We start from the raw sequence: 57,671 nt of genomic DNA, 5'->3' as shown, positions 1-57,671 counted from the left end.
TAGACAAAGGTGTCATCAATGTTTGATAAGCTTGCGCAGCATTTCTGCTCACTTGGTTATTACTGTGCGTATAAGATGAATAATTTTTTTGACTACCTGGCTTGCTACTTTGATAGGGTTCGCTTTGAACATCGGTAACTTTCGTCAATGGTTTAATATAATCACGCGTTAATTGCTGCCCGGTTTCATGTGACTCAAGCTGATTGTCTTGTCTATAATTTACCGCACGGCTTTCAGGCTGAAGTGGTAAAGTAGCCGAGGGTTGATCTTCTGATTCAGGTAATAAGCCAACATTAGCATTTTCGCTTAACGCGTTATGACAAACCGAATAAATAAAATCATGAATATAACGCCCTTGATGAAACCGTACTTCATGTTTTGCTGGGTGAACATTTACATCAACTTCTCGGACATCAAGCACCAGAAACAGCACAAAAGCTGGGTAAGTATCCGCAGGTAACAGATGACTGTAAGCTTGACGAATGGCGTGATTAATTAACTTGTCTCGCATCATACGGCCATTCACGTAACTAAAGCATAAATCATTTTGGTTACGGGCAAAGCTTGGTAGCCCTACCCAACCTGATAATTGTAAATCGCCATGCTGGCAGTCAATTTCCAGTGAATGCTCAATAAACTTTTGACCACAAATTTGTGCTACCCGTTTTGCGTATAAGCTTTTATTATTGACTGATTTAAAATGCTTAATCACTTTCTGATTATGTGACAAAATAAAACTAACATCAAAGCGCGCCAAAGCGATACGCTTAATAACCTCTTCAATATGAGTGAACTCTGTTTTTTCAGTACGAAGGAATTTTCGTCTCGCGGGGGTATTAAAAAACAAGTCGACAACATCAATGGTCGTGCCATTGGGATGTGCAGCGGGTTGTAAGGCTACTGCCATATCTCGCCCTTCGGCAATGGCTTGCCAAGCTGATTCTTGCTCAGCAGGTTTTGACGTCAACGTTAAACGTGAGACTGAGCTAATACTTGCCAGTGCTTCGCCACGAAACCCTAAACTACAAATACCTTCTAAATCATTTAAATCTTTAATTTTACTGGTCGCATGACGACTTAGCGCTAACGTTAGTTCATCTTTAACAATACCCGAGCCATTATCACTAATACGAATACGTTTAGCGCCACCTTTTTCAATGTCTATTTTAATGGTCGTTGCGCCAGCATCTAAGCTGTTTTCAACTAACTCTTTCACCACTGATGAAGGACGTTCTACGACTTCACCGGCAGCAATTTGGTTAGCTAGGCGTGCTGGAAGGATTTCTATGGTCATAAATTTTGATCTGTTAACTATTTATAATAAATTAATCGGCGCGAGGTATGGTTAAGGTTTGACCTATGCGAACGGTATTTGAGGTTAAACTATTTGCCATTTTTAATTCTCGTACTGAAACACTATAGCGTTGTGCAACCACAGATAAAGATTCACCGCGAGTAATTTTATGTTGTCGTGTTTCAATAGAGGCATAATAACTGCCCATCGGCGGTTGAATCATAAAGTGGTCTTTAATACCTTTAAAAATACCTTTAGCGAGCTTGCGCTGATGAGCACTAGAGTTTAAATTTTGCTCTTCTCTATGGTTAGAAATAAAACCTGTTTCAACTAAAATCGAGGGGATATCTGAAGATTTCAACACACCAAAATTACCATGTTGGGGAATTTTTTTGTGCATTTTAGTGATTTTTTTCAGTTGTTTTAGTACGCTATTCGCCATGCTAATACTGACACCCTGCGAATGCTCTTTATTCATATCTGCTAAGGTTTTTGCCAAGTTATCATCACGGGTATTTTTAATAACACCACCGCCACCACCTAAAAGCTCGGAGTTGTTCGAGCGGTTACGCAGCCATTTGGCCATTTCTGACTCAACCCGTTTGTGCGATACAATCCAGACTGAGGCTCCGTTAGGTTGAGGTGTTCTAAACGCATCGGCATGGATTGACACTAAAAAATCCACTTGGTTTTTTCTGGCTATTTCACTACGTCGACCGACCGAAACATAATAGTCTCCATCGCGCACCATTACCGCCTTCATGCCTTTTTCATTATTAATATAGGTAGCAAGTTTTTTAGCAATCGCTAACGTAACACGTTTTTCATAGCTGCCTTTACCCCCTATAGAACCAGGGTCCTCACCACCGTGGCCAGCATCAATGGCAATAAGAATATCTCGATGATCATTTTTGGGGGTATGGTCGCCTTGGCTAATTTTCTCTTCATCGAATAAATCAATAACTAAACGGTTACCGTATTGTCCAGCTGGTGCAAGCGGAAAAACAGCCAAAGAGTAATTATCCGCTAATTCTAATACTAAACGTGTTGTACCTTTAATACGCGATTTACTGGTGCGGATCAGTTTTATGCGTTTATCCTTTTTAAGGATATTCTTAAACGAAACATGATTCTTACTGTTGTTAAAATCTATAACTAAACGCTGAGGATTCTGTAAACTGAAATACTTATAATCAGGCTGTTCACTGAGATCAAAAACAATACGGGTATTTTCCGGGGCTGGCCAGACACGAACGCCATCGATGCTATTACCCTGCGCTTCAAAGAAAACACTAACGGTTAATAACATAGCTAATAATAACGATCGAATATTCATTTACTGCTGCCCTTTCCTTTTGCGTCTATTAGCGCACATTAACTAAGTGCATTTACTACGAGCTCACCCAAAGGGGTCTTTGCTTGTATGTTGATGGTTCTTTGCTCTTCACTATACGCTAAGTCGATACGCAAATCAGGTGCCTTGATCATACCTAGCCCCTTTTCTGGCCACTCAATAAAGCAACAGCAGTTATCTGCAAAATAATCTCGAATGCCCATATATTCTAGTTCTTCAGGATCTGACAAGCGATATAAATCAAAATGATAAACTAACCAGTCATGTAATTCATAAGGTTCAACGAGAGTATAGGTTGGGCTTTTTACGTGGCCAATATGCCCCATACCTTGCACAAAACCTCGAGTTAAGGTGGTTTTTCCCGCACCTAAATCACCGTAAAGATATACAACAATACCTTGTTTTAGTTCTTTTTTTACAATATCAGCTAATTTATTACCCATAGCTATAGTTGCTGATTCATCAGCTAAAAAGTAGTTTTTGTTTGTAAGCATTTCTTTCATCAATTATTTTCTAAAATTTATTATTTATAAGCTGCCGTATAACTGGCAATAGGTCACTTGCTAGCATACCAATTTTTCCATGCTTTTGCGCAATAATGTCAGCAGCCTTACCATGAATATAAACGGCCAAGGCTGTAAGCTTTGCAAAATCAGTTCGCTCTTGCAGTTCCTCCCCTTTTTCTGACGAGCTTTTTTGCATTAGCAATGCCGCAATAATACCTGATAACACATCGCCCATGCCTCCGCTTGCCATGCCTGAATTACCCGTTGTGTTCACCCAAACCTGTTGACCATCACTTATCAAACTCCCTGCACCTTTCAATACGCTCACGCATTGATATTGTTGGGCTATTTTTTTTACGGCGCTAAAACGATCTCGCTCTATTTCTGTCACAGTGCAATTTAACAGCGTTGCAGCTTCACCGGGATGTGGCGTTAAAACCCAATGGTTACTTTTAATTTTATCCGTTAATAAATTTTGTTGGTAAGCTTGCGCCAACAAACTCAAACCATCGGCGTCAATTACACATAATTTTTTTTGAGCCAGCACTAAATCAAATAATGCCTGACTCCACTCATTTTGACCCAAACCAGGGCCAAGCACATAAGCCTTAGCTTTACTTAATGTCATTGATCCCACAAGTTGTTCTGCGCAACTAGGCGCTAACATTAATTCTGGGCGGCCATTAAAGACTAATGCTCGATTATTTTTATGACAACAAATACTCACTAATGCAGCACCACTGCGCAATGACGCCTCTGCAGACAAACGTATCGCACCAGCAAAACCTTCTCCGCCCCCAACAGCCAGTAATAATCCAATATTTCCTTTGTGACTGCTTGCTTTGCGTTTAGGTAAAGCAGCAAAAACTTCGTTGCCAAAAACCGTGATATTGGTCTTCACTTGCTCTGTAAATGCTTGACCTAATGCTAAATCAGCAAAATAGATTTCCCCAACATGGTTAATGGCTTCTCCCGTCACTAAACCGCACTTTAGAGCAATAAAAGTTACAGTACTGTTAGCAATGATTGCCGTATTTTCAACAACACCTGTAGTTGCACATAAACCTGAAGGCACATCAACACTGATCACTTTTGCCAAATGCTGGTTAATAGAAGTAACTAATGTCACTAGAGTTTCTGGTAGGCGTCCTTTAAAACCAATACCAAATAGTGCATCAATAATTAACTTACCTTGAAAATTCGCTACCATTTCAACATTAGCCGTTTTTTGATCAAATATAATCAAGCCATTTTCAACTTTATTAACATTGATGTAAGCTTGGTAAGCGCGTAAGGCATCGCCGGATAATTCTTCTGGTTTTGCCGTTAGTAGCACAGAAACCTGAAAACCAGCTTGCACAGCTAAACGTGCAATTACAAACCCATCACCACCGTTATTACCTTTTCCACAAATAACTAACAGCTTTTGGGTAGCTATTTTTTGACCTATATCATTTTCATTTTGAAGATATTTTTGCTTGATATGCTGAAAAACAGCCTTACCTGCATTTTTCATCAATGAATACATTTCAATATTTTCTATAGCAGCAACTTTTGCTTCATTAGCTAACACTTGCTTCGCGGAAAAAGCAGCTTGTGGTAAGCTTGCACTCAACAGTTTTATTTCCATTTCTATCTCCCTTTACCAAATTGTACTGCGATGACATGTTAACTATGACAACACCTAATATTAACTATCAAGAATTAGCTGAAAAAATCAAGCTTTGGGGTCAAGAATTAGGCTTTTCGCAAATAGGTTTCAGTGATATTGACTTATCAAGTCATGAACAAGCCTTAACAACGTGGCTAGAAAATAATTATCACGGTGAAATGGATTACATGCAAAAGCATGGTTTAATGCGAGCACGCGCCCAAGAGCTTGTTGAAGGAACAACGCGGGTGATCAGTGTTCGCATGGATTATTTACCCCCCGAAGCAAAATTTGCCCGTACGCTCAAAAAGAAAGACCATGCTTATATCAGCCGCTATGCCTTGGGGCGAGACTATCATAAATTAATGCGCAAACGCCTCAAACAACTCGGTGATAAAATTAGTGAGTACTGTGAAACCTTCAACTTTCGCCCATTTGTTGACTCAGCACCAATCTTAGAGCGACCTTTAGCAGAAAAAGCGGGGTTAGGCTGGGTCGGTAAACATTCGTTATTAATTAACAAAAGTGCCGGCTCATGGTTTTTCTTGGGTGAACTATTAGTTGATATTCCGTTACCGATTAATGAAAAAACAGCCAATGAATGCGGTAGTTGTGTTTCTTGTATTAAAATTTGCCCAACCCAAGCGATAGTGGCTCCTTATGTCGTAGACGCTCGCCGTTGTATATCCTATTTAACCATCGAATTACGTGACGCAATTCCAGAAGAGTTTAGGCCGTTAATTGGCAATAGAATTTATGGCTGTGATGATTGCCAACTCATTTGCCCATGGAACAAATTTGCTAACATCAGTCACGAAGGCGACTTTTCCCCTCGCCAAAATCTTGATAATGTTGAATTATTAACCGTATTTAGCTGGGATGAAGCGACCTTTCTCAATAAAACAGAGGGGTCTCCTATTCGCCGTATTGGTTTTAATAGCTGGCAACGAAATATTTCCGTTGCAATCGGTAATGCGCCATATAGTGCAGAAAATGTTAACGCGTTAAATAATAAGTTAGCAACCGCAGAGCCTATGGTTGCTGAACATATTAATTGGGCATTGCATCAACAAGACAATAAGCGAATCGCTGCAGAACAGCAAAGTGACTTTCCAATAAAAAATCAACGATTAACCGAGCGCTTGATCCGCAGTGTTGAAAAAGGTTTACCTAGAGATGCTTAGCAGGCTCAGTTGATTCAGCTTGCTGCCACTTTATTTTTAACTGTTCTATAGACTCAACACCGCTGTTTTTAATGTTCGCAGACAAAAGTAGAGCAAGCGCTTCATCGCCCAGTTTTTGGTGACTTTCATCAAATTCATTACTTTGTTTAATCACCACCAATATTTTTAACATACGCATCGTTAATTTAATATTATGAGGTGTTAATCTTAGAGCTTGCTGAATAGCCTTAAGCGCGGGCTGTAAACGATTTTTTTCGAAATGTTCAATCGCCATATCGTTCAGTTGTTTGGGTGAAAAATTAATTTCAGCACGCTCAAGACTTTCCTGCTCAATATATTTATTGATCACTTGGCTCGTTAATGAATCACCTGAGACTTGTTTACCGATAATCTCTAACATTGTTAGCGCTTCTTCGCGCATACCCAATTCGTGAAAGACTTTCACTTTATCTAGGTTGTCTTCAATTTGCGGTGACGCAATAAAATTAACATGGTTTTCAACAAGTTTAGTGGCCTTCTCTTTTTGTTCACGAACAATATATAACCGTGCTTGGATCACTAATAACTGCTGTTTAAACTCATTTGCGTCGCTATAATCATTTTGAAGTTGCTTAATATGCTTGTCTGTTTGCTGCAAAACTTTAAAGGATCGTTCGTCAGTAATAGCCGCCGCTAAATCAATGCCTGAACGAATAACATTTAAGAGCAATTCGGGTGAATCATGAATAGAATTTTTCGCTTGCTGGGCGATATTTCGTGTCGCTATATATTGTCCTTCATGGTCATGATTGAGTCGTGCTAAATCCCATGATTTTTTATTACGTTCAATATTTCGTGGCGACAACGCAGTTGCTTTTTTTATCTCATCGTAGGCTCTTTCATATTGCTCATGCTCAATATAATATTGCGCCAGCATATCATGAGCCCCAAATCGAGTAGCGGGCTTATTAATTAACTTTTCAATCAGTTCATTAATTTCGTTTATACGCCCTTGCTTTAACAAAGACTTTACATAGCCTAAATAAACCCAAGCGTAGGTATAGGTTTTCAATAGGCTTTTAAAAAAAGATTCTGCCGTTTCAAATTCTAAAAGACTTAAGTAAGCCTCACCTTTCATCCGCAATATATTGGGGTGATATTGGTGTAAACTTTGATTAACAAGATGGCGGTCAGCAAAATATATAACTTTCGAAAAACTCTTAGTATCAGTCGCTCGATACATGTTGAATAATTGCTTTTTAGTTTGCAAGGTATGGATTAAGCGTTGTTGCACTGTTTTAGGGGCGAGTGGTTTTACCCAAAAGTCATCGGGCTGTAATTCGACAATTGAATTAACAAGAGACTCATTCGTTTCAGTACTGAGAAAAATAAGAACCGTGGTTTTATTAACATGACCTCTGAATTTTAATTCTTCGAGTAAATGAAAACCGTCTTTATCACTATTTACATTGAATGAGCAAATAACAATATGAAAGCGTGTTGTTTCACATAACCTTATACCGTAATAAGCACTTTCTGCACATTTTACGTGATTAATGCCGATATCATACAATCCTCTTTTTAAGGTGTCATGAACTAACCGGTTATCGTCTATTATCAGCACGGTAAGTTGTGAAAAATCGTCTAATTCACTTTGTTCAGTAATTTCCATTTAACTTTTACCTTAATCGTGCTTCTTTTGAATCACTATTCGTCTTTGTTGACAGTTGTTAATTACCGTTATTTTTTCTTTACTTTTATAGCTTGTCCACGCCAAAATCTCATCAATATGGCGGAAACAACCAAGGCAGACATCATCGGCATTTAAACAGCAATTTCTTACACAAGGGCTAGCAACGTCTATTTCTTTTTCAGCTTTAAAACTCATTTAACTAGTATCCCTGTAAACACATTAACCAAGCATTTAAAAAAATTCCAACACAAGGGCTAGCAACATCCATTTCTTTTTCAGCGTTAAAACTCATTTAACTAATATCCCAGTAGTCATATTATATTGCCTCAGCAAACTCATTTAACAGGCGTTGCTGTTCGCTTAATTGGCTAAATAACGACATAACTTGTTGATGTTCTATGACCGTATTTGACGTAAGACTAAATAATAGCTGTTGGCTAATATCAATAAAGTCGTTAGCGGTTAATATTTTACTGGTTGTAAACATGCTACTCGTTAGACTCATCGCTAATGGGTAATTATGTACCGCTAGTGCCGTTGATAATTTTTTCATCGCGTCATCAATATCAGCAAGGTAGTCATCTAGCATTAACATTGCCAATTCTGCAGAGCCCTGATTTTTTGCATAGTGTTCAAGGTTAAAAGGTTCAGGTTGATTTGTTTTCGCAGCGGGTGTTAAATCTAAGTTCGATAATACGTCATCAAGCTTTTCAGTTGTTTTTAACAGTTCAGCGTCAATATTATTATGCTCTTTAGTCTTATTACTTTGTGCTTTTACTGTATTAATAGCAACCACTTTAGTTGGCTTTGCTTTCAACCAAGGCTGTAAAAGTAGCACCAAAGCATCGACATCATGCAAAGCAGGTAAAATAGAAACAGCCCACTTATCTGCCAATTTTGGTGAGTCTTCAACGGAGAAATTACTTTGATTAAAAGTAAAAATGTCACGGCGTACACTTTTTCCAGCGGACATTTTAATAAAAGGTGATTGTTCAAATTCGGTAAATAACAATAAGTATCTTCCAGAGCTCCACAATTGAGTCATCGTTTTAGGCTGACAGACAATTTTCACCTGTAGTCCTAACCATTGTAAAATACGCAGCAAAGTTAACTGTTTACTTGGATTTTCTACCGCAAAGAGCACTTCAACTTGGGTCGATAAATACTGATGTTTATTAAACACACTGGCGGAAAGTTGATGGTTAGTCGTTTGTTCTGTCGTTAAAAAATCAGCTAAGCTTTGCTGAAGTGTGAGTATTTGCAATGGCGTTTCTGTCTGTTCAAACAAGCCATATCGCTCTAAAGGCGCATTAAGATAAGGTTGCATAACAAAAAGCTTTGGCCGAATATCTATCGATAAACTTGATATCTGTTGCTGTATTTTTTCAACTGATTTTACATAAAGGTCACTGGCCAACATAACGACATCAATGCTTTTATCAATTAACTGCGCGGTACTCAGTTGTTCAATAACTTGTTCCGGATCGGCTAAGGTAGTTATTATGCCATTAGCTGAAGTGATCGCTTTTTCTGTAATACTGCAAATGTTGGCATCACTTGATAACAACAAAATATTGGCTTGCTTTAAATTAATACGCTCTACCGATATCTCTTGTGCTACATCAGCAAAACCTATCGGCAGAGTAAAGCAGAACTGGTAACCCTTTTCTTGTAACTGCACATTTTTATCTGTGACGTTAAGTGAATCAAACAGTAAGCATAAGTAATCAAGGGTATCGTTTGTATTGGTTTTTGCTGACTCAAGGCGCTCGTCTAATAATAAGCACTCGAGTGCCTCGGGTAGCTTTGCGATTGTTTTTTTGCTGGTCACAGAAAAATCAAAACGAACAATTTGCTGGCCTTCATTTTTATCGATAACAAGGGTACTAATATGTAAATTAGCTTTAAATAAATCAGCAAGCAGTAATCGGCATAGGCCACTTAACAGCCGGTGAAATAAGCGTACGTCAACTTTCGCAGCAGTTAACAATTGTGTATCTTGTTGGTAATAAATTTTATTACGCTGTAAATGGGCATCGGCAATAATATTAAGTAAAGCCGCGTCAATTTCGTTGTGTAAAGCAACATCACTTAGCGTCATAGGTTTGACCGCAGATAAAAATTCACTTCGAATTTTATGTTGTTGACAGCAATCAAAAATACGCGCGAGTTGTCGATAAACTTGTACCGAAGTAACACCAGCACCAATAGAAACACTTTGGCTTTGCAACATACTGCGCACCACCATATTGGTTAACTTTGTGGTGTTTTCATTGTCTTGTGATTGTCGCTCTAAAATTTGCGTATTATGGGTTAATGAGAGTTGCTGTAGGGACGCTTTTAATTTCTTAATCTCTTTATTTTGTTGATTTATATTGTCATTAGCGGCTTGCTGCTCACTAAGCTGTTGCTGATACTCTTGCTCACTGTGCTCAGGGTTAATCATTGTTTCGAGCGCGGTTTCAAGCTGTTCGGCAATTTTTTTATTTTCCATTGAATTAAAACCGTCGGGGGTCAGTTTTTCATCACTATCCTTTGTTCTTTTTTCAATGAACTGCCTAAATAATTGCACACTCTCTTGGCCATATTTTTTTATTTTGCTTTTACTTTTAAATAACATCGACAATAACAGCAGAAATAGTAGTGCGATCAAACTAAGCACAGTCACTTGTAAATCTTGATTGTTAACATTGAGGTTTTGCTTTTCTAAAAAATCATTTATCTCAGTAGGCAGCCAATCGATTAATCGTAATTTTTTATCTGCAGATAAAGACCCTGGTGATATAGATTCAAGCACTAGCAGCTGTAATTTTTGTTGTTGTTGCTCAATAAATTCGACATATAAACGAGATAACCGTAAATGACTGCGCCACTTCGCTACCGAATTCTGTTGTGAAAATAATAATTGCTCTAAAGTATTAAGTTGCAGCGTTAATAACACACCCTGTTGGCTAACCGTGCTTTCTTCTGGGAGAAAGCTCGTTAATACTTGTTTTAGCTCGGTACTAACATCATCAAAATCTAAAATAGAAGACTGTAAATTCAATTGTTGAAAGGCTAATAGTGCACGGATAATGGTTTGTTGTAATTGTTGTAAGTCACTCAATTCTGTAATTTGCTTTACATAGGCCTTAGCGCGGGTTGCGGTGACTTTATCAGTGTATTTATCTGAATTGAGTTGCTGTAACAGCAGACTTTTTTGTCGCTGTTTTTCCTTAATCTCAACCGTTAATTGATCATTAATTAACTGCAGTTGAATAATGGTATTTTGCTTAAGTTGAGTGTTTCTCTGATGATTTTCACTAAGTTTATCAATAACACCTGAAAATTCTTTATGGCCAACATACATCAAATCAAGCTGAGCTTTATTATTTTTTACCAGTAAAGATATTTTATTAATTTGCTGTTGGGCGACCTCATAGTCAGCAGATAAATTTTTGGCATCAATACGTTTAGCTAAATTTTCTAATGCTAGATAAGTGATTAAAATTTGTTGTTGTTGTTTATGTCTATTCGCTAACGATGGCAGCTCGTTCTCTACTAACGAGGTCACTTGATTATCACGAAGAACTAACAGAGCAGTTAATGCGCTAAAGAGAATGAATGAAAGTAAAGCAATCCGAAAAAATCGTCCTGATAATTGCTGAAAAAAGTAACGAGTAGCGTCCATATTGATCAATACCTTCAACGGTAAATTTAGTTAAAAATACAGTGTAAGGAATTGTCACTAAGAATCAACGGTTTTTAATAACGATATGAGTAAGCTGTTTTAAAAATAACGCGCCTCATAGCCGACTAAGGTCAAATCAATCAGCGCGTTTACAGGTTCTTTTTATCTTCTCAAACTTAACGTCTTTTGGTTACCCAAGCCCACTCCATTTCACAAACAATAGGCTGTTGATCAGATTCATCAGTAATCTCGACACTAACCATCAAACTGCCTTTATCCGCATTTTCTATTTGTTCTATGTCAGCGAGGCTTAATACAGCTACCGCAGACAAATTTCCCTGCATTCGTCTTTGAAAATGAAATGTCATACTTTTCAATAGCGGTACACAAGTGTCGGGAACATTCATCCCAAAAACGATACCCGTCGCCGACTCTGCCAATAATGCCGCAGCAATGGCATGAACACCACCAATATGGTTTTGTACTTTCTTTTTGTTTTCTAACGATAATACCGCTTTGGTATGAGAAACAGAAATCAACTTTATTGATGAAGTACCAGCATACTTTACTGTCGAACAGAAAATTTTAGTCAGTAAAAAAGAGCGCATAAAGCGCGGCATTCTATTAACTTTACTGATTATTTTTCCAAATTTGTTCGCCATAATTTATTTGCCTGCTGTTAATTTTAATTAAGTGTCGCGCAAACTGGTCTGACCTTCAAGTTTTTTTACCCCGTGGCAAACTTATAGTGAGTGTCCAGTTAAAAACGCGCAGATAAAAGCGTGCATAAAAAAAGCGCCCTAAGCGCTTTGATTTATACATTATTGCTGAGCGTTATAGTTTAAAGAAGTGTTCTTGATAAACTTTCATTTCAGCAATTGACTCTAAAATATCATCAAGCGCTAAATGAGCGCCCGTTTTTACCACTTTATCTAACACTTCAGGTTTCCAGCGACGCGCTAATTCTTTAACGGTGCTAACGTCTATATTCCGGTAATGAAAGTAATCTTCAAAATCAGGCATATATTTATTAATAAAGCGTCTGTCCTGTCCAATGCTATTACCACACATCGGTGACTTACCTTTTGGCACATATTGTTCAACAAACTTAATCGTCGCCTCGGTAGCATCGGCTAGCGTACTAACACTTTCACGACAACGTGTAGTTAAGCCTGATTGACCATGGTGTTCGATACACCACTGACTCATATTGTCTAACACCTCGTCACTTTGGTGAATAGCAAAAACAGGTCCTTGAGCTAAAATATTTAACTGACTGTCAGTCACTATGCTGGCAATCTCTAAAATCACATCTGTATTGGGTTCTAGGCCTGTCATTTCTAAATCTAACCAAATTAAATTTGTCTCGTTACCTGTCATGCCGCTTCCTTAAAAATGCCAACTGTTTTACTGATACCAATATCATTAAATTATCACCCACTTGTGCCCCCTAAAGTACGCCAAGGCTAAGTTGCTCTTAATCGCAATAGCTCACGATTATTCAATCAAGCGCCTTATCTTCATTTGTTTTCTTCGCTACAGCAAGGTTACAAACTCAGTGAGACTGATATTACTATTACAAGTATATTAGATGAATGGTGATTTAGTCAGTATAATACGTGACAATGAACTGTGATTAAAACTTTTTGTCGCATTACCCTTTTAAAAGACGAGTGAAACTCCATAATTATCATGATAAAACTCCATGTCTAAGCTAAAAAAACTGACTAAAGGTCAGACAAGGCGCATTAAAGATAATCAAGCTAAAAAACTGCGTAATAAACCAGAGCAAGTGCAATGGCAAGATACTGAGTTGGGAGAGCCTGAAAACGGCACTATTCTCAGTCGCTTTGGCCAGCATGCCGATGTAGAAGCAGAGAATGGTGATTGCATACGTTGTAATATACGCCGCGGCGTTAAATCTTTGGTCTGTGGTGATAAAGTTTTATGGCGCAGAGGTAAAGAAACACAACACAGTATTTCAGGAGTCATTGAAGCGGTTCATGAGCGAACGTCAGTATTAAGTCGTCCAGATGTTTATGACGGCGTAAAACCCATAGCGGCAAATATCACACAAATATTAATTGTCTCTTCGGTGTTACCTGCCTTTAACCCTGATATTATCGACCGGTATTTAGTGGCGGCAGAGCAAACAGGTATCACACCCGTTATCTTACTCAATAAAACTGATTTACTTGATAAAGCCAGTAAAGCTGAAATTGAGCAACATCTCGATATTTATCGTGAGATTGGTTATCAGGTAATTTATGTCAGTAATGAATCTCAACACGGTATAGAAGAGCTTAAGAAACAACTTAGCGAACATACCAGTATCTTTGTAGGCCAATCTGGCGTGGGTAAGTCAACACTTACTAACACCTTGATGCCTGAACTGGGTTTAATGACAAAAATAGTTTCTGAGAACTCTGGTTTAGGTCAACACACAACAACAGTTGCTCGCTTATACCATTTTGAACAAGGTGGTGATTTAATTGATTCACCCGGTATTCGAGAGTTTGGCTTATGGCATTTAACGCCAGCAGAAGTTTATGATGGCTTTATTGAATTTGAAGATTACTTGGGTGGTTGCCGATTTAGAGATTGTAAACACCAAAATGATCCTGGTTGTGCATTAATAGCCGCAGGTGAAGAAATGAAAATACATCCAAAACGTTTAGCGAGCTTTCAACGAATTTTAGCCAGTTTAGGCGATAATAAATTAACCTCTCGTTTTAACGACTAAATTAATATTAATAATATAAAGGAAATTCAGTGCTTTTAAATAAATTAAAAATCACCCTTCAATACCTTATGCCTAAACATTTGATTTCGCGTTTAGCTGGAAAATTTGCCGCTGCAGAGTGTGGCCGAGTAACCACGAAAGCCATTGAAGCATTTATCAAGCATTACGGCATTAATATGTCAGAAGCGAAGCTTAAGAATGCCGAAGACTTTACCACCTTCAACGATTTTTTTACCCGCGAACTTAAAGATGGTGCGCGCCCTATTGATAACAATGAAACAACCCTCTGCTATCCCGTTGACGGTGCTATTAGTCAGCAAGGCGATATTGAAGACGGACGTTTAATACAAGCAAAAGGTTTTGATTATTCATTGGAAACCTTGCTGGGTGGTTCATATAACACCGCAAAGCCTTTTCAAGGCGGAAAGTTTTCTTGTATTTATTTAGCACCAAAAGATTATCATCGTATTCATATGCCGATGGCAGCAACATTACGCGAAATGATCTTTGTACCCGGTGATTTATTTTCTGTTAACCCATTAACCGCTAATAACGTGCCTAACTTATTTTCTCGTAACGAACGTGTTGTCACTATCTTTGATACAAAATCAGGACCTTTAGCTATGGTCCTTGTTGGCGCAACCATAGTTGCCAGTATAGAAACAACTTGGGCAGGTACGATTACTTCACCTAGAGCCAAAGGAATTTTCAGAGAAAGTTACCCGGCTGACGGCGCTGATGCGATCACTTTTGAAAAAGGTGATGAAATGGGACGTTTTAAACTTGGCTCTACGGTAGTGTCAACGTTTGGTCCTGGCATGATCGAGTTTGATGTTGATGCTCATCCAGGTACAGTGACCCGTTTAGGTGAACTCTACGCCAATATTGTTAACGCTGATTAACCATAAAGTCCTTGTTCATTAAAGAGCCAGTAGTGAATTTCTTTAAATACGCTATTGGCTTTTGCTAGATTTTGGTAGATTTTGGTAAATGTTATGGAGCTTGACGTTCAGTACGACCAGCAATCAGGGCAATAAGTCTGGGGCGAATATGCCTTCGTGATTAATAACATCGCTAACCACTCTCTTTGATGTCTTTTCTAGATCGGAATTATCACGATTCCCGATAAGTTCACAGCACCCTTTAATCACAGCGCTCAGCCAATCACCATCGAAAATCACCGGTCGACATTTAATTAATATCACACTAAAAATCGCTACCATTTTTACTAACTACCTCGCTCGTACTACATTAAACCTTGAGCAAATAAAAAATAAATTCAATTTAAAAACCTTTGTTATCATAGTGATATTTTAAAACAAAGCCACTAACAACAAAAGGTGTTGCTCATTTTATCAACACAAGATACGATTGCATTCGTATATAACTTATAATTATTCATAGTATTAAGGATTTTAGATGGCTCGAGATAATACAAATATCAAGCCTACAGAAGCAGAGTTAACTTTGCTTAATGTTCTCTGGAAAGTCGGTCCAGCAACAGTTCGTCAGGTACATGATGTTGTCAGTAAAACGCAAAAGACAGGTTACACCACTGTTTTGAAGATTTTACAAATTATGCATGAAAAAACCTTGGTCATTCGAGACGAAAGTAATCGTGCCCATGTCTATGCACCATCAAATAGTGAAACTTTTACACAATCTTCATTATTAAAAGACCTAGCTTCAAAGGCTTTTGGTGGCTCAACGTCAAAATTAGTGATGCGAGCTTTAGATGAATCAACCAGTAAAGAAGAAATTGCCGACATTCGTCAATTACTTAATGAGCTAGAAAAGTAAAAACTGCTACACTTGTTATAGTACAATCTAAAAAGTGCTATAACATGGAAGGATAATGTCAGATTAATTTAATGAGTAGTCCATTTTTATACAATTTATCGTTAACCCTTATCCATTTTCTTTGGCAAGGGATTTTCGTTGCGCTTGCGCTAAAGTTGGCATTAACGTTTACTTCTTATAAAAAACCACAATGGCGTTATGCGATGGCGTCATTGGCTATGGTAGCTAATTTATTACTGCCTTTTTTCACTTTCTATATTATCTCTCAAGCTGACTTTCCACAATTTGGTCCTTTATTAAATAACAGCATCTTGCTGGGCGATATCATAAATAATGACGCCCAAAACACTGCTGTTTGGTACTCCAATGCGGTTGAATTCTTACCCTATTTATCATTAACATGGGTAACAATAAGCTTTGCCTTAGCGCTAAAGCTGTTCATCGAATTATATAATGTTAACCAACTACCCAAAATAGGCACCTCGCCGGCAAATGCTGAACTTGAAGCCAGATTTCAGCACTTAGTTGAACAAGTAAAATTAACCTGTTCACCTCGACTATTAATCTCACTTAAAAATGATGTGCCTATGGCAATAGGTTGGTTAAAGCCGATAGTACTTGTTCCCGTTACTATGTTGACAGGTTTAACACCCGCACAACTTGATATGTTGATATTGCACGAACTGGCACATATTCGTCGACATGACTATCTAGTTAACTTCATTCAGACCTTGGTAGAAATCTTTTTATTCTTCCACCCCGCTGTGCGTTGGGTGTCAAAGCAAATGCGAAATGAACGTGAATATTGTAGTGATGATATTGCTGTGCAGCATTGTGGTAACCCTGTTGCTTATGCGCACACTCTGGCAGATACCGCTTCAATATGTGACAGCCACCGTCATCATTCTATTCCCGCTATGGCAATGGCGGCATCGGGTGGTGATTTAAAGCAACGCGTTCTGCGTTTAGTTAACCACGACCAACACTGCTCAACAACGACTCACTCAGGAAAATGGTTAGCGTCTATCGTCATTATTTTCTCAATTATTGCTGTGGGCAGTAAAAAATACATCCAAATTCCTAGCTTAGATATAGGCACTGATACCATTCCTTTATACCGTAGCGCCGATGATGACTTCAAAACATACACAGATAGTGGCGATGAAATAGCGTTACCTTCTTTGGCGCAGCAATTATTACACCGAGGCAATGAAAGTAATGCCTTAGAAAACAAACTACCCGCAAAGATGATAGCGCCATTTTTTCCTAAAAAGACCAATAAAAATCCAGTAAATGCTGAGCTCGTAGTCGCACAAGCTTACTTTGAGAACAACGACAGTACTAAAAACACGGGTAATGCCAACAATCCCCAAGAAAAGAATACTGTCGATACCTTAGCGACAGTCGTAAACAATAAATTAGTCGGGCTTAAAAAGGCTAAATCTGAACCTTTAAGTAATTTTACTGAATCTTTGGCTGTTCAAAAAAATCAAGCTGAACAGCCTAGTACTCAAGTAAAGGTAAACAAATCTTTAGCTCAATTGGCATTAAGTCAAACGGTTACTATGGGTAAATCGCCAGCAGAATTAGCCTTTGAGCGCACTGACTCAACCAAAAAAGCTTCATTATTAAAAAACCCATACGCTGCACAAATAGCTGATTTGACTAAGCAGCCATTAGCCATAAATTCGCACTTAGCGCTACCAACAACTCGTCGTTCACAGATGATAGAGCAAGTACTTTCCTCGACAAGTGAATCGACAACTAACTACATGCCAGAACACGCACCCGCGCAATTACTGACATCAACATACCCGAAATACCCTGCCAATGCTAAGCGAAAAGGTATTGAAACAGATGTAGAAGTTACATTCACCATAGATAAAAATGGCTATGTACGTGATATTCAATACGATGGTGAAGGCAGAGTCAGTTATTTTCGTAATACTATTCGTTCATCATTAGAAAAATGGCGTTTCACCCCGGCAAGTTATAATGACCAACCGGTAGAAAGCACCATGTCTAAAATATTTTCTTTCAGTATTGCTAGATAATAAGATTACTCAGCAAGATGCTTTCTTCTCCCATCATGCTTTTGATGTGACTGCATTTTTTCTTTTTGTGCCTCCGTTAATATCATCATAAAACTGTGTTCTTTCTTTGCTTTAATTAAGGCTTTTTGTGCAATAATATCTTGGTATTGACTTTGTAAATCAACAAAAGCTTGTTCATTAAAGTGCTCTTCCATCAGTAACGCTTTACGTTGTTGATGAAAACCTTGCATGCTCTCTTTCAATACTAAACCACTTGTTTTTGCCGTTTTATTTATCGCCTTTGCCTGTTCACGTTGTTCGTCAGTAAGCGCTAAATACTTCGCCATTCTTTTAAAGTCACCTTTCATGCCACGCTTTGATTTGTGCTGATGGTTACCGGTATGCTTGGCATCATGACGGTCATTGTTAACGCCATCGCCGTTATTAATGGCCAACGCTGCGGTACTTGCTAAGGATAAGGTTAATACTGCACTGGCTAATAAAACTGATAGTTTACTTTTCATAAGATTTACCTCTGGGTTAAATTGATAATAATATCGAATAAGTTAATCAATCAATTACTGAGCGAGCCCGGTGAATCGATTCATTCTTTTAAGTGAGGTAACTATAAACCTTGCAACGCAAAGAAACGCAAGGCAGTGTAAAGTTTTTGTAAAGGCTACAACAAAGTCAGTTTTCTAATAAAAGTTAAGTTAATATTAAGATACGCCAAATACCGCCACTAACAAAAGATAACAAAACCTCATGAGCAAACAGAAAATATTAATCATCGATGACGACAAAGAACTCACTGAGTTATTAACTGAGTATCTATCGTATGAAGGATTTGAATTAGAAGCTTGCCATGATGGTGTTAGTGGTCTGGCACGTGCTTATGATGAAAAATTTTCACTGATATTACTTGATGTTATGATGCCCAAACTAAATGGCTTTGAAGTATTAAAAGCCTTAGGTGGCCAGCATAAAACGCCAATTTTAATGTTAACGGCTAAAGGTGATAACGACGACAGAATATTAGGCTTGGAGCTAGGCGCCGATGACTATTTAGCGAAACCTTTTCAGCATCGTGAATTACTGGCACGCATTAAAGCTATTTTACGACGTATTAAAATAGTTAAGTCCAATGAAAGTACTATCAGTCATCAGCAAATTAATGAGGTCAGGCTTGAACATAGCACTCGTCAGGCTTTTTGCCATCAACAGTTAGTTGAATTAACCGGTACCGAGTTTCAAATATTAGCTTTGCTGATGAATAATGCCAGTCAAATCGTCAGTAAAAATGAAATATCAGAACAAATTTTGAAACGAAAATTGAGTGCTTTTGATCGCAGTATCGACATGCACATCAGTAATATTCGCCGTAAGTTACTCGAGTTTTCTGCAAGTGATAAATTAAAAACCATTCGTGGCGCGGGTTATATCTTCCTCACAGGAGAGAGCACGGGGATAAATGACTAATGCTCAATAAAATTAGACAGTCATTTTCATCGATTGGCTTTAAGATATTTTTATGGTTTTGGCTGTTCGCCTTAAGCTCTATTATAGCAACACGATTTATCTCAGCGCAGTTAGCACAGAACAGTATTGTTTTGCCTGCGCACCATGGTGACCTCAAAAAATTGAACCGTATCGCTAAACATATTGAAAGGAATAAAACTTCAGCCGATGGACTTTTGCGATATCGAGGAAAATCACCTAATGAAGCTATTATTATCAGAAATATTGATAGTGGTCAGCTCACCACCGATAGTAGCCGTTTTTTAAAAGACTTGGTTAGCTACCTAGAAAAAAATCGCTTTTCAGCCATCACCTCGATTCAATTTCCGAGATCTCGTATTACCGGCCCTAAAAATATCATTTTAGATAATCAACCCGTCGAACTATATTTAGCCATTAAAGGTCAGTCTCGACATTTTGATTCCTTTATTATGCAACTGCCCAATTGGTTGAAACTTGCCATCCCCATTACGGTCAGTGCTCTATTAGCCTGGTTATTAGCACGAACATTAATTAAGCCAATATTGGCAATACGACGTGCGGCAACCGATATTGGTAACGGTCAGCTTGATGCCCGAATCGAACATGCCAATAAAAGAAAAGACGAACTGGGTTCACTTGCCACCAGCTTTAATACTATGGCCGACAAGTTATCATTAAATCTAACCGCTAATCAGCGTTTATTAGCCGATGTTTCCCATGAGCTTCGTTCGCCGATGACTCGCTTACAACTTGCGGTTGGCCTAGCTCAGCAAGCGATTAACAAACCCGAGCTGCAAAAAAAGCATCTCGCGCGCTGTGAACTAGAAGTTAGCCGTTTAAATGAAATGATAAGCGATGTGCTTTCTCTTTCTCGATTAGAAAACACCTTTCAAAAAATTAATTTGCAAACCGTTCATCTTGATGAATTATTAGCCGATATCTGTCAAGACTGCCAGTACCTTGCTGACGAAAAACATATCTTAATTACTATGAAGCACTTTTTCTCTTTGGATCTACCCGGAGATCAAAATTTATTAAGCAGTGCTTTTAGTAATGTCATTATTAATGCCATTAAATATAGCCCAAAGCACAGTGAAGTGGTCATTTCTATGGCGAGTGTTATTCTCAATCAACAAGACAGTATCAAGATTATCATTAGCGATAGCGGTAATGGCGTTCCTCAAGGTACCATCGAAAAACTTTTTCAGCCTTTTTATCGTGTCGATGAAGCCCGAGATAGAAACACGGGTGGCACCGGCTTAGGCTTAGCGATAGCGCAGCAAGCAGTATTAGCACATAATGGTGAGATAAGTGCTAAAAACAACGACTCTGGTGGCTTATCTGTAACCATTACTTTGCCAATAAGCACAACACTGACATAAAACTGATGAGCATAAGTGAATTATCACCGCTAATGTCATGCGACCTTAGGATTAAACAACATGGCTTTAGCGAAAATCAATAGTAATGACTATGGCAAAGAAAGTGAGCTTAGTGCTCGCTTATCAACTGAAATAAAACAGTTTTGGCAACAAGGTTATTTTTCATCTTTTAGTGGCGTAGATAAAATAAGAATAAATTACGCAACCTTTACTGACTCCAAAAACCAAGAAAACCTTGTATTGGTTACCGGACGGTCTGAAAGCTATCTAAAGTATCAAGAGCTCGCCTTTGACTTATATCAGCAAGGTTATAATATATTTATCGTCGACCACCGTGGTCAAGGTTTGTCACAACGTTTGTTGAATGATAGCCAAAAAGGCTATGTAAAAAAATTTGATGACTACGCCGAAGATCTTAAAAAATTTATTGATGAGGTTGTTATAGAAAGTGCCACAAATAATGCCAGTAAAACGCCCGCTAAAAAACCCCATTTATTAGCACATTCGATGGGGGGAGCCATTGCTGTGCGCATGATGCAGTTATACCCACTGTCAGCAAAATCTGCGGTGTTAACCTCGCCAATGATTGCAGTTAACTACGGCAATATCGCTAACTGGCTTGCCAAAGGGATTATTTATTTAGGTGATTTTTTTAACGTTTGCTTAGCTGCTGAAGCTAATTATTTTATTGGACAAACGGCCTTTAACGACACACCTTTTGCTGAAAATGAGCTTAGTCAATCGACTGTTCGCTACCAAGTTTTTGTGGAACTTTATCAGAAAAATAAAGAAATAAAATTGGGCGGCGTCACCACTCATTGGCTCAAAGAAGCCATTATCGCTAAGAAAAATATTTTTGCAGATTTAGCTAAATTGACTACACCTATCTTAGTCATGCAGGCAGGTAACGACACGATCGTTTGTAATAAAGCGCAAAACACTTTCTGCCAGCAATTGCACCAATACCACCAACAGTCTTGCCCTGAAGGCAAACCTTTCACTGTCGACAATGCACGGCACGAGCTTATGTTTGAGCAAGACCAGTACCGCAGCCCCGCCTTAAAAAAAGCACTGCAGTGGTATGATACACATTCAACTTAATGTTATTTCTGTTGCGGTTCTTGATCGACATTAACCGTTTTAATGGCTACCACTGAAGTGGGATCATGATGAATAAACACTTCGCAAGGCGAGAATTTCGCTTCAATTTCTTCTTCTATCGCTTCACCAATATCGTGAGCTTCCAGTAAAGACAGTCGGTCATCGAGCTCTAAATGAAATTGAATAAAGCGCTGCGGGCCTGATTGTCGGGTTCTCAAGTCATGAACACCTAAGGTCGAATCATGAGCAACCACAATAGCGGTAATTTGAGTCTGCTCTTCTTCACTCAGTTCATGATCCATTAAGTTGTGCACACTTAAGTAAATAATTTTTAAAGCGCCACTCAATAACAACACTCCCACAAGACAAGTAAATATCCCATCTGCATATAGAGAGTAGCCACTGCTTAAAATCAACGCCGCTAATACGCCAAGGTTTAATAATAAATCTGACTGGTAATGCAAGGCATCGGCACTAATGGCAACAGAACGGGTTTTGGCAATCACAAAACGTTGCAACACCACTAATAACAGTGTCATCACGATAGCTATAATCGTCACCACTATGCCTATTTCTGTTTTAACAACCAGTTTGGGGTGAATAATTCGGTCAAAGCCATGAAAGATCAATAACAAGGCAGAGCCGGTTACAAAAGCGGCTTGTACTAAACCCGCTAAACTCTCGGCTTTACCGTGACCAAATTTGTGTTTTTCATCGGCGGGTGCCAAAGCATAATGAAGAATAACCACATTCATCAACGAAGCAAATAAATCCAACATCGAATCGGTGGCTGAAGCCAGCATTGAGCTAGCATCTGTTACCACCCAAGCATATAGTTTCAAAAGAAAAAGTAATAAGGCCGTTCCAGTAGCAGCGAAAGCAGCTACTCTTACCCAAAAACTGTAATCATTTTTTTTTGATAAAGCTTCACTCATAGTCATTACTTTTCCATGCTTGCTACTTAAGCGCTAATTTGTACAATATAGTAATTCGTTTGGTATAATACCTTATCATCTTCGAATTTAAGTACATTTTTATGTTAGACGTCGTTTTGTTTCAGCCACAAATTCCACCGAATACCGGTAATATTATCCGCCTCTGTGCGAATACAGGCTTTAGGTTACACCTTATTGAACCCTTTGGCTTTGACCTAGACGATAAAAAGCTTCGCCGAGCAGGTTTAGATTACCATGAGTTTGCAGCCATTAAGCGCCATAAAGATTACCAAGCTTTTATCGAAAGTGAACAACCTGAGCGAGTTTTAGCGGTAACCACTAAAACAACCAATTACTATGGTGATATTGCCTTTAAACCTGGGGACTATTTACTTTTTGGCTCAGAGACCAGTGGTTTGCCAGAAGAAGTAAGACAGCAAATACCCGATGAAGATAAAATTCGTATCCCCATGCTAAAAGACAGCCGGAGTATGAATTTATCGAATGCCACCGCAGTGCTTATTTTTGAAGCTTGGCGACAAATGGGCTTTGAAGGCTCAGTTTAAATTTACAATAGTAAAGATAAACGGAGCCAAACAAAGTGTAAAATTATTCGACAGTACGGTCGCGGGACAGTAAATCAGCAGCGGCTAGCTTTGCTGATTTGCCGCAATAAAGTACCTGATAGACTTGCTCGACTATCGGCATTTCTACGCCCATACGTTGTGCTAACATATAAACTTCTTTGGTATTACGATAGCCTTCAACAACTTGGCCAATATCAGCCATCGCTTTTTCAACATCAACGCCGCTGCCAAGTGCTAAACCAAATCGACGATTGCGTGATTGATTATCAGTACAAGTTAAGACTAAATCACCTAATCCAGCCATCCCCATAAAAGTACTTGCCTCGGCATTAAGTGCACAGCCTAAACGTGTCATTTCAACTAAACCGCGGGTAATTAACGCAGTACGAGCATTGGCACCAAAGCCAATACCGTCGGCGATGCCAGCGCCAATAGCGATCACATTTTTAACCGCACCACCGAGTTGTACACCAATAAAGTCTTTATTTGCATAGACTCGAAAGGTTTTACCACAATGTAATAGATCAGAAATTTCAGTGACAAAATCATCATCAGTTGACGATAATGAAATAGCCGTTGGTAAGCCAGCCGCCATCTCTTTTGCAAAGGTTGGCCCAGAAAGCACGGCCAATGAAATATCATCCCCCAGAATATCACGGGCAACATCTTGCAGTAATCGACCTGTTTTATGATCTAAACCTTTGGTTGCCCAAGCTATTTTAGCCTTTGGTAATAAGTAGGGTTTAATTTGGCTGAGCATTTCGCCGAAGGCATGACTCGGTACAACCACTAAAATGTTTTCACTCGCTTGAACAGCACTTTCAAGATCGTTAGTCGTTGTCAGTGAGGGTGGAAACTCACTACCCGGTAAATATTTCTCATTTGAGTGAGACGCTTGCATTTGCGCAATATGTTGAGGATCTCGTCCCCATAATACGGTTTTGTGACCATTTCGAGCGAGACAAATAGCAAGGGCAGAGCCATAAGACCCTGCCCCCAAAACCGTGATTTTTGCCGTTAATTTCGACATATCATCACTTCCATTTTATTGTTACTACTAGCCGATTTTGAAGAAAAACCGTTAATTAGTGAGTTTCACTGCTCGCAGGCATCTGTTCAGTTTGTGCTTGTGCGGCACGTTGTTGAACATATGAAGCAAATAGTGCTTCAAAGTTTACTGGTGCTAAATTAATTTGTGGGAATGAACCACGACTCACTAAATTCGCCACTGACTCACGTGCATACGGAAATAATGTTGTTGGGCAGAATGCACCAATAGTATGAGCAAGTTGTGCTTCAGGTAAATTACCAATAGAAAAGATACCAGCTTGTTGGACTTCAGCTAAAAAGGCCGTTTGCCCTTCAACAGTCGCGGTAACGGTTACTGAAAGAACAACTTCATAAGTATCTTCAGCCAATTTATTTGATTTAGTATCTAAATCTAATTGGATTTCAGGCTTCCAATCTTTTTGGAAAATAGCAGGAGAATTTGGCGTTTCAAAAGAGATATCTTTTGTATAAATACGTTGAATAGCAAATTGTGGTGCGGCTTGTTCAGTAGCGGCTTCTGGCGCATCAGCGTTGTTGGTGTTCTCATCAGACATAGTTTTTTCCTATTGTATTTATTATTTTATATAATGATGACTTTTAATCTTTTGCTAAAAGTTCATCTAATTTATTAGCGGCGTGAAGTGCGAATAGTTCATCGCAGCCCCCGACATAATGATCACCAATAAAGATTTGTGGCACAGTTACACCGCCACTACGCTTGATCATGGCATTGCGCAATTCTGCATTATTGTCGATTTTAATTTCATTAAAGCTTACTTGTTTCTCTTCGAGTAAAGCTTTTGCTCGCATACAGTAAAAACAAGTTACTTTAGTATAAATATCAACTGTCATATCAAACCTTTATTAGTTATTAGCTATTATTTTTTAACCAGTGGTAAACCGGCATTAACCCAAGAATTCATACCACCCTTTAACAAGCTTACTTTAGTAAAGCCTGCTTTAAGTAATTGATTAGCAACCGGGGTAGCAGTAATTCCTGCGGTACATACAACTATGATGGGTTTATCTTTATAGTTTTCAAGGGTAGCAAAATCATTATTTGATACTTTCTCTTTCACTAAATTTTTCGAATCGATGATACGACTCGCTTTAAATTCTTTTTCGGTACGAATATCAACTACTACACCTTCTTCACGGTTTACTAAAAAAGTAAGTTCCTGTGTAGATATTTGCTTAATAGGAGACATTTGAATACGAATAGTCGTCACAATAATAAGAACGACAATAGCTGCCCAAGCAGCGCTTAGCACTGGATGATTACCAGCAAAAATAATTAATTGATCCATAAAAATAATAAATATTGGTTGAATAAAAAGTTGACGATAGTATACAGAATTACCAAGCAAACCCAAAAAGAACTTTACGTGATAAGCGATTAAATCAATGAAAAGGTTTTTTTTGTTGATACAACCGACTGATAACGAATAAAAGCACACAATTCATTTGAAATGTTTTGTCTAATACCACACAAGCAATTCTTGATTTGCCTTGGTATACTGGTGAATAATTAGCTAATTTCACCGTTATGGAAACTAAAATGCCAAATAAAAAACCTACCGTATTACTGATTTTAGATGGTTGGGGATACCGAGAATCTACAGAATCTAATGCTATTTTTCATGCAAGAACGCCGGTACTCGACGATTTAAATGCTCGCTATCCACATATGTTAATTGGCACCTCAGGCATGGCAGTAGGTTTACCTGACGGACAAATGGGCAACTCAGAAGTGGGCCACGTTAATTTAGGCGCTGGTCGTATTGTTTATCAAGACTTCACTCGTATTACCAAATCGATAAAAGATAAAGAATTTAACAGCAACAAAGCACTTAATGATGCGGTTGACCAAGCCGTTAAAAATGATAAAGCCGTACATATTTTTGGCTTATTATCACCAGGTGGCGTTCATAGCCATGAAGATCATATTTTTTCAATGCTCGAACTCGCTAAAGAAAAAGGTGCTCGTAAAATTTACTTACACGCTTTTCTAGACGGTCGTGATACACCACCTCGCAGCGCAGAAGCGTCATTGATTAAAGCACAAGAAAAATTCCAACAGCTAGGCTGTGGCCAGATAGCTTCGGTAATTGGTCGTTATTATGCCATGGACCGTGACCAACGTTGGGATCGTGTCGAATTAGCTTACAACTTAATGGTTAGTGGTGAAGCGCAGTATAAATATTCAAGCGCAACTGAGGCATTAGCCGCCGCTTATGCCCGTGATGAAAATGACGAGTTTGTTGCCGCTTCAGCGATTGTAGACGAGAACAACCAAGCTATAGAAATTGATGATGGTGACTCCTTAATTTTTATGAATTTTAGAGCCGACCGTGCGCGTCAATTTACCCGTTGCTTCACTGAACAAGACTTTTCTGGCTTTAAGCGTAAGAAGTGTCCTGCTATTGCTGACTTTGTCATGCTCACCGAATATGCCGGTGACATAAAAGCCAATATCGCTTTCCCTAAAGTAGCACTTGAAAACGTACTGGGTGAATGGTTAGAGAAAAACAATAAAACGCAATTACGTATTTCAGAAACAGAAAAATATGCGCACGTTACTTTCTTCTTCAGCGGTGGTAAAGAAAGTGAATTTGTTGGCGAACAGCGTATTTTAGTACCTTCTCCACAAGTTGCCACCTACGACTTGCAGCCAGAAATGAATTCAGCGTTACTCACTGATAAATTAGTCGCCGCCATTGAAAGCGGTGAACACGACTTTATCGTTTGTAATTATCCAAATGGTGATATGGTGGGTCATACTGGAAAGTTTGATGCTGCCGTAGCAGCTTGTGAAGCGGTTGATAGCAGTATTGGCCGTGTTGTTGCCGCTCTAGAAAAAGCAGGAGGTGAGTGTTTAATTACCGCTGACCATGGCAATGCTGAACAAATGGTTGATAACAATTCAGGGCAAGCACACACAGCGCATACCTGTGAACCTGTGCCGCTAATTTATATTGGCCGACCCGCTAAACCAGCAGAAAATGGCGCATTGAGTGATATTGCGCCAACAATATTACAGCTGATGGATATAGAGCAACCCAAGCAAATGACCGGTCATTCGTTAATGAAGTTTATCTAAGAAAATTATTATTAAAATGAAATTTACCGTGAAAAAAATATCTTTATTTGCATCAATATTCAGCCTTAGCTGCGTATTGATGTCGGTGAATGCCACTGAACAGTCGTCGGATAATGGTGATACGACCAATAAAACCAATCAAGCATTGTCGAAAGTTCAGCAGCAAATAGTTGAGCAAGAAAAATCGATTAAACAAACGAGTAATAAACGCTCATCTTTAGAAAATCAATTAAGAAATGACGATATTTCAATCGCTAAAATAGTAAAGGCGATGATTAAAACCCAAGATGATTTTGAAGATACTCAGCAAACATTAAAAGAACTCGCGCAAGAAAAAATAACCTTAACGCACAAGAAACAGCAACAAGAAAAAGTGTTAGCCCAACAATTAAGAGCCGCTTATACATCGGGACATCACGACTATATTAAATTATTACTTAACCAGCAAAGCCCTGCTAGCGTAGAACGTACCGTTACCTATTATAAATATTTGAACGATGCTCGCATCAAAGAAATTGACCAATTTCAGATTGTCTTAAGTGATCTGCTCGCCGTAACGACACAACACCAAGAGCAAGCCAAAAAGTTAAATCTTATAAAACAACAACAAGCCGAACAAAAAGTCGTATTTCAAAACACTAAGCAAGAACGAAAAAACACCATTCGCGCATTAAATAAAGAACTGCTGGGTAGCAAACAGCTGTTAGCTCAATTAGTGGCAGAAGAACAAAACTTAGTGGTGGCATTACAACGAATCGCAGCATTAGCACAGCAAAGTGCAGAGTTAGTTGGCCTAAAAAAATTAAAAAGAAAACTTTCTTGGCCGGTTAAAGGCAAAATTAGCCATAGTTTTGGCTCTCGTAAACAAGGTTACTTAAAATGGAAAGGTATTTTGTTAGCCGCTCCTGTTGGTAAACAAGTTAAAGCCATTCATAACGGTACGGTATTGTTTTCAGATTGGTTAAAAGGTTATGGTTTAGTCACAGTGTTAGATCATGGCGCCGGCTATATGAGCTTATATGGCTATAACCAAGCATTATTAAAGTCAGTAGGAGACCGGGTAGAAACCGGTGAACCCATAGCGCTTGTTGGACAAAGTGGTGGGCAGAGTCAATCTGGATTATATTTTGAAATACGTAGCGATGGTCAGGCAGTAAACCCTAAAGCTTGGTTTAAATAAAGTAAAAATATAGCGCCTACTGAGTCTTATTTTTTCTGCTAATAAAAACAGTCAATCCGCTGTAATTATTTTGAAATACGTAGCGATGGTCAGGCAGTGAACCCTAAAATGTGGTTTAAATAAAGTAAAAATATAGCGCCTACTGAGTCTTATTTTTTCTGCTAATAAAAACAGTCAATCCGCTGTAATTATTTTGAAATACGTAGCGATGGCCAAGCAGTAAACCCTAAAGCTTGGTTTAAATAAAGTAAAAATATAGCGCCTACTGAGTCTTATTTTTTCTGCTAATAAAAACAGTCAATCCGCTGTAACTATTTCGAAATACCCAGCGATGGTCAAGCAGTTAACCCTAAAGCTTGGTTTACATGAAGATAAAAAGTTAACTTCTCCTCGATTTTAACTTTTTCTACTGATAATCTCGGTTAATAATGATGTTTTCCAAATTAAGAGTTCTTTTGCCTTTATTCCCACAACTAATTATTTTATTGACGTTACTAAGTATAACGCCTTTAGCAACAGCTAAAAACGCACAAGTTGCCATTATTATTGACGATATTGGTTACCGAAAAAGTGATGCTGCCGTGCTAACCTTACCCGGCGCAATAACCTTCGCTATTCTCCCCCATACGCCTTATGGTAAAAGACTGGCTTTAGAAGGCTATCATAAAAATAACGAAATTATTTTGCATATCCCAATGGAAGCAGAAAATGGTAAAAAGCTAGGACCTGGCGCACTAACCGTTAAAATGAATGAAGAGTCAATCCGCCATCAGTTAGCACTTGCTTTCGCTGAGATACCTTTTGCTATTGGCATCAACAACCACATGGGGAGTAAACTAACTAAACTTTATAATCCAATGATGTGGACCATGCGTTTTTTAAAAGAGCGAGATTTAATTTTTGTCGACAGTGTTACTACCAACAAAACCAAAGCAGAACATATCGCCCTTCAGGTGGGCGTTCCAACAACCCACCGACAAATATTTTTAGATAACGAATTAACCACTGACTATATTGATCAACAATTTATGCAGCTTATTGAGCACGCCCAGCAATATAAATCAGTGGTGGCTATTGCGCACCCTCACCCTGAAACGATCGCTGCACTCAATCGTTTAATACCGTTACTCGCAGCCCTTGATATTGACTTAGTGCCCGTTTCATCCTTAATAGACTCACCCAAAATCCTGCAAGACCTGACCGCCGTAACTGAAGACTAAAAATTACTGATTAGAACCAAGATAATCAATGTTATCTTTTTTTAGTAAGGCTAATAAATATTTAACCGGAATCGCGTATGTTATGCCACTAGGATTAGTAATAACCGCTTCCTTTGACTCCTGCACAAACACCTTATTAATAATACCAATCACTTCTCCTGAATCAACATCATATAAAGCACTGCCACTATTGCCAGGGTAAGCGGTAGCATCAAGTTGATAAACTAAATAAGGATTACGTAACATTTTCAACATCTTAATACTAATTTGCTGAGCATTATCCACCGGGATTATCGTTGGTGTAATACTGGCAATAATACCGCGGTGGGTCACAGGGTATAGACCTAAAACAGCGCCAATAGGAAAGCCCGTAAATGCAACATAGCTGCCCTCTCGACTAAATTCTTTATTTGCAAGTTGCATCGCGGGCAGTGGTGCGCCATGGATTTTTAGTACGGCGATATCGTGCAACTGCGAACTAGCAACAATATCAGCGGTTCGCACTTTCGCCGCTTTCCCAGAGCCAGTAAACACCGCCATCTGTTGAAGAATATTTGCATCAAGTTCTTTGGGTAAAACGTGAAAGTTAGTGACCACATAGCGGCCATTACCGATAACAAAGCCACTGCCGTTCAAACTATTTTGCTGGCGACCCGATGGCGTATGAACACCAATACCCACTACTGACGGTTTTATTTTTTCAACGGTATCCGCTAAATCGGCTAGTACTGAGCTGGTATAAAAAATTAAATAAACACTTAATATTATTTTCAAATAACGCATCTTAAACCCTCCATTCATTATAAATATTATTTATCGTCAATAAGTTTACTGCGTTTTACTCGCAAAAACAGCTATGATTACTCATAATTAAAATAATCATAACAATATGTTATATCTCTGTAGGCAGCTATTTCTTAAGGTCGTTCAACAATATGACAAAAAAAACAGTAGTTCCTATCTTCGCTGGTGGCGGCACACGACTGCCGGCACATGTTGGCATCTTACATGCGCTACAAGCTTATGACATCGACTTCAATCACTTAGTAGGGGTTTCAGGTGGCAGTATTGTTAGCAGCTTATTTGCAGCTGGCTTAAGCCCAGCGGAAATTAAAGATATCGCGTTAAATACTAACTATAACAAGTTCCGAGAATTTTCATTATTAAAATTAATTCGCAACGGCGGTTTAAGTTCAGGTGACCGTTTTGAACAATGGATGGATGGCCTACTCGGTGGAAAAACATTTGCCGAGCTTGATTATAATTTACATATTGTTGCCACAGATGTCGCTAAAGGTACCCCCGTTATTTTCAACAAAGAGCTCACCCCTGATGTAAAAGTATCACTGGCAGTAAGATTCTCGATGTCCATTCCCTTAATATTTAGTTTCAAGACTTTTGGCGAGCATGTCATGGTCGACGGCAGTATTTTATCTGAAGACGCCCTGCATCGAGACTGGGCAAAAGACGGGACACCGGTATTATGTTTTCGCCTTAAGGGTGAGCATGAAAATAACGAAGTTAATATTAAAGGTTTTTTCCCAATTTATAAGTACGTAACCCTGCTTATTCGTACCTTTATGACCACGATCTCGCGCGAATATATTAATGAAGCCTTCTGGCACAATACCGTAGTAGTTAATATTGGCAATTACTCTGCCGTTGACTTTTCCATGACGACAGAGCAAAAACAAAGCTTATTTGATATTGGCTTTAAAACAGCAGAGGAAGTATTACCGATAAAACTGGGAAAAAAATAAATTTTTTAACAGTTAATAGTAATATTTCTCTGGTATTAGGTTATATTAATAGTATGTCTCGTGACGTAATGACTTCTATCACGAAATAACATGAAGACAAATGGATGAGAAAATGAGTCTAAGCAAATTAATATTAAATTCCCCTATCATTGGCGATGTCGCAAAAAAAGTGGCGTCGTTTAAGGTCAATCATGATGCTGGAAATATTGCTGAGCATTTTACCAAGTTTCTCAAGCCACAATACGCCTCTACTAATAGCCTTCGTAACGAAGTATTTAAAATTCGTCATAATGTTTATTGTGAAGAATTAGCCTTCGAAAATCAAAAAGATAATGGTATGGAGATGGATGAGTTTGACCCTCATTCAATATTTGCGTTAATTAAACACAAGCCTACCAATAACTACACCAGTTGCGTTCGCATAGTGTTATCAAGTAATGATGATGAATTATTACCTATAGAAAAGTATTGTTACCACGCTATTCAAAACAAAGACTACGATCCGAAGAAATTCAAACGTTCTGAAATTGGTGAAATTTCTCGCTTAGCAGTGAAAGCTGATTTTAGACGTCGTAAATCAGATCGTTTCAAAGGCTCTGCAATCGGAGCAATCAGTGAAACTAACTATTCTGAATCTGAGTTACGTTGCTTTCCTTTTATCGCTATTGGTTTATATATGATTGCTTGTAACTTAGTGATTGAGAAAGGCGTTAAACATGCTTTTGTTATGATGGAACCACGCTTAGCTCGTAGTATGAAGTTTGTGGGGATTAAATTTGTTCAAATAGGTGAGCCCATTGAATACCATGGACTACGTGCGCCTTATTATATTAACCCTGAGATTTTTTTAGAAAATTTATCAAGTGGTTTCAAAAGTCTCTTTAAAGAGATACAAAAAGATATTCATACTCAGCTTTAGATACCCTGGTAAACCAGCAGTACTTATTTTGATTGTTAATTAATACATTATACATATCGTGCAGTATATTATTGCTCTGAAAGTGGTGCTTTAGAGCTGAAAAATTTTATTAATAAGACAGCGTTAGTAACATAACAACAAAATACTTCGCAGTACGTGTAACAAACTATTGGAAAGCATTTTTTACTCCTAAAAAAGATTAATGTCATGAATACAATGGCTCTAGATATTAACCCTGAGGTAGATGTAAAACTATTTACTCAGTTTCTCAAACCACGATACGCTTCAACTGAAGATCTTCGTCGAGAAGTTTTTAAAATTCGCCATGACGTTTATTGTAATGAATTAGCCTTTGAAAACCCAAAAGATGATCAAATGGAACTTGATGAGTTTGACCCACGTTCAACTCTTGCTTTAATTCAACATAAACCTTCAGATAAGTACACCGGTTGTGTGCGTATAATACATTCAAACGGTGCTAACGAACTATTGCCAATAGAAAAATTATGTAATGATGTCATTCAAAACAAAGACTTTAACCCACAAATGTTTAATCGTGCAGAAATCTGTGAGGTTTCTCGCTTAGCGGTTATGGCTGATTTTAGACGTTTCAATGGCTCAACTATTGGTGAAACTAACTACTCAGAATCAGAGTTACGTTCCTTCCCATTTATAGCTATTGGTTTGTATATGATAGCGTGTATCTTAATGATCGAAAAAGGTATAAAGCACGCTTTTGTTATGATGGAACCACGTTTAGCTCGCAGCATGAAACTTGTAGGGATTAAATTTTTGCAGATTGGTGACTCGATTCAATACCACGGTTTACGTGCCCCCTATTATATTAGTCCTGAAATATTTTTAGAAAACTTAAGAAGTGACCTTAAAAATTTATATAAAGAAATAAAAAAAGATATTCGTAGCCAGTTTTAAAATCATATCCATAACAACTTTATGACTAAGATGTAAATTGGCATAATTTCAATTAATGAGTATAAAAGGATCCTCATGTTTAACTATGAAGAAGCATTTTCGCGAAATATTGGCTGGGTAACGAAAGAAGAACAACAAAAACTTAGAAATACTAAGGTTGCTATTGGTGGTTTAGGCGGCGTTGGTGGAGACCATACAATAGTTTTAGCCCGTCTGGGTATTGGAAACTTCCATATATCAGATCTAGATGATTATGATGTCGCCAACTTTAATCGTCAAGCTGGTGCTAATATGTCAACGATAGGCCTTCCTAAAGCAGCGGTTATGGAAGAAACGATTAGAGGTATTAATCCTGAAGCAACCATAAAGAACTTCGATTCAGGTATCAATGAAGAAAACCTTGATGAATTTTTAGAAGGTGTCGATATTTACGTTGATAGCTTAGACATTTTTGTTTTAGAAATCAGACGTAAAGTCTTCCGTCGTTGTTATGAAAAAGGCATACCAGCCATTACTGCAGCACCAATGGGTATGGGTACTGCTTTTTTAGTATTCATACCTGGAAAAATGTCTTTCGACGAATACTTTGCCATTGTAGATGCCGCAGCAAATGCCACTGAAGAAGAAAAAGCGCTCATATTTAATGATAATATTATCCGGTTTGTTATTGGCGTGTCACCTTCTGTGCAGCAACGTCATTATTTAGTGGATAGCTCTTCTGTTAACTTCCTTAAAAAGAAAGTTCCGTCAACCTGTATGGGTATATCTTTAGCCGCAGGTACACTCTGTACTAATGTTTTAAAGATATTATTAAAACGTGGTGAAGTGATTCATGCTCCTCACGGTATGCACTTTGACGCTTATAGAAATAAATTAATTAAAACTTGGCGACCTTGGGGGAATAAAAACCCTATTCAAAAATACATGTTTTGGCGAGTTAAAAAATTATTAGCCGAAAAAAAATAATAAAAACCAGCAATGAATAAACCGCCAATTGGCGGTTTTTTATTAAGCTAAGCGCTCATACTAGTGCTATAACCTTATTCAAAAATAAATATTTTGGTAAGTTAATACGTTATGAGCCGATAATAAACGATAAAAGCCAGACATAAAAAAACCGCCAATTGGCGGTTTTTTATTAAGCTAAGTGCTTAGGCTATAAGCTTTCGATTAAGAGTTGCGACGACGTGCTCCAGCAAAACCTAATAAACCTAAACCTAAAATTGCAAGAGTTGTAGGTTCTGGAACATCAATACTTAAACGTCCAGTGTGGTTTGCTGCAAGAATAGCTACACCATTTTCAAATACGATATCTAGCGGTGCAGAAGGGAATCCAGCAAAACCAGCAGAAACTGTTTGGTTTGTTGACCAGCGAATATCACCTAAAGCTGCCCACTCGTCCATAGTTTTGTCACGAAGTGAAAAATCTGAACCAGCACCGTTAGCAAAGTTATCTAATGTACCTGTAAATACTTGCTTAGCTTGACCAGCAACATTTTGAGGGCCGCCAGTACTAACGTTCAAGTCAAATAAGTTATGAAAACCGGCAGTTAAACCTGTATTAGCCGCATTAAAAGACATAACACCAAACTGTAAAGTACCTGCATTATATACGAAATCAGTACCGTTAAATGTACCCATTAAGTCATTGAAAAAGAAAGTAAACACGTAGTCACTTCCATAAGCATCCATTGTCGGAAATGGGTTAGGTACGAAACCAGTAATGTTATTATTATTAATAGTGCCCAAATTTAGAGCTGATAAAGGAGTAGGAAGCAAATTAAAGCCATTAGCGCCATAGCCACCGTATGACTGTATAGTATCGCCAACGCTTAATACGCCATCGCCGTTATCGGTAACTAAAGATTGTGAATTGTAAGCGAACACCATTTCCGTGATAGGGTCAACAACTTGAACGCCACCTTGAGTGCTAGCACCAAAGCCAGCATCCCATGAAATTTGATCAGCAACTGCAGTACCTGACAAACTAGCTAATATAGCAACTGATGTTAAAAATTTTCTCATTGTATTCTCCATTTAAATTAGAAAGTGTTATATTTCAGTTAACTCGTTTGCGGTAACTAAAAATCAATAATGTATAGACACAACATGTAATGCAGACATCGTGCCAAAAAATTAAACCATTGATATACAAAGCTTTAAATAACAAGTAAAACTTCAAGCTTAAGCTACTGTAAAAAAACCTGACAATAGTATATTCACTCAATTTACTTTTTATATTAATACTTTTATTTAGCTAGAGCTTACTGTTGCTAATCTTGCCAACGAGTTACTACTGAGTATTTTTTTGTCAACTTTGAGCAGTAATGAATCCACCAAGCTATACTGCTTATCAGCAAATAAGGCCTGTATATAATGAACTAGATAGTTATGATTATTTATATCGGCTTTATAAGCTTTTGAAAGATATTCAACGGCTTCTGGCACATTACTTTTCGCCAACGCTATAAGTCCATAAGTATTAATAACAGCCGGGACATTCGGCGCTTTCGATAATGCCATTTTTGCATAGTCGAATGCGCTGGAAAGATCGTTTTGTAACAGTAGTATATAAGCAATGTTATTCAACATTGTAAAATGATTGTTAGTTTTTTGGGCTATACGTTCATATATTGCCAACGCCTTTTCTGGCTCTTTTAAGGTGTACAGTTCAGCTTTTTTGAGCATTAACTCAATAGTCAGATCATTGTTTTCTTCAAACGCGACAATTAACGCCAATGCCTCTTTTTCTTGGTTTGATTTATCCATCGCATGGACCAGATCAATTAAAATGGGTGCTGAAGGTGCTTGTTCATATGCAGGTTTTAAATATCGAATTGCTTGTGTAAAGTTTGCTTGCATAAAAGCAAGCTTTCCCTTTATTACATTATACTTAGGAGAAATGTTCGACAAATCAGGTAGTTTAGAAAATAATTGGCTAGCTTTTTCTAAATTGTTATCTTGAATATATAAAAAGACCAAATTTAATCTTTCATTTTCTCCACCTAGACCTTGCTCGACAATAATTTTCTGTTCTTTTACCGTATCAAAGCTTTGTTTTTTCCCATTAAATATGGCAACTTTAAGTTTTCTTGCTTCTAAGGCTTTAGGAAATGAAAGGAGGATTTGATCCAATTTTTCCAGTGCTAATCCCCCTTCCCCCTCAAACGCCAACATCTTTGCTTGTACAATACGTAAAGAAAAGTCATCAGGATTTTTTTCAAGAGATTTAGTTAAAACTGATTTAGCGGGTACGACTTTATTATCGCGCATATAAAAGCCAACAAGAATAAGCGTTTCACTAGCAGAGTACTCTTTAATTTCAACTAATTCGGTAAGTCGCTCATTAACCAGCCCATTGTACTTGTCATTTTTCCCGATACGATACATTGCATTTATTGCTGAAGTATTTTCATTATCGATCATGAGAACTTGTTGATACAATGTTACTGCGACGGTTATATTGTTGTTACTTTCCGCGATATTACCTAAATTAAACAGAGCAAGAATATTTTTTTGATCATGCTTCAATACTTCGTTAAATGCCTGCTCTGCAAGTATAAGGTCTCCTTTCATTTTATACGTTACACCCTCTAAAGTTTTAGACAATACAATATTATTGTCTACAGCAGAGCGGGCAACTTTTAGCGCATCATCAAAACGTTTTTGTTTTAAATGCTCCATAACAAGAAGAGAAATTGCTTGCTCAAACTCAGGGTTACTTTGTATAGCTTGTTCAAAAAAACCGATAGATTCAGGGTCATTTACTGCCATTTTAAGCACCCCTTTTTGATAGGCTAATTGGCCACTAAAGGGTTCCATCTCTTGGGCTTTATCAAGTAAATAACCTGCTTTATCGAGATCGCCCTGTTTAAATAATTGACTAGAAGATAGCGATAAGAAAGCAATATCTAGATCATCGTTAGGGGCATTTTGTATATCCTCATAAGATTCGTCGATATACCCCAGCTCTAAACTGATTGCGCTAAGTAATCTCCGAGCTGGATGTTGCAAAGATAATCTGTCTCGCACTTTACTTAAATGGCTGTAAGCCATTTCTTGTTGGCCTAATTTATAAGAGCTGTAACCCGCAATAATTATCGAGCCCAAAAGGTCTGCTTTACTTCTAAGCGCTAATTCTGAAAATTGCTTAGCACCTAAAAAATCACCTTCTATTAATCTATTTTGCGCTTTTACCTGGTTAACTAGTGGGTTTTTTGGATAAATCGCTATAAGTATATCGGCTTGCTCTTCGGCTTCTTCAAATTTTGCAGCACTAACCAACGACATCATATAACGTAAGCGAATTTGTTCAGCTTGTGGGTGAATGTTAAGATATAAACTAAAAGATTGCGCCGACTCTTCTGCTCTTTGTGCGGTATAAAGAAGATACCCTTGATACTCAAGTGCCTCTGTAAAACCAGGATTACTGACTAACACATCATCTATAGCCGCAAGCGCTTCTTCTAGCTTCTCTTCAGACCCGAGTTGCAATGCTTGGCCTAATATAATGTACTTAGAAACAAAGTCTGTTGCTAATAAGTCAGCAAGCGCTATTTTTCCACGGAGAAGATCATTTTCTTTCAAGTATGCCATAGCCAAAAAAGCTTTTACTGCAGTAGTCGTTTTATCACTAAATTCTCCACTGTAAACAAGCAAGTCTTTTACTGCCGCTGAGTCACCCATATTATAATGGGCCTTTGCTAGCAGCAAAAATAGCTCTTCTTGCACATATCCATATTCTTTTGCTCGTGATAATTCTTTTTCTGCTTCTATCCATAAGCCTTGTTGAGCATATATTGAACCAAGCAAAAACCGGACTTCAGCATTATTTTTTTCAGTTTTTAAAACGTTCTTTAAATTGATTATCGCTTCACTATTTTTACCATCATTAAGCGCAACTCTTGCTTCTTTTATATATTCAGCTGATGTTTTGTTATCGCCACACCCTAAGAGCATTGTTGTTAACAACAATGCTTGAACAGCTAATTTCGACTTAGTATTGATATACATATAAATTCCTTAATTTTTTATTGTAGAAACATCCAGTTTTCGTTTTTAATTAATGAATACTCAAACTGACATAAAAGATTGTCAATGAGACATGGTATTTTAATTAGCTGATGAAGTTAAAGATTTTGCTCTTTGTTTTTGTTTTGACGTTTTACTATTCATACGCTTTAAGACAAAAAGTGCTTCCTTATTTTTGTTATTAGCAATAAGCACCTCTGCGTAGTTAAGCGAAATATCTACATCATGACCATTTGATAATTGATAGGCACTTATCAATGCTGTTAAAGCATTTTCTTTCTCGCCAGCTTTGAACAAAATCATTCCACGGGTATCAAGTACACTAGGATGCTTAGGCGCTAAATTAACAGCTTTAGCAGAGTATTTTAATGCCGACTCTATATTATTACTTTCAAGGTTTAACCAAGCCAAATTATTGAGAACAACAATATCATCAGGTCTTTCTAACAGCATTTTTTCATAAAGGGGTATAGCCTTTTCTTGTTGTGTCTCAAGATAATAATTAGCCAGTATAGAACGAACATTATTATTCGGGCCTTTCACTTCAAGAAAATCTTCTAAGATGGATATCGATTCATCTGTTGAACCAGCACCTTTTTGTGCTATAGCAAGTAAAATAACATTTTTACCTGATGGGAAGCTCTCATAGAAAGCTTTTAAAAGTGGAATGGCTTTTAAATAATTTTTTTCTAAAAGTAAAATTCGACCGTCAACACCTCCAACAACCTTTTCATTAATGTCGCTGTCTAAAAACTCAGGATAAAAAGATTTAGCTGACTGCAACTTACCGTTATCAAGTAATATTTGCATCTTAGCGGCTTTCAGCATCGTATTATTTTTTTGATATCCGCTTAACGCTTTATCGACAAGACTCAAAGCCGACTCAACGTCTTTATTACGCATGTATTGATCTAATACTAATATAATAGGCTCGACTGCATATGGATTTGTTTTAATCCATTTGTCGATCACAACAGAGACGCCGTTGCCTTTGTTAATATTGCGATGAGCCACAACACTTAATTGCCACAGCTTAGCCGGAGAGCTTATTGATGCTTCAAACGAATCAAGAATACTTAACGCATCTTTATAATTATTTTGATCGATTAACACTTGAGCATATAATAGTCCAAAGGCTAAATCATCTGTACTAGACTCAAATATGTCTTTTATTTTTGATGTAGCTAAATCCCTTCTGTTTAGGTCTGTTCTAGCAACCACATAATATAGCTCTAGCATTTTTTCATTTTCAGGAAAAAGACTTAAACCCAGTTCTGACAAACGGATTGCTTCAGCAGGTTCATTTTTTTTCAAAGCTATATTAATTAAGTTTGAAATAGCAAAATAATTTTTTGGAGATAACTCTAAGCTTTTGTTTAAACTAACTTTAGCTAAATTTAACTTGTCTTGCTTTAAATATACCGTTGCTAATATATTAAAAGCACCTGGATTATTGGGATACTTATCTTGCCACGTCTTTGATATTTCAAGTGCTTTATCAAAGTCATTAACTTGTAAAGCGGCTGAAACTAAAGCAAGTTGCGCAGAAAGCATATCAGGCTTCAATGAAAGTGCGCTTTGTAAATTTGTCATCCCTGAAGGATCATTTAACATCAGCTTTAAAATGCCGGTACTTATATTTTCCTCTGCATTGTCACTATCTTTACTTGTTATTTTAGCAGCAAGTTTCTTAGCGTCATCAATCGCGCCAATTTCAGCTAACTGTAAGCTCAACGTAGATAAAAATTGTTTATCATCTTTATTCGACACAGTAAAATTATTTAATGTTTCGGTAATTTCACTAATTAAACCCAATTGCAGTTGACTAATTGCAAACATTTTTAACGCAGGATGTTCTGCAGGTAAATACTGAACAATAGCGCTTAAGTGATGATAACTTTGTTCAAAGTTTTCCAAGTAGTAGGCACTTGCTCCAGCAACAAGCTTAAGTTGTGGCGAATTAAAACCAAATAATTCAGCTTGTTTAGCATGCATACTAGCTGCTTTATAGTCTTGAGACTCAAACCTAACTATAGATTTTATATAATGTGCATAAGGTTGGTTTGGTAGATTTTTTAAAATAGAGTCAGCGTATTTTTCAGCACTTTCATAGTCCTTCTCTTTAAGAGCTGCATCAGCTAAAAGTAAAACAATAATTCTTGATTTAGGTTGAATTTTTGCATAATTCAAATAATTTTCACTCACCTCAGCATATAGGCCTAGAGCTGTATTGATTTGAGCGAGCAACATTACTGACTCTGGATTTTCAGGGAATATATCAAGTGATTTGTTAACGGCCTTTTTTGCAGCATCCAATTCATTATCAAATAATAAAAGATAGGCAGTAGAAAGGTAGGAATAAGTTGTAGAGACAGACAATTGAATAGAGAGTTGTTCTGATTTCTTTGCAGACGCATTATCTTGAATACGAATATTAGCTAAAATGTTATAAGCTAAATACTGAGATTTTAGATCATCAGGTAATTCAAGCGCTTTCTCATTCAATGAAATAACGTCTTCATCAGAGTTAGTGATTAAATAAGCTCTTGCCAATAGTGGAACAACTTTATTACTTGTGTACTTGAGTTCTTGCGCTTTCTCTAATTCTTTTACCGCCTCAATGCCACTACCTTGTTGTAAATAGAGCTTACCCAGTAAAAATCGAGCTTCATTATTTTTAGGCGCTTTAGTAATTGCATTTTTTAATTCGATGATACCTTCATCAATTTTGCTATCGGTAATATATGCTTTTGCATTATCGAGATGAGTTTCGGCAGTTTCACTTTTGCTGCAACTTACAACCACCATCAATACACAACAACGAACTATAATACTTAACCATTTCATCATTCAATTCCTTCAAGAGTTTACATAGCCTTTATACTTATCAATATACTACCTACTTAGTAAACCTCTTACAATTGTTAGTAAAATTAACTAATGGCAATATTAATTAAGCTTTTCTCCTCATAAATAAAAACAAGTATCACAAACCGTTAATTCTCGGTAGTATTAGATATTAAAGTATGAGCAACAACGACTAACAATGAATAAAAACACCTTATTTGATCAGCCAAAAATAAATGCGCCCTTCGTAGGTATATTAATACTTTTTGCTACTATTTGTGCTTTAAATATCCCTATTTTAATTACGCTATGGCGACACGGTTTTGATGACGGTACCTATTCACACGCTTTTCTAATACCTTTTATTAGCTTATACCTATATTATGAATTAGCGCAAAGTGGCAAACTACGATTCAGAGAAAAATTTGCAGTTCTTCCCACCATATTATTGTTACTCAGTTGCTACCTATTATTCATTACAACCAACGCACAAATAAGTGTTGGTTATTGGGGCGCGTTATTAGCCGTATTTATAACCAGTGTAACGATGCTATATCGATTTAATTGGTATATTGTTTTCCCTGCAGCTTTTCTTATTTTTATATTTCCTTTTTGGGGTGTATTAGTCCCTTTACTGCAAAATGTATCGATTGCTGCCGTAACCTATATGATGAGCTTTACTGGTGTACCCACTTATGTAGAAGCAGAGTTTGTTACTATACCCGCAGGTGTTTTTGAAATAGCAGATGGATGTAGCGGCCTAAGATACATGATCGTTTCATTAGCCATTGGTTCTCTCTTTATTTTTCTTAATATTAGAGATACTAAGCGTGCAGCGTTATTTTTATCACTAACGATATTAGGGGCTTTACTCACCAATTGGATCAGAATTACAGCACTAATATTAATTGGTGAGTATAGCAATATGGAAAGTAGCCTGATGGAAGATCACAATACTTTTGGCTGGTACCTTTATGTACCTTTCATGATTTTGTTATTTTACTGGGGAAACACACTTTCAGGTTCTTTATTACCAGAGCCTAATAAAGTGGAAAATTTTGACCGGTCGAATCCAAATAAATTAGCACTATTTTTTCTAATCATAATGACCTTAGCATCATCGAGCACACTTAGGCTCTCAATACCCCAGGATGTCAATGTAAATGAAGTAAAAATCGAAAAAAACACCCCTGAGGTTTTTTACTATTCATCGAAAATAAATATGAATATATCAGCTGGGAATACAGAGATTACTTATTCTATTTACTCTTTCAATGGCGAAGACTTAGATGGCAAACCAAGCTACTATAACAATAATGTAATCCCCAAAGGTTGGTCTGTTCAGAAAAAGTTTGTAGAGAATAACTGGCTAATTTATCAGATTTCTAAACATAATAATAAAGCGCTCGTTTTTGTTAAATATAAAATATCTAATGATACATCAACTCAGGTAAGGCAATTTAAAGTCAATCGTATTAAAAAAGCATTAACGGGTAATAATGATACTGAATTGCACTGGGCTTTTGCGCGATGTAAATCGAATTGTACTAAAGCTGAAACAGAAGCAATGATAAAGCTTTCACTTGATAATTTTAAAGAGAAGAAAAAATGAGAAAAGGAATTATATTAGCTGGCGGAAGTGGCACACGCCTTTACCCGTTAACTAAAGTTGTTAGTAAACAACTCATGCCTGTATACGACAAACCAATGATTTACTACCCGTTAGCCACTCTAATGCAGGCGGGCATTAAAGATATTCTAATTATTTCAACGCCAGAAGAAATTCATCGTTTTGAAGACTTACTAGGCAATGGTGAAAATTTTGGGATCAATTTGGCATATAAAGTCCAACCAAGCCCAGACGGTTTAGCTCAGGCATTTATTATTGCTGAAGATTTTCTAAATGGTTCTTCTGCTGCATTGGTATTAGGCGACAATATGTTCTACGGACATGATCTTGTTAAATCATTACAAAATGCGAATAAGCAAGCCTCTGGTGGAACAGTTTTCGGGTATCATGTTTCCAACCCTAAGTCATATGGTGTTGTTGAATTTGATGAGGCTGGCAAAGCGATCTCTATTGAAGAAAAGCCAACATCACCTAAGTCAAATTACGCTGTACCGGGTTTATACTTTTTTGATGAACGCGTTGTTGAGTTTGCTAAACAAGTAAAACCTTCAGTACGTGGCGAATTAGAAATTACTGATATTATTGATCAATATTTACAAGCAGGCGATTTAAGAGTCGAAATAATGGGTCGTGGTACAGCATGGCTAGATACCGGTACCCATGACGATTTATTAGCTGCCGCACAGTTTATTGCCACTATAGATAAACGCCAAGGATTAAAAGTTAATTGCCCAGAGGAAATAGCTTTTCGAAATGGTTGGGTCACTCCAGATAAGTTACGTGAAATAGCAGCTCCGCTCATAAAGAGTGGTTATGGTAAATATTTATTAAAGTTAATAGATGAGCGTGTTTTCTGATGGACTACATAGATACTAAGGTCCAGACGTAAAAATATTAGAACCAAAAGAGTCATTTAAAACAGATATTGCTAAAACATTACAATGGTATTTAAATAACGAAAATAAGTGGAAAAGTGTAATGGATGGCAGTTATCAAGACGGGATTAAAGAGCAATATTCAAAATAGCATAATACAAATAATAGCACTGTTTATTTGAACGTTTAAAGCTTGGTTTTTAAGGAGCACTGATGAAAAAAAAATCTGACTATATTTACTGTTATTTTGATTATATTAAAACATTAACTGTAAAAGTAACCCTCAAGATTAAAAGCTCATATAGTGCACTGGTTTTATTGTCTCTTATATTTTGTAGTTACAGTATACAAGCTAGTAATTGTAATGTTTTTCCTCAATCAAACATTTGGAATAAAGAAATAACAAATGCACCTGTTCATAAGCAGTCAGCTATTTGGTTAAACGCTATTGGCAAAGGTGTTAAAGTTCACCCTGATTTTGGCTCGAACAATTTTAAAAACAAAGCAGCAGGAATTGCTGTTAATTATACCAATAATAATACTCCAAAACATTCAGTTTTGTTTAGATATAAAGCTGAAAGTGATCTCGTAAAATATCCCATTCCCGAACAGGTAAAAATAGAAGGTGGTGCAAGCTCTAAAGGCGATAGACATATAATTTCATTTGATACTGACCAATGCATTTTATATGAGTTATTTAATGTTTACAAAAGAGAGTCTGGACAATGGACAGCTGGCTCAGGTGCTGTGTTTGACTTGAATAGTAATAATTTGCGACCTGATAAATGGACATCAGCCGATGCTGCTGGCCTGCCCATATTCCCAGGGCTTGTTCGCCATAAAGAAGTCGAGTCTGGCGTAATTAATCATGCACTCAGGTTTACTGCACGAACAACAAACAGAGCATATTTATGGCCTGCAAGGCATTTTGCATCAAGGCATAATAACCCTAACCTTCCTCCTATGGGCATGCGCTTAAGATTAAAGCCAGACATTGATATTTCAAACTTCTCACCACAAGCAAAAGTCATTGCAATAGCACTAAAAAAATACGGTATGATTTTAGCTGATAACGGTGGTCCATTATTCATAAGTGGAGAACCTAATGAAAAATGGAGTCACTGGGGCTTAAAAGATTTAAAAAAACTTGTTAGTAATAATTTTGAAGTCGTAGATACAGATTTCTTAAAGATACATCCCGATTCCGGAACAACTGACCCCGAAGAGGCTTATAAAAAAGAAAGCATTATCACTAATACCGATAATAAAAAATATAAAAACAAAGCTAAATACTACACACAATTTTATGTTTCTAATTACGGGCATGATTCTTACGACGGTACCAATCAACGACCATGGAAAACATTGCAGCATGCTTCAAACCTTGCAGAGCCGGGTGACACGATAAACGTAGAAAAAGGAAGTTATAAACCTTTTACGATTTCAAAAAGTGGTACAAAAGACCTTCCAATTACGTTTAGTGCAGACAATGCAAAAATTGATGGTTTTGAAGGAAGTTCGAGAGATGGCATTGAAATTAAAAATGCAAACCATATCACTATTAAAGGATTTGAAGTACACCACGCTAACAGAGCGGGCATTAGCGCAGTAACATGTTCAGATATCACCATCGAGTGGAACAAGTTGGTTAAAAATAATATGTGGGGGATATTCACCGGCTTTTGTAGCAATTTAACCATTAATAACAATATAGCGACTAAATCAGTTAAACAGCACGGTATTTATGTTTCAAATACCTCTGATAACATTTCAGTTCACGACAATATAACCCATTCAAACAATGCAGCAGGCATTCAACTTAATGGCGATAAAAATATGGGGGGTATAGGATTAATTACCAATGCTAGGGTGTACAATAATTTAATTTACCATAATGGTAAGGCGGGAGGGTCTGCATTAAATATGGATGGAGTACAATATTCAAAAGTATACAACAATATATTGTATGACAATTATGCCACTGGAATTGCCCTATTTAAAGATACTGGTGGTGATGGTTCTAAATATAATGAAATTGTTCATAATACCATTGTAATGCCGAAAGATGGGCGTTGGTGCGCCCTATTTAAAGTTAACAGTAGTTATAATGTATTTAAAAATAATGTTTGCGTTTCTCGTCATAATTATAGAGGAGCCGTTAGCATTGACGACAGTTCTTTAATTGGTTTTGAAAGCGATTACAATGCGTACACACCTACATTTACTTTAAATGGCGGCGAAAGTACAATGTCGTTACAAGAGTGGCGTTTGATTTCCAATAATGATAAACACAGTAAACCAGTTACCAATATAAACAACTTATTTGATTATTTATTAAAAGACTTCACTCCCTTTAAAGATAGCTTATTAAACGAAAAAGGTATTTATATGAGTGAATATCCATCCGACTACATACACAAAAAACGCACTAACCCTCCAAGCATAGGTGCGATTCATTAATAAGTTTATTTTAGAAACATAAGAGTAAATATGTCTATACAAAAAACACAAGTAACCATCGCAATCATCACATGCCGTCGCCCCTTGTGGTTACAGCGTTTACTTAAGTCTTTAATCAAACAAAAAGTGTCTGACGATATAGAATTAAATATACTTGTTGTGGATAACGCGGGTGAAGAAAGCACTGTAGATGTTGTGAACCAAATAGCAAAAAAAAGTAAGTATTCGATTCATTACTTCCATGAATCATCTGCTGGTATTGTTTTCGCAAGGAACCGCTGTGTTGAAGAGTTTTTAAAAACAGATTCACAAAACCTTTTCTTTATTGATGATGACGAATGGCCAGAGTCTGACCAATGGGCACAAAAATTACTTGATAAAAAAGCGGAATATAAAGCTGATGTTGTTACCAGCCATGTAATTTCAATGGGTGGAGAAGACACCCCAAGCTGGGCAATTGACCTAATTTATGGAAAGAATAATTTAGTTGAGGGTGATAGTGTAAATGTTTTTTATACCAACAACCTTTTACTATCTCGTAAAGTATTAGAACAAGTTAACCCGGCTTTTGACGAAAGGTTTGCGATGACAGGTGCTAGCGATTATCACTTTGCGTTAAAGTGTCAAAAGGCGGGTTTTAACGCTTTTTATACTAACGCCGCCGTTATAGAAGAGTTTCCAAAATCTAGAGCTACAGTTAAATGGTTTATGAAAAGGGGCTTTCGTTCAGGCATTGGCTTTACCAGAAGCCACCTATTTGAAGACTCACTTATTAAGACAGTTTTATATTGCACCGCGATGTCTGCTATAAGGCTTGTTCGTGGTATCGGCTATTGTATGTTAGGTATCGTTACATTAAATAAAACAACCTTTGTTGATGGATTATTCAGACTATGCTCTTCAGTGGGTACCATTGCAGGTTTTTTTGGCATTAAACATAACGAATACAATACGATTCATGGTCAATAATACTCGCGTAAACAAAATAGAATGGTTATTAGTTGAAGACATAACATGCTTGAAAGAGCATATAGCCCGATGGCAACAACTAATACTTGAAACAGAAAGTAACCTATTTTGTTCACCAGAATGGATAATGACCTGGATAAAAATTTACTGGCAACCAAGTTGGCAGTTAAAAACTATCATTGGTTTTGAAAATAAAAAACTTGTAGCGATTGCTCCATTATATATACAACCAAGTAAAACACTCATTTCAATATCGAAATTATTACCTTTAGGACAAGGTGAGCCGGAAGAAAGTGAGGTTTTATCAGAGTTTCAGGATATTGTTTTACTTCATAACACTGAATCGATATATAACGAGCTGGCAAATAAAATACTATCACTTACATTTGACAGTTTGTATTGCAATACGTTATTACCAAACTCAAACTGGCACCGGATATTAGCAAATTTTAAAAAAACCACGTTTACAAACACAGGACAACGATATTTAATAACCAATAATCAAGATTACCTACTTACATTAAGTAAAAATAATAAAGCTAAGTGGAAAAGTTGTAAAAATAAATTAGAAAAATTGAATACGGAATTTATATGGGTATCTGAGTCAGATTACGGTAAATATTGGCAGCAGTTAATTCTATTTCACCAGCAAAGGTGGAATAAAAAAGGCAAACTTGGTGCTTTCTTCCATGATGACTTCATCAAGTTTCACGAAATTTTTCAATTAAGTAAAAGTGTAAAAATAAGCGTTATGCTGATTGACCATAAGCCCATTGCAATAAATTATTATTTAACCGACCATAATACCTTGTTTTTTTATCAGTGCGGATGGGATGAAAAAGACCATGCTAATTTATCACCAGGATTTTCCTTGCATATTTGGAGCATACTAAACAATCCATTTGAAAATTATGATTTTATGAGCAGTGACTTAAATGATAGTTATAAAAGTACTTTCGCGAGCCATAAACCTGAAAAAATTTACCGGGCCTTATTTGAAAAGAGTAAGATAAAGAACATTCTGTTCACCACAATAAAAAAATTATTACACAAATTTAAATAACGGTATTATTAAACAATTAAAATTTATTTATATATATACGCTGAAAAATGGATCTCATAAAACCTATGGCACACCAATTCCCACAAAAAGAAAATAACAACTCATCATTAGCCTTCGTTTTATTATTTTTGTATACAGCAGCCGTATTAATACGCCCGCATGAAATGTTTGTTGGAACTAGAGAGTGGATTGTAATAAAAATTCTAGCTATTCTCTGCTTTTTGGCAACATTAATAGGGCAACGCCCAATAAAAATCCACCCTCAACATTGGATGTTACTTGCTCTAGCTCCATTAATAATATTATCTGGTTTTTTCAACAACTCTGGAATGACAGGCTTGGATGAAGCTATAGACTTATTTGCTAGTTCACTTATCCCTCTATTTCTATATACCACTTGTATCACATCAGTTAAACGACAACATGCTCTTATGTATATATGCCTTATTGCTGCCTTAATCATGGTTCACAATGGGCACGTGCAGCAAACCGCATATATGGGAGATGGTTGGGCACTATATTCTCACTCCGTTGGTCGTATTGACTTAGGAGAAAGACGTATAACCTATTTAGGTTTTTTTTCTGATCCTAATGACATTGGGATGTTATTGGTTATGTGCATTCCCTTCACTGTTTATTTTTTCAAAAGTGGTAAGACACTGATAAAACTATCCATGATATTAAGTTTCAGTGCGTTATTATATGGTATATACCTAACAGGTTCACGAGGCACTATGTTAGGGGCAGGATCATTAGTGGGCGTTTATTTCTTAGTTGCTTATGCTGGGCCTAAGCTTTTCATCTCATCTTTAATTTTGGCACCTATAGCAGCAACAGTAGTAACTTCACTACAAAGTAATATAGATGATTCCGCTAATTCTCGTTTAGAGGCATGGTACCATGGCATACAAATGATGTTTGCTAATCCTGTTTTTGGTGTAGGTAAAAGTAATTTTGTTGAAGTCCATGGCTTAGTTGCCCACAACTCATATATTCATATTCTTGGCGAGTTAGGAATTCCTGGTTATAGTCTATGGGGTGGTGCTTTAGTTTTTACTGTAATTGTTAGCTATTCTTTTATAAAATTCAAAAACAAAGACAAAAAGGAAGATAAATTTGATAATTTATCTGTACCTAACAGACGATCATCCAATTTAGCCTCAACAAAGAATGAAAAAAGGTTAAAACTTGATGGTGAAACATTAAATAGAGAATACGCTTTAAACCAAACATTATTTTTCTCAATGGTGGGGTTTATGGTAACCGCCTTCTTTTTAAGTAAAACATTTCATTTACTACTCTTTATTTTTATTGGTATGACACTAGCTAGCCATATTAGATTAGTAAGATTAGAACCAAAACTTGAAAAATTCTTTAATACTAACATCGCTATTCGCTCCATGTTATATTGTTGGGTTGTAATTGTAGCGGTATATATCACACTTAAAATGGGTTTATAAGACAAGGAAAAGATATGATTCTAGGATACACAACGGGCGTTTTTGATTTATTTCATGTTGGTCATGTTAATTTACTACGTAACGCAAAAGCTATGTGCGACAAATTAGTTGTCGGCGTAACGACCGATGAGCTAGTAAGTTATAAAAATAAAAAATCGGTTATATCTTTCGAAGAAAGAATGGAAGTTGTTCGCTCATGTAGGTATGTCGATGCAGTAATACCTCAAGAAGATATGGACAAATTTACACAGTGGGAAAAAATAAAGTTTGACGTTATGTTTGTCGGTGATGATTGGTTTAAAAGTGAAAAATGGGAAGCAATCGATAACAAATTTAAAGAAGAAGGTGTGCGTGTTGTCTATTTTCCATATTCCAAAGGTACATCCTCTACATTAATTAATAATGTTTTATTAGACCTTCGTAAAGACAAATAAAAGACTTAACTCAATAGAATAATCAGGGAATAGTATGTGTGGCATTTTAGCAACAATCGGTGATATAAATAAAAACATTAGTAATGACGAGTTTCAAACAGCCTTATCACTACAGGCTCATCGTGGGCCTAACGATATGGGTTTTGAAGCGTTCCATGGTAACAGGCTAGGTCATACTCGGTTAAGTATTATGGATTTATCGGATTCTGGCCATCAACCCATGTATTCTGACTGCCAAAAAGTTGCACTCATATTTAATGGTGAAATCTATAATTTTAAAGAACTAAGAACGACTTTAGAACAAGAGGGAGTTTCGTTTACCTCTCAATCAGACACTGAAGTTTTATTAAAGTCTTATATCCACTATGGTATTGACTGTATTGAGCGCTTTAATGGCATGTTTGCTTTCATTATTGTTGATAAAAGATCGGAACATGATTGCACCTACGTAGTACGTGACCGCCTCGGAATTAAACCGTTATTTTATTTTAAAAATGATGAAAGTTATATTTTTTCATCAGAAGTAAAGTCTATTTTGGCTTTAGCCAAACAAAAATTCACTCTAAATAAGAAAACTGTTTCTTCTTATTTTTCATATCGCTATTCAATACTTGATGAAACATTCTTTGAAGGTATTCAAAACCTTACCCCTGGTAGTTACCTACATATTACCAAGCAAGGTACTACACAACAAAAATATTGGCAGTTAGCAGATTTTGTCGACCAAAGTGAAGACAAAGGTGAAGCTTATTATTTGAAGCGTGTAGATGAATTATTAGATTCAGCGGTTAAATATCGAATGATATCAGATGTACCTTTTGGGGCTTATCTTTCTGGTGGAGTTGATTCAAGTTTAATTACCGCCATTATGGCAAAGTATACTAAACAGCCAATTAAAACTTACACCATAGGTTTTTCAGAAGAAGGCTATAACGAATTCGAATATGCTGATTGTGTCGCAAAACGTTACCAAACCGACCATAAAGCAATAAACATCGATGCGACCGAGTATTTTGATACGTTAAATAAGCTTGTTGCTTTTAAAGACGCACCGTTATCGGTACCGAACGAGGTACCTTTATATTTAATGAGCAAAGAGCTTAAAAAAGATATTACCGTTGTTCTCTCCGGTGAAGGTGCAGACGAAATATTTGGCGGCTATGGCCGAATTTTTCGCTCGACCGATGACTTTACTCACCAAGATATTTTAAAAGAAAAAACAGAGACCGCTGCACTTTTTGATAAAAAATATGGTCAACAGCACTTCTCATCAGAACTAGAGCACTTTATTTATAATTACAGCTATACCAAACCGGTATTAAAGCACAACCTGTTAGCAAAAAATGTTGACTGGCAAACAATAGAGTTAGCATTAAATCAAAGGTTTGAGCAAAGCTTCAACGAAGTAGCAGCATCTGATTATCAAACAAAAATGATGTATACGTTCGAAACGGTGCATTTACAAGGACTATTATCTCGAGTGGATACCACCACAATGGCAACGTCGGTAGAAGCGCGAGTGCCTTTTGTTGACCACCGCTTGGTCGAATTTGCTTTTAGCATTCCTAACAAATATAAGCTTAAATGGAATTCTGCACAAGACCAAACCCTTGCTAAAACCAAATTGTCAGACCAAAGTTCAGAAGTGCATGACACGCCTAAATACATCCTTAAAAAGATGGGTGAAAAATACTTACCTAATGAAGTGCTTTATCGTAAAAAAATGGGTTTCCCTGTACCTTTAGACAAATGGCTAGGCGGTAGTTTTGCTGACCAAGCAAGGAAAATTCTAACCGATAAAGACAATATTGCTAACCAAGTGATTGATACAACTTTTGTCCTTTCTTTATTAGATGATAAAGACTTAGCAAAAAATCATAATCTAGCGATGAAAGTTTGGATGGTTTTAAACTTGTTTTCTTTTTGTGACATCTATTCACCTTATCTTTCCAATAAATAGAGAGTTAATATGAAAAATACCGTAATTATATCATGTTGGTTTGGGGCCAGATTTAATAAACCACGACAAATTAATTCATTAGGTGATTTCATCAGATTAGTGAAATATAAAATAAAATCAGTACTTCCCATAAAAATTCTAGATTGGTTAAAAATAGTATCTGTCATTCCAGAAACTCCATTGAAACAAAACAACTGTTTTTTTTTTACTAATAATAAAAAACTAAAAAAAGAAATTATCTATAGAGGTTGGCAATATTTCTATCTAGATAAAGAAGTTAAAGATGGTGAAAGTATTGATTCATCATTGCATGCAAAAGTGGTTAAATTCCTTCAACTCGATCCAACGATTCTTTTAGAGCTATTTAAGCATGATTACATTGTTTATATGGATAGTCGGCGTATTTCCGACAATATAGAGGAATTAACAAGCCTTTGTGATAAAGGTATATTAATAAGGAAAACACCCAGGCTTAAAGATTCTGTATGGGATGAAGTAAACGAAGCTAAGAGTCAAGAACGATATGCTCGAAGCATGGACGCAACTATTGAGTTTATCAACAAGCGACTCGCTGATGGCTATAAACACGACAATATAGTTACCAACACAGGTGTTATTGTTTATAAAACAGCCGATATAACCACTCAAAATTCAATAATGTCGCTTTGTACAGAAGTTTATGAAGCATGTATTAAATACGACCAACCTGAGTGCCAAATATTTTGGTGTATACTGTCTCAAAAGTATGATGACATAATAACTAAAATTGAGTTTTCCCAAATAGGTACACGCTCAGGGTATTAGGTTTAAAATAAAATATCTAATGTTTTTAAATTAATTAACGAGAATAGTATGTTAGTAAACAATGAGTTTATTTTTTTGCAGTTACAAAAAACAGGTGGCACATACCTAGAGTCATTAATCTTAGAGCATTTTCCCCAGACTAAACAGTTAGGTAAACATTTCAGACCATCGAAAAGCTTTGACTTTCAAGGAAAGAAAGTAATCGGATCTATTAGAAATCCATGGGAGTGGTATTTATCATATTGGTCTTATAGCTGTTTAAATAAAGGTGGTCCATATTATCAATGTTGTAAAAAGAAATCTCTAATTAAGTTTTTTACTAATGGTCGAAAGTATAATTGTCACCAAGAAATACCATATTGTTTTAATGACCTTACTAACATAACAAAAAGCGAAATAAGTAGACCCAGTAATAAATGGGCACGTTTATATGAAAACGCTAACGATCCTGAAAGATTTAGAGAGTGGATTAAGTTAGTCTTGGCTCCCGAAAGAAAATTTGATCTTTTTCAAGACTATGGTGTTAGCACTATTTCCAATTTTGCTGGAATTTATACCTATTTATTCTTTTTCTTATTCGCAAAGGACTTTCAAATCCTATTCGATGAGTCTATGAGTATTGACACTCTTGAAAACATCAAACTTAATCTTGATGGCATTTTAAAAACAGAAAATTTAGAAAGTGATTTTATCTTTACTTTGAATTCATTGAATATCCCTTATCATAAAGCACTAACTCCGGCTTTAGCGAAGAAAGAAAAAGCAAACACTTCTAACAGAGCTCACCCTACTAGTTTTTATTATGATAAAGAAACCGCAGAATTGGTTGCCAATAAAGAAAAATTTTTAATCAATAAATTTGATTATGTTTTTGACTAAAGTAGTTGGCTAGGCAATGCCGTTAGTACAAACCTTTTGTTTAAAATCACTTTTCTAGGAATGCTGTGCAACATGACTTTGGCCACCTAATTCAATTAAAACTTTGATCATTTTGTTATTCAGTGATCGAAGCTGAGGTTATTGTGCAAATGCATTTAAATGTCAAATTATCAAAACCAAGCTGTTGAAGTAGAGCTTTCAAAAGATAGGAAAATCTTTATATAATTTAGGAGGGATTGCAGCTGGTATTAATATGCCACTTTTCGAGTTTTATAACTTGGCCAAAATAATAGATGAAAAAAAGATTTTAATCAGAGATATCACCCAATACTGGTATCAAAATGGATTACCTGGATAAGTAAAAATATAGATTGAACTGTAACGTTTCTTAAACAGCAAATAAAAGATATAAAGCCTCATATAATTTTTTCGTTGGTGAGCTACCATCAATAAAGGCAGGGAAGTATATTCATTCCAATGTTGGTTTATAACTTATCTAAAAGTCACATGTATAAATAAAATTAATGGGAAAGACTATAAAATAATTTTTCCGAAAATGATCTATACTCTGGTTCTAAAGGAGTGTGAAATAAATTGGTTAATTGCTCATAACATACTTCATAATTAGCGCTTAACTGTTGGCTTCGCACCTCAATTATTCTTGTTATCAGTTCAGGCCATGAATATGAATAAGGTCCGATTGTTACATCTTCATATTTATAATACAAATCACGCTCTTGTTGCTTATATTTTTCCAAATCAAAAGGTGCGAATAGTATAGGTTTTCCGGTAAGCATGAAGTCAAAATACCCACCAGAATAATCCGTAATCATGCAATCATAATCTGCTATTGAGTCAAATATATCAGCAGTAGAGTCAATAGTGATATGGCTTGAGTTTTTAATCGCATTAATAAGGTATTCTGGTGGTTTATTAACTGGATGCATCCTCAAGACAAGGTCAATATTATTTTCCTTCAAAGTTCCATCTATCTGCTCAACATCAAAGCCATATTGTGCAAATAAGTCACACTCTGTGCCAATACCGCCTCTAAAAGTCGGCATGTATATACATTTATATACCGACTTAATGGCTTTTTTCTTTTCTTTTAAAAAAACATCATTACGTGGAAACCCAGTAATTATAACTCTGTCTTTAGGTAACCGAAAGGCTTTCGATAAGGTATTTTGTGTTTCAGTACTGGTCGCCAATAAGTAATCATTTCTGATTCTCTCATAAGGTGAAAGAAAGTCAAATAACCTACCGACAATATTTTTTTCAACGGTTTGCTCACCAAAAACATCATACATTATTTTTTTCAACGGCAGGCCATGCCATAAATTCACAACTTTTGTTTTTTTACTTATACAAGCAGGATAAAGATCATCGTGTAACGATTGACAAACAAAGGCGAACTCTGCTCTTAATTGCATCCATAAGCCGCTATACCCCTTATCTAAATAGGCTATATGGCCATTTTCTCTTAATTGATCAACAATAGCCTGGTCTTTAGTAATCCATACAGCCTTAATATGTTTCTGATTTTCGTTAATATACTCAAAAAAGGCTTTAGGGTTGTCACTATAACGTTGACCGTACCACGCGCCAAAGACCCAAAGATCTTTCTTCTTAGGCACTAATTGAGCACAGCTAAAGATAAATAGTTTTATTAGCAAAGTTAACAATTTTTTTAGTTTACTCACCTATGTTTCCTTAATATAAATAGATCTTCACACTTTAACAGTGAACTTATGATGAAGCTATTCGCTTAGTTTTTTGAAGTAAAGTAAGTAACAAAACCGGACACCATTTAAAAAACAATCCTTTTAATTTTAATTTAATATTATTACCTGATTGTGCTGCAAGTAATAATGCATCAGCTCCGAGAGAAAAGTCACCATTGAAAATAAATGCCTCGGCATAGCGTAAATGAATATTTTTCTCTACATGTTTGTAATCTACTTCTTTGCTTTCTGAATAATGTGATGCAAATGGCTTAATCTTTGCTAAACAGACTAGCTCTGCTTTATACATTTGAGCATTGTTAGAGGAGTAGTTATGTTCATGAAAGACATGTATTGCCAAATACTCTTCAACAAAATCAACGTCACAAACTAATGACAGTTTAAGCCAAGCTAACCAGTCATCAACTCCCATAAGTTCAATGTCTTTATCAAAAGCTTCTACTTCTAAAAGCAATGATTTACGGGCGATCGCAGTACAACTTACTATTTCATTTTTCTTTGTCAGCGGCGTAAATATTTTTCCTTTATATATATCAAAGAATGGAAGTTCTACCTGCCTACCACTCGCTATATGGTCTTCAATTGCTCCACAATACACTAAGCCGACGTTACTGTTTTCGAATAAAGGCATTTGTTTTGAAAGCTTCTCTGGTAACCATAAATCATCTTGATCGCAAAAGGCGATAAATTCTGCCTTAGCATTTTCGATACCAAACTGCCTAGCACATGCTACGCCACCATTGTTTTTATGGAATACGACAATACGTTCGTCTTTTTGAGCTATTTGTTCAAAATAGTTGTTTGAAGCAGCTGGACTACCATCATTTATTATTAGTATTTCAAAATTTGGATAAGTTTGCTGCAATATACTATCGATGGTTTTTTCTAGGTATTTTTCCCCTTTATAAAAAGGGATAACAACAGTGATTAATTCCTGAGACATTATTTTCCTACCTAAAAATTAATTAGAGACTTCATTAAAGCATAACGATAAGTACGCCACATATTTTAACCAAAAATATATCAAGCCAAACCTGACATTGAAAAATAGGTTCTATTTACATTAAGCTCATAATAAAAGAGTTAAGTTTATCACCCTGTTTTTCAGCGGTATAGCGTTCTCTAGCTTCCCATGCAATATTTTTAAGCTCACGGACGTGGCTTCTGTCGGCTAACATAGATTTTAAGTGGCAAGCTGAGTCGAATTCAAATATAGCAGGGTAATTTTTTAGATAACTTTTTGCGCCACCATAACCTTCAGATGGAATGGCAATTGGAATACCCGCGGAAACGCTAGTAATTAAACGATCTGGTACCGTTAAATGAAAGCGTAAATCATTTTTACAAGCTTCTGTATTATAAGCTAAAAGGCTTGCATCATAATAACTCATTGTCTCAATAAGCGCTTTCTGTTCCATTGGTTTAAAAGCTTTTCTATGCAGGTTATTGTCATTAGTTTCTTTCGACTCACCATGATACAAATCAATACCCTGAGCCAGAATAGAGTTCATGAGAGGGCGAACATCATCCGCTAAATGAACAGTTTTACCAGATAAATCTGTACGTCCAATAAATACAATATTCGATTCATCTTTTAACTCCCGTGCATTTTTTTTTGCTTGAAATGCTTGTGGCCAACACGGTGGTATAATGGCTTCACACGGCATCTTTTTTTTGTATATAGTTTTATTGAAATATTCAGCCATATTGATACTTGGATAGATAATCCCGTCCAAGCTTGCCGTAGCTCGTTGCATCATAAAGTTTTGACGTCTGATCCCCAAATTATTTAACGACATCGGATGACAGAGCACCATTAAAACAACTTTAATATGCGGTCGAAGTTTTTTAATAGAGAATAAATCTGAAATAGGGTTAGTTCCCCAATAACCAATTATCACATCTGTAGAACTATCATCAAGCTTTTGACAAATCATTTC

The 57,671-nt window shown here is 36.7% G+C and carries 48 protein-coding genes (2 of these 48 running past the window's edge); 26 read left to right on the top strand and 22 right to left on the bottom strand.

Annotated features, from left to right (window positions below; genetic code table 11):
* The 4 genes in view from mutL to H4J57_RS04530 are tightly spaced (at most 38 nt apart) and all read right to left on the bottom strand, a layout consistent with a single transcriptional unit that may run on beyond the window.
* On the bottom strand, window positions 1-1,294 hold the 5' portion of the coding sequence (mutL, locus tag H4J57_RS04545; protein WP_182242104.1) for a DNA mismatch repair endonuclease MutL. It extends 614 nt beyond the left edge of the window; only the first 1,294 of its 1,908 coding nucleotides appear in the window; the start codon lies at window positions 1,292-1,294; the stop codon falls past the left edge of the window.
* Between the two features lie 31 nt (window positions 1,295-1,325).
* Window positions 1,326-2,630 carry an N-acetylmuramoyl-L-alanine amidase gene (locus H4J57_RS04540; RefSeq protein WP_182242103.1) on the bottom strand — a complete coding sequence of 435 codons (1,305 nt, stop codon included), beginning with the start codon at window positions 2,628-2,630 and terminating at the stop codon, window positions 1,326-1,328.
* Between the two features lie 38 nt (window positions 2,631-2,668).
* Window positions 2,669-3,142, bottom strand: coding sequence for a tRNA (adenosine(37)-N6)-threonylcarbamoyltransferase complex ATPase subunit type 1 TsaE (gene tsaE / locus H4J57_RS04535; RefSeq protein WP_404842494.1), 474 nt, complete (start codon window positions 3,140-3,142; stop codon window positions 2,669-2,671).
* 19 nt (window positions 3,143-3,161) lie between these two features.
* Window positions 3,162-4,784: an NAD(P)H-hydrate dehydratase gene (locus H4J57_RS04530; RefSeq protein ID WP_182242102.1), complete on the bottom strand. Its 1,623-nt coding sequence runs from the start codon at window positions 4,782-4,784 to the stop codon at window positions 3,162-3,164.
* 44 nt (window positions 4,785-4,828) lie between these two features.
* On the opposite strand from H4J57_RS04530, the gene queG reads away from it, so the two are divergent.
* Window positions 4,829-5,989: a tRNA epoxyqueuosine(34) reductase QueG gene (queG, locus tag H4J57_RS04525; RefSeq protein ID WP_182242101.1), complete on the top strand. Its 1,161-nt coding sequence runs from the start codon at window positions 4,829-4,831 to the stop codon at window positions 5,987-5,989.
* On the opposite strand, the gene H4J57_RS04520 is transcribed toward queG, so the two are convergent.
* From H4J57_RS04520 to orn, 5 genes are all read right to left on the bottom strand, one after another.
* Window positions 5,976-7,640, bottom strand: coding sequence for a response regulator (locus H4J57_RS04520; protein WP_182242100.1), 1,665 nt, complete (start codon window positions 7,638-7,640; stop codon window positions 5,976-5,978). The two genes, queG and H4J57_RS04520, sit on opposite strands and share 14 nt — an antisense overlap.
* A gap of 12 nt (window positions 7,641-7,652) precedes the next feature.
* A complete protein-coding gene (locus H4J57_RS04515; protein WP_182242099.1) occupies window positions 7,653-7,856 on the bottom strand; it encodes a DUF1289 domain-containing protein in 204 nt (67 codons plus the stop codon).
* Between the two features lie 121 nt (window positions 7,857-7,977).
* Window positions 7,978-11,331 carry a hypothetical protein gene (locus tag H4J57_RS04510; RefSeq protein WP_182242098.1) on the bottom strand — a complete coding sequence of 1,118 codons (3,354 nt, stop codon included), beginning with the start codon at window positions 11,329-11,331 and terminating at the stop codon, window positions 7,978-7,980.
* 176 nt (window positions 11,332-11,507) lie between these two features.
* Window positions 11,508-11,993 (bottom strand): DUF4442 domain-containing protein, encoded by a 486-nt coding sequence (locus H4J57_RS04505; RefSeq protein WP_070375103.1) that lies wholly within the window; start codon window positions 11,991-11,993, stop codon window positions 11,508-11,510.
* Between the two features lie 172 nt (window positions 11,994-12,165).
* The gene (orn, locus tag H4J57_RS04500) at window positions 12,166-12,711 is read right to left on the bottom strand and encodes an oligoribonuclease (protein WP_182221518.1); all 546 of its coding nucleotides are present in this window, start codon (window positions 12,709-12,711) and stop codon (window positions 12,166-12,168) included.
* 325 nt (window positions 12,712-13,036) lie between these two features.
* On the opposite strand from orn, the gene rsgA reads away from it, so the two are divergent.
* The 4 genes from rsgA (at window position 13,037) to H4J57_RS04480 (ending at window position 17,928) form a co-directional block, all read left to right on the top strand.
* Window positions 13,037-14,074 carry a small ribosomal subunit biogenesis GTPase RsgA gene (gene rsgA / locus H4J57_RS04495; protein ID WP_182242097.1) on the top strand — a complete coding sequence of 346 codons (1,038 nt, stop codon included), beginning with the start codon at window positions 13,037-13,039 and terminating at the stop codon, window positions 14,072-14,074.
* Window positions 14,075-14,142: 68 nt separating this feature from the next.
* Window positions 14,143-14,976, top strand: a complete 834-nt coding sequence (gene asd / locus H4J57_RS04490; RefSeq protein WP_182242121.1) for an archaetidylserine decarboxylase — start codon at window positions 14,143-14,145, stop codon at window positions 14,974-14,976.
* A 517-nt stretch (window positions 14,977-15,493) separates the two neighbouring features.
* Complete coding sequence (locus H4J57_RS04485) at window positions 15,494-15,874, top strand: BlaI/MecI/CopY family transcriptional regulator (protein WP_070375106.1); 381 nt, start codon at window positions 15,494-15,496, stop codon at window positions 15,872-15,874.
* 71 nt (window positions 15,875-15,945) lie between these two features.
* Complete coding sequence (locus H4J57_RS04480) at window positions 15,946-17,928, top strand: M56 family metallopeptidase (RefSeq protein ID WP_182242096.1); 1,983 nt, start codon at window positions 15,946-15,948, stop codon at window positions 17,926-17,928.
* A gap of 5 nt (window positions 17,929-17,933) precedes the next feature.
* On the opposite strand, the gene H4J57_RS04475 is transcribed toward H4J57_RS04480, so the two are convergent.
* Window positions 17,934-18,431, bottom strand: coding sequence for a Spy/CpxP family protein refolding chaperone (locus tag H4J57_RS04475; RefSeq protein WP_182230701.1), 498 nt, complete (start codon window positions 18,429-18,431; stop codon window positions 17,934-17,936).
* 241 nt (window positions 18,432-18,672) lie between these two features.
* On the opposite strand from H4J57_RS04475, the gene H4J57_RS04470 reads away from it, so the two are divergent.
* Genes H4J57_RS04470 through H4J57_RS04460 form a run of 3 tightly spaced genes read left to right on the top strand, consistent with a single transcriptional unit; the run spans window position 18,673 to window position 21,890 of the window.
* Window positions 18,673-19,386: a response regulator transcription factor gene (locus H4J57_RS04470; protein WP_182216048.1), complete on the top strand. Its 714-nt coding sequence runs from the start codon at window positions 18,673-18,675 to the stop codon at window positions 19,384-19,386.
* Window positions 19,386-20,789, top strand: a complete 1,404-nt coding sequence (locus tag H4J57_RS04465) for an ATP-binding protein (RefSeq protein ID WP_182242095.1) — start codon at window positions 19,386-19,388, stop codon at window positions 20,787-20,789. Before H4J57_RS04470 ends, H4J57_RS04465 begins: the two co-directional genes overlap by 1 nt.
* A 60-nt stretch (window positions 20,790-20,849) precedes the next feature.
* Window positions 20,850-21,890 carry an alpha/beta fold hydrolase gene (locus H4J57_RS04460; RefSeq protein ID WP_182242094.1) on the top strand — a complete coding sequence of 347 codons (1,041 nt, stop codon included), beginning with the start codon at window positions 20,850-20,852 and terminating at the stop codon, window positions 21,888-21,890.
* A 2-nt stretch (window positions 21,891-21,892) separates the two neighbouring features.
* Here the strand turns inward: H4J57_RS04460 and H4J57_RS04455 are convergent, their stop codons facing one another.
* Complete coding sequence (locus H4J57_RS04455) at window positions 21,893-22,831, bottom strand: cation diffusion facilitator family transporter (RefSeq protein WP_259366794.1); 939 nt, start codon at window positions 22,829-22,831, stop codon at window positions 21,893-21,895.
* Window positions 22,832-22,926: 95 nt separating this feature from the next.
* On the opposite strand from H4J57_RS04455, the gene trmL reads away from it, so the two are divergent.
* Complete coding sequence (gene trmL, locus H4J57_RS04450; RefSeq protein WP_070375112.1) at window positions 22,927-23,391, top strand: tRNA (uridine(34)/cytosine(34)/5-carboxymethylaminomethyluridine(34)-2'-O)-methyltransferase TrmL; 465 nt, start codon at window positions 22,927-22,929, stop codon at window positions 23,389-23,391.
* 43 nt (window positions 23,392-23,434) lie between these two features.
* Here the strand turns inward: trmL and gpsA are convergent, their stop codons facing one another.
* Genes gpsA through H4J57_RS04430 form a run of 4 tightly spaced genes read right to left on the bottom strand, consistent with a single transcriptional unit; the run spans window position 23,435 to window position 25,769 of the window.
* Window positions 23,435-24,442, bottom strand: a complete 1,008-nt coding sequence (gene gpsA / locus H4J57_RS04445) for an NAD(P)H-dependent glycerol-3-phosphate dehydrogenase (protein WP_182216042.1) — start codon at window positions 24,440-24,442, stop codon at window positions 23,435-23,437.
* Between the two features lie 55 nt (window positions 24,443-24,497).
* The gene (gene secB / locus H4J57_RS04440; protein WP_182216040.1) at window positions 24,498-25,016 is read right to left on the bottom strand and encodes a protein-export chaperone SecB; all 519 of its coding nucleotides are present in this window, start codon (window positions 25,014-25,016) and stop codon (window positions 24,498-24,500) included.
* Window positions 25,017-25,059: 43 nt separating this feature from the next.
* Window positions 25,060-25,314: a glutaredoxin 3 gene (gene grxC, locus H4J57_RS04435; RefSeq protein WP_182216038.1), complete on the bottom strand. Its 255-nt coding sequence runs from the start codon at window positions 25,312-25,314 to the stop codon at window positions 25,060-25,062.
* Between the two features lie 26 nt (window positions 25,315-25,340).
* Complete coding sequence (locus H4J57_RS04430) at window positions 25,341-25,769, bottom strand: rhodanese-like domain-containing protein (RefSeq protein WP_182174070.1); 429 nt, start codon at window positions 25,767-25,769, stop codon at window positions 25,341-25,343.
* A gap of 251 nt (window positions 25,770-26,020) precedes the next feature.
* Between H4J57_RS04430 and gpmI the strand changes: the two genes are divergently transcribed.
* From gpmI to H4J57_RS04415, 3 genes are all read left to right on the top strand, one after another.
* Window positions 26,021-27,562, top strand: a complete 1,542-nt coding sequence (gpmI, locus tag H4J57_RS04425) for a 2,3-bisphosphoglycerate-independent phosphoglycerate mutase (protein WP_182242093.1) — start codon at window positions 26,021-26,023, stop codon at window positions 27,560-27,562.
* A 28-nt stretch (window positions 27,563-27,590) separates the two neighbouring features.
* A complete protein-coding gene (locus tag H4J57_RS04420) occupies window positions 27,591-28,742 on the top strand; it encodes a peptidoglycan DD-metalloendopeptidase family protein (RefSeq protein ID WP_182242092.1) in 1,152 nt (383 codons plus the stop codon).
* A 455-nt stretch (window positions 28,743-29,197) separates the two neighbouring features.
* Window positions 29,198-29,962, top strand: coding sequence for a divergent polysaccharide deacetylase family protein (locus H4J57_RS04415; protein ID WP_259366793.1), 765 nt, complete (start codon window positions 29,198-29,200; stop codon window positions 29,960-29,962).
* A gap of 3 nt (window positions 29,963-29,965) precedes the next feature.
* Here the strand turns inward: H4J57_RS04415 and H4J57_RS04410 are convergent, their stop codons facing one another.
* Complete coding sequence (locus H4J57_RS04410; protein ID WP_182242091.1) at window positions 29,966-30,745, bottom strand: serine protease; 780 nt, start codon at window positions 30,743-30,745, stop codon at window positions 29,966-29,968.
* 152 nt (window positions 30,746-30,897) lie between these two features.
* Between H4J57_RS04410 and H4J57_RS04405 the strand changes: the two genes are divergently transcribed.
* From H4J57_RS04405 to H4J57_RS04390, 4 genes are all read left to right on the top strand, one after another.
* Window positions 30,898-31,722: a patatin-like phospholipase family protein gene (locus tag H4J57_RS04405; RefSeq protein WP_182221507.1), complete on the top strand. Its 825-nt coding sequence runs from the start codon at window positions 30,898-30,900 to the stop codon at window positions 31,720-31,722.
* A 112-nt stretch (window positions 31,723-31,834) separates the two neighbouring features.
* On the top strand, window positions 31,835-32,641 hold the full coding sequence (locus H4J57_RS04400; protein WP_182242090.1) for a PEP-CTERM/exosortase system-associated acyltransferase: 807 nt from the start codon (window positions 31,835-31,837) through the stop codon (window positions 32,639-32,641).
* A gap of 207 nt (window positions 32,642-32,848) precedes the next feature.
* The gene (locus H4J57_RS04395; protein ID WP_182242089.1) at window positions 32,849-33,574 is read left to right on the top strand and encodes a PEP-CTERM/exosortase system-associated acyltransferase; all 726 of its coding nucleotides are present in this window, start codon (window positions 32,849-32,851) and stop codon (window positions 33,572-33,574) included.
* A 75-nt stretch (window positions 33,575-33,649) separates the two neighbouring features.
* Entirely contained in the window at window positions 33,650-34,540 is an 891-nt protein-coding gene (locus H4J57_RS04390; protein WP_182242088.1) for a ThiF family adenylyltransferase, read from the top strand.
* 204 nt (window positions 34,541-34,744) lie between these two features.
* Here the strand turns inward: H4J57_RS04390 and H4J57_RS04385 are convergent, their stop codons facing one another.
* The 3 genes from H4J57_RS04385 to prsT (H4J57_RS04375) form a co-directional block, all read right to left on the bottom strand.
* Window positions 34,745-35,599, bottom strand: coding sequence for a PEP-CTERM sorting domain-containing protein (locus H4J57_RS04385; protein WP_182242087.1), 855 nt, complete (start codon window positions 35,597-35,599; stop codon window positions 34,745-34,747).
* A gap of 228 nt (window positions 35,600-35,827) precedes the next feature.
* On the bottom strand, window positions 35,828-38,587 hold the full coding sequence (gene prsT, locus H4J57_RS04380; RefSeq protein ID WP_182242086.1) for an XrtA/PEP-CTERM system TPR-repeat protein PrsT: 2,760 nt from the start codon (window positions 38,585-38,587) through the stop codon (window positions 35,828-35,830).
* Window positions 38,588-38,686: 99 nt separating this feature from the next.
* A complete protein-coding gene (gene prsT, locus H4J57_RS04375; RefSeq protein ID WP_182242085.1) occupies window positions 38,687-41,455 on the bottom strand; it encodes an XrtA/PEP-CTERM system TPR-repeat protein PrsT in 2,769 nt (922 codons plus the stop codon).
* Window positions 41,456-41,651: 196 nt separating this feature from the next.
* Between prsT (H4J57_RS04375) and xrt the strand changes: the two genes are divergently transcribed.
* From xrt to H4J57_RS04325, 10 genes are all read left to right on the top strand, one after another.
* On the top strand, window positions 41,652-43,064 hold the full coding sequence (gene xrt, locus H4J57_RS04370) for an exosortase (protein WP_182242084.1): 1,413 nt from the start codon (window positions 41,652-41,654) through the stop codon (window positions 43,062-43,064).
* The gene (gene rfbA, locus H4J57_RS04365) at window positions 43,061-43,939 is read left to right on the top strand and encodes a glucose-1-phosphate thymidylyltransferase RfbA (RefSeq protein WP_182242083.1); all 879 of its coding nucleotides are present in this window, start codon (window positions 43,061-43,063) and stop codon (window positions 43,937-43,939) included. Before xrt ends, rfbA begins: the two co-directional genes overlap by 4 nt.
* A 231-nt stretch (window positions 43,940-44,170) precedes the next feature.
* Window positions 44,171-46,417, top strand: a complete 2,247-nt coding sequence (locus H4J57_RS04360) for a nitrous oxide reductase family maturation protein NosD (protein ID WP_182242082.1) — start codon at window positions 44,171-44,173, stop codon at window positions 46,415-46,417.
* Between the two features lie 30 nt (window positions 46,418-46,447).
* Window positions 46,448-47,386 (top strand): glycosyltransferase family 2 protein, encoded by a 939-nt coding sequence (locus tag H4J57_RS04355; protein WP_182242081.1) that lies wholly within the window; start codon window positions 46,448-46,450, stop codon window positions 47,384-47,386.
* On the top strand, window positions 47,376-48,449 hold the full coding sequence (locus H4J57_RS04350; RefSeq protein WP_182242080.1) for a GNAT family N-acetyltransferase: 1,074 nt from the start codon (window positions 47,376-47,378) through the stop codon (window positions 48,447-48,449). Before H4J57_RS04355 ends, H4J57_RS04350 begins: the two co-directional genes overlap by 11 nt.
* 47 nt (window positions 48,450-48,496) lie before the next feature.
* Window positions 48,497-49,909, top strand: a complete 1,413-nt coding sequence (locus H4J57_RS04345) for an O-antigen ligase (RefSeq protein WP_259366792.1) — start codon at window positions 48,497-48,499, stop codon at window positions 49,907-49,909.
* Window positions 49,910-49,923: 14 nt separating this feature from the next.
* Window positions 49,924-50,343, top strand: a complete 420-nt coding sequence (locus tag H4J57_RS04340) for an adenylyltransferase/cytidyltransferase family protein (protein ID WP_070375132.1) — start codon at window positions 49,924-49,926, stop codon at window positions 50,341-50,343.
* Window positions 50,344-50,377: 34 nt separating this feature from the next.
* Window positions 50,378-52,303, top strand: a complete 1,926-nt coding sequence (gene asnB / locus H4J57_RS04335) for an asparagine synthase (glutamine-hydrolyzing) (RefSeq protein WP_182242079.1) — start codon at window positions 50,378-50,380, stop codon at window positions 52,301-52,303.
* 9 nt (window positions 52,304-52,312) lie between these two features.
* Window positions 52,313-53,107: a hypothetical protein gene (locus tag H4J57_RS04330; RefSeq protein ID WP_182242078.1), complete on the top strand. Its 795-nt coding sequence runs from the start codon at window positions 52,313-52,315 to the stop codon at window positions 53,105-53,107.
* A gap of 48 nt (window positions 53,108-53,155) precedes the next feature.
* The gene (locus tag H4J57_RS04325; RefSeq protein WP_182242077.1) at window positions 53,156-53,986 is read left to right on the top strand and encodes a hypothetical protein; all 831 of its coding nucleotides are present in this window, start codon (window positions 53,156-53,158) and stop codon (window positions 53,984-53,986) included.
* A gap of 521 nt (window positions 53,987-54,507) precedes the next feature.
* On the opposite strand, the gene H4J57_RS04320 is transcribed toward H4J57_RS04325, so the two are convergent.
* From H4J57_RS04320 to H4J57_RS04310, 3 genes are all read right to left on the bottom strand, one after another.
* The gene (locus tag H4J57_RS04320; RefSeq protein ID WP_182242076.1) at window positions 54,508-55,689 is read right to left on the bottom strand and encodes a CDP-glycerol glycerophosphotransferase family protein; all 1,182 of its coding nucleotides are present in this window, start codon (window positions 55,687-55,689) and stop codon (window positions 54,508-54,510) included.
* 46 nt (window positions 55,690-55,735) lie between these two features.
* Entirely contained in the window at window positions 55,736-56,674 is a 939-nt protein-coding gene (locus tag H4J57_RS04315; RefSeq protein ID WP_182242075.1) for a glycosyltransferase, read from the bottom strand.
* A gap of 115 nt (window positions 56,675-56,789) precedes the next feature.
* Window positions 56,790-57,671: the 3' portion of a hypothetical protein gene (locus tag H4J57_RS04310; RefSeq protein ID WP_182242074.1), read on the bottom strand. It continues 204 nt past the right edge of the window; only the last 882 of its 1,086 coding nucleotides appear in the window; its start codon lies beyond the right edge, outside the window — the gene reads right to left on this strand; it ends in the stop codon at window positions 56,790-56,792.

This window comes from Colwellia sp. BRX8-7 (assembly GCF_014077275.1).
In the GTDB taxonomy this organism is placed as follows: domain Bacteria; phylum Pseudomonadota; class Gammaproteobacteria; order Enterobacterales; family Alteromonadaceae; genus Colwellia_A.
The sequence above is the reverse complement of the archived record's forward strand: the minus strand, read 5'-3'. Positions and strand labels throughout refer to the sequence as shown.

What these genes read in the sequence shown, in the direction of transcription:
- H4J57_RS04540 (WP_182242103.1), bottom strand. Translation starts at nt 2,630, where the DNA reads ATGAATATTCGATCGTTATTATTAGCTATGTTATTAACCGTTAGTGTT.
- tsaE (WP_404842494.1), bottom strand. Translation starts at nt 3,142, where the DNA reads ATGCTTACAAACAAAAACTACTTTTTAGCTGATGAATCAGCAACTATA.
- H4J57_RS04530 (WP_182242102.1), bottom strand. Translation starts at nt 4,784, where the DNA reads ATGGAAATAAAACTGTTGAGTGCAAGCTTACCACAAGCTGCTTTTTCC.
- queG (WP_182242101.1), top strand. Translation starts at nt 4,829, where the DNA reads ATGACAACACCTAATATTAACTATCAAGAATTAGCTGAAAAAATCAAG.
- H4J57_RS04520 (WP_182242100.1), bottom strand. Translation starts at nt 7,640, where the DNA reads ATGGAAATTACTGAACAAAGTGAATTAGACGATTTTTCACAACTTACC.
- H4J57_RS04515 (WP_182242099.1), bottom strand. Translation starts at nt 7,856, where the DNA reads ATGAGTTTTAAAGCTGAAAAAGAAATAGACGTTGCTAGCCCTTGTGTA.
- H4J57_RS04510 (WP_182242098.1), bottom strand. Translation starts at nt 11,331, where the DNA reads ATGGACGCTACTCGTTACTTTTTTCAGCAATTATCAGGACGATTTTTT.
- H4J57_RS04505 (WP_070375103.1), bottom strand. Translation starts at nt 11,993, where the DNA reads ATGGCGAACAAATTTGGAAAAATAATCAGTAAAGTTAATAGAATGCCG.
- orn (WP_182221518.1), bottom strand. Translation starts at nt 12,711, where the DNA reads ATGACAGGTAACGAGACAAATTTAATTTGGTTAGATTTAGAAATGACA.
- rsgA (WP_182242097.1), top strand. Translation starts at nt 13,037, where the DNA reads ATGTCTAAGCTAAAAAAACTGACTAAAGGTCAGACAAGGCGCATTAAA.
- asd (WP_182242121.1), top strand. Translation starts at nt 14,143, where the DNA reads ATGCCTAAACATTTGATTTCGCGTTTAGCTGGAAAATTTGCCGCTGCA.
- H4J57_RS04485 (WP_070375106.1), top strand. Translation starts at nt 15,494, where the DNA reads ATGGCTCGAGATAATACAAATATCAAGCCTACAGAAGCAGAGTTAACT.
- H4J57_RS04480 (WP_182242096.1), top strand. Translation starts at nt 15,946, where the DNA reads ATGAGTAGTCCATTTTTATACAATTTATCGTTAACCCTTATCCATTTT.
- H4J57_RS04475 (WP_182230701.1), bottom strand. Translation starts at nt 18,431, where the DNA reads ATGAAAAGTAAACTATCAGTTTTATTAGCCAGTGCAGTATTAACCTTA.
- H4J57_RS04470 (WP_182216048.1), top strand. Translation starts at nt 18,673, where the DNA reads ATGAGCAAACAGAAAATATTAATCATCGATGACGACAAAGAACTCACT.
- H4J57_RS04465 (WP_182242095.1), top strand. Translation starts at nt 19,386, where the DNA reads ATGCTCAATAAAATTAGACAGTCATTTTCATCGATTGGCTTTAAGATA.
- H4J57_RS04460 (WP_182242094.1), top strand. Translation starts at nt 20,850, where the DNA reads ATGGCTTTAGCGAAAATCAATAGTAATGACTATGGCAAAGAAAGTGAG.
- H4J57_RS04455 (WP_259366794.1), bottom strand. Translation starts at nt 22,831, where the DNA reads ATGACTATGAGTGAAGCTTTATCAAAAAAAAATGATTACAGTTTTTGG.
- trmL (WP_070375112.1), top strand. Translation starts at nt 22,927, where the DNA reads ATGTTAGACGTCGTTTTGTTTCAGCCACAAATTCCACCGAATACCGGT.
- gpsA (WP_182216042.1), bottom strand. Translation starts at nt 24,442, where the DNA reads ATGTCGAAATTAACGGCAAAAATCACGGTTTTGGGGGCAGGGTCTTAT.
- secB (WP_182216040.1), bottom strand. Translation starts at nt 25,016, where the DNA reads ATGTCTGATGAGAACACCAACAACGCTGATGCGCCAGAAGCCGCTACT.
- grxC (WP_182216038.1), bottom strand. Translation starts at nt 25,314, where the DNA reads ATGACAGTTGATATTTATACTAAAGTAACTTGTTTTTACTGTATGCGA.
- H4J57_RS04430 (WP_182174070.1), bottom strand. Translation starts at nt 25,769, where the DNA reads ATGGATCAATTAATTATTTTTGCTGGTAATCATCCAGTGCTAAGCGCT.
- gpmI (WP_182242093.1), top strand. Translation starts at nt 26,021, where the DNA reads ATGCCAAATAAAAAACCTACCGTATTACTGATTTTAGATGGTTGGGGA.
- H4J57_RS04410 (WP_182242091.1), bottom strand. Translation starts at nt 30,745, where the DNA reads ATGCGTTATTTGAAAATAATATTAAGTGTTTATTTAATTTTTTATACC.
- H4J57_RS04405 (WP_182221507.1), top strand. Translation starts at nt 30,898, where the DNA reads ATGACAAAAAAAACAGTAGTTCCTATCTTCGCTGGTGGCGGCACACGA.
- H4J57_RS04400 (WP_182242090.1), top strand. Translation starts at nt 31,835, where the DNA reads ATGAGTCTAAGCAAATTAATATTAAATTCCCCTATCATTGGCGATGTC.
- H4J57_RS04395 (WP_182242089.1), top strand. Translation starts at nt 32,849, where the DNA reads ATGAATACAATGGCTCTAGATATTAACCCTGAGGTAGATGTAAAACTA.
- H4J57_RS04390 (WP_182242088.1), top strand. Translation starts at nt 33,650, where the DNA reads ATGTTTAACTATGAAGAAGCATTTTCGCGAAATATTGGCTGGGTAACG.
- H4J57_RS04385 (WP_182242087.1), bottom strand. Translation starts at nt 35,599, where the DNA reads ATGAGAAAATTTTTAACATCAGTTGCTATATTAGCTAGTTTGTCAGGT.
- prsT (WP_182242086.1), bottom strand. Translation starts at nt 38,587, where the DNA reads ATGTATATCAATACTAAGTCGAAATTAGCTGTTCAAGCATTGTTGTTA.
- prsT (WP_182242085.1), bottom strand. Translation starts at nt 41,455, where the DNA reads ATGATGAAATGGTTAAGTATTATAGTTCGTTGTTGTGTATTGATGGTG.
- xrt (WP_182242084.1), top strand. Translation starts at nt 41,652, where the DNA reads ATGAATAAAAACACCTTATTTGATCAGCCAAAAATAAATGCGCCCTTC.
- rfbA (WP_182242083.1), top strand. Translation starts at nt 43,061, where the DNA reads ATGAGAAAAGGAATTATATTAGCTGGCGGAAGTGGCACACGCCTTTAC.
- H4J57_RS04360 (WP_182242082.1), top strand. Translation starts at nt 44,171, where the DNA reads ATGAAAAAAAAATCTGACTATATTTACTGTTATTTTGATTATATTAAA.
- H4J57_RS04355 (WP_182242081.1), top strand. Translation starts at nt 46,448, where the DNA reads ATGTCTATACAAAAAACACAAGTAACCATCGCAATCATCACATGCCGT.
- H4J57_RS04350 (WP_182242080.1), top strand. Translation starts at nt 47,376, where the DNA reads ATGGTCAATAATACTCGCGTAAACAAAATAGAATGGTTATTAGTTGAA.
- H4J57_RS04345 (WP_259366792.1), top strand. Translation starts at nt 48,497, where the DNA reads ATGGATCTCATAAAACCTATGGCACACCAATTCCCACAAAAAGAAAAT.
- H4J57_RS04340 (WP_070375132.1), top strand. Translation starts at nt 49,924, where the DNA reads ATGATTCTAGGATACACAACGGGCGTTTTTGATTTATTTCATGTTGGT.
- asnB (WP_182242079.1), top strand. Translation starts at nt 50,378, where the DNA reads ATGTGTGGCATTTTAGCAACAATCGGTGATATAAATAAAAACATTAGT.
- H4J57_RS04330 (WP_182242078.1), top strand. Translation starts at nt 52,313, where the DNA reads ATGAAAAATACCGTAATTATATCATGTTGGTTTGGGGCCAGATTTAAT.
- H4J57_RS04325 (WP_182242077.1), top strand. Translation starts at nt 53,156, where the DNA reads ATGTTAGTAAACAATGAGTTTATTTTTTTGCAGTTACAAAAAACAGGT.
- H4J57_RS04315 (WP_182242075.1), bottom strand. Translation starts at nt 56,674, where the DNA reads ATGTCTCAGGAATTAATCACTGTTGTTATCCCTTTTTATAAAGGGGAA.